At 41.3% G+C, this 57,327-nt stretch carries 58 protein-coding genes, 1 tRNA gene and 1 pseudogene (2 of these 60 running past the window's edge); 11 read left to right on the top strand and 49 right to left on the bottom strand.

Annotated features, from left to right (window positions below; translation table 11 throughout):
* The 12 genes from nt5e to FKX92_RS02920 form a co-directional block, all read right to left on the bottom strand.
* Positions 1 to 2,048, bottom strand: the 5' portion of a protein-coding gene (gene nt5e / locus FKX92_RS02975) for a cell surface ecto-5'-nucleotidase Nt5e (RefSeq protein ID WP_149565484.1). The gene continues 136 nt to the left of window position 1, outside the view; the window shows 2,048 of its 2,184 coding nt (coding positions 1–2,048); its start codon is at positions 2,046 to 2,048; its stop codon lies off the left edge, out of view.
* 163 nt (positions 2,049 to 2,211) lie between these two features.
* On the bottom strand, positions 2,212 to 3,480 hold the full coding sequence (locus FKX92_RS02970; RefSeq protein WP_149565483.1) for a dihydroorotase: 1,269 nt from the start codon (positions 3,478 to 3,480) through the stop codon (positions 2,212 to 2,214).
* A 12-nt stretch (positions 3,481 to 3,492) separates the two neighbouring features.
* Positions 3,493 to 3,957 carry an NUDIX hydrolase gene (locus tag FKX92_RS02965; RefSeq protein ID WP_002895418.1) on the bottom strand — a complete coding sequence of 155 codons (465 nt, stop codon included), beginning with the start codon at positions 3,955 to 3,957 and terminating at the stop codon, positions 3,493 to 3,495.
* 8 nt (positions 3,958 to 3,965) lie between these two features.
* A complete protein-coding gene (locus tag FKX92_RS02960) occupies positions 3,966 to 4,619 on the bottom strand; it encodes a uracil-DNA glycosylase (RefSeq protein ID WP_149565482.1) in 654 nt (217 codons plus the stop codon).
* A gap of 36 nt (positions 4,620 to 4,655) precedes the next feature.
* Positions 4,656 to 5,408, bottom strand: a complete 753-nt coding sequence (locus FKX92_RS02955; RefSeq protein ID WP_149565481.1) for a DUF4336 domain-containing protein — start codon at positions 5,406 to 5,408, stop codon at positions 4,656 to 4,658.
* Positions 5,405 to 6,943, bottom strand: a complete 1,539-nt coding sequence (locus FKX92_RS02950; protein ID WP_149565480.1) for a glycosyltransferase family 39 protein — start codon at positions 6,941 to 6,943, stop codon at positions 5,405 to 5,407. The genes FKX92_RS02955 and FKX92_RS02950 overlap by 4 nt, the downstream gene beginning before the upstream one ends.
* Before the next feature lie 111 nt (positions 6,944 to 7,054).
* Positions 7,055 to 7,684 carry an orotate phosphoribosyltransferase gene (pyrE, locus tag FKX92_RS02945; protein WP_002900280.1) on the bottom strand — a complete coding sequence of 210 codons (630 nt, stop codon included), beginning with the start codon at positions 7,682 to 7,684 and terminating at the stop codon, positions 7,055 to 7,057.
* 79 nt (positions 7,685 to 7,763) lie between these two features.
* Positions 7,764 to 8,456 carry an orotidine-5'-phosphate decarboxylase gene (pyrF, locus tag FKX92_RS02940; protein WP_002900279.1) on the bottom strand — a complete coding sequence of 231 codons (693 nt, stop codon included), beginning with the start codon at positions 8,454 to 8,456 and terminating at the stop codon, positions 7,764 to 7,766.
* A 247-nt stretch (positions 8,457 to 8,703) separates the two neighbouring features.
* Positions 8,704 to 9,642 (bottom strand): dihydroorotate dehydrogenase, encoded by a 939-nt coding sequence (locus FKX92_RS02935; RefSeq protein WP_149565479.1) that lies wholly within the window; start codon positions 9,640 to 9,642, stop codon positions 8,704 to 8,706.
* 11 nt (positions 9,643 to 9,653) lie between these two features.
* On the bottom strand, positions 9,654 to 10,460 hold the full coding sequence (locus tag FKX92_RS02930; RefSeq protein ID WP_149565478.1) for a dihydroorotate dehydrogenase electron transfer subunit: 807 nt from the start codon (positions 10,458 to 10,460) through the stop codon (positions 9,654 to 9,656).
* A 210-nt stretch (positions 10,461 to 10,670) separates the two neighbouring features.
* Positions 10,671 to 11,645 carry a hypothetical protein gene (locus FKX92_RS02925; protein WP_149565477.1) on the bottom strand — a complete coding sequence of 325 codons (975 nt, stop codon included), beginning with the start codon at positions 11,643 to 11,645 and terminating at the stop codon, positions 10,671 to 10,673.
* Between the two features lie 30 nt (positions 11,646 to 11,675).
* Positions 11,676 to 12,521 carry a hypothetical protein gene (locus FKX92_RS02920; RefSeq protein WP_149565476.1) on the bottom strand — a complete coding sequence of 282 codons (846 nt, stop codon included), beginning with the start codon at positions 12,519 to 12,521 and terminating at the stop codon, positions 11,676 to 11,678.
* Positions 12,522 to 12,755: 234 nt separating this feature from the next.
* On the opposite strand from FKX92_RS02920, the gene FKX92_RS02915 reads away from it, so the two are divergent.
* Both FKX92_RS02915 and FKX92_RS02910 read left to right on the top strand, forming a co-directional pair.
* Positions 12,756 to 13,664, top strand: coding sequence for a LysR family transcriptional regulator (locus FKX92_RS02915; protein WP_002897493.1), 909 nt, complete (start codon positions 12,756 to 12,758; stop codon positions 13,662 to 13,664).
* A gap of 46 nt (positions 13,665 to 13,710) precedes the next feature.
* On the top strand, positions 13,711 to 14,694 hold the full coding sequence (locus tag FKX92_RS02910) for a hypothetical protein (RefSeq protein WP_149565475.1): 984 nt from the start codon (positions 13,711 to 13,713) through the stop codon (positions 14,692 to 14,694).
* A 27-nt stretch (positions 14,695 to 14,721) separates the two neighbouring features.
* On the opposite strand, the gene FKX92_RS02905 is transcribed toward FKX92_RS02910, so the two are convergent.
* From FKX92_RS02905 to rpiA, 8 genes are all read right to left on the bottom strand, one after another.
* Positions 14,722 to 15,696, bottom strand: a complete 975-nt coding sequence (locus FKX92_RS02905) for a hypothetical protein (RefSeq protein ID WP_149565474.1) — start codon at positions 15,694 to 15,696, stop codon at positions 14,722 to 14,724.
* Positions 15,697 to 15,808: 112 nt separating this feature from the next.
* Entirely contained in the window at positions 15,809 to 16,540 is a 732-nt protein-coding gene (locus tag FKX92_RS02900; RefSeq protein WP_149565473.1) for an NAD-dependent protein deacylase, read from the bottom strand.
* Between the two features lie 11 nt (positions 16,541 to 16,551).
* The gene (locus tag FKX92_RS02895) at positions 16,552 to 17,313 is read right to left on the bottom strand and encodes a hypothetical protein (protein ID WP_149565472.1); all 762 of its coding nucleotides are present in this window, start codon (positions 17,311 to 17,313) and stop codon (positions 16,552 to 16,554) included.
* Positions 17,310 to 18,023, bottom strand: a complete 714-nt coding sequence (gene deoD, locus FKX92_RS02890) for a purine-nucleoside phosphorylase (protein ID WP_002895400.1) — start codon at positions 18,021 to 18,023, stop codon at positions 17,310 to 17,312. The genes FKX92_RS02895 and deoD overlap by 4 nt, the downstream gene beginning before the upstream one ends.
* Positions 18,024 to 18,313: 290 nt before the next feature.
* Positions 18,314 to 19,597 (bottom strand): chloride channel protein, encoded by a 1,284-nt coding sequence (locus tag FKX92_RS02885; protein ID WP_149565471.1) that lies wholly within the window; start codon positions 19,595 to 19,597, stop codon positions 18,314 to 18,316.
* A gap of 2 nt (positions 19,598 to 19,599) precedes the next feature.
* On the bottom strand, positions 19,600 to 20,412 hold the full coding sequence (locus FKX92_RS02880) for a purine-nucleoside phosphorylase (RefSeq protein ID WP_149565470.1): 813 nt from the start codon (positions 20,410 to 20,412) through the stop codon (positions 19,600 to 19,602).
* A gap of 29 nt (positions 20,413 to 20,441) precedes the next feature.
* Positions 20,442 to 21,653, bottom strand: a complete 1,212-nt coding sequence (locus FKX92_RS02875) for a phosphopentomutase (RefSeq protein WP_149565469.1) — start codon at positions 21,651 to 21,653, stop codon at positions 20,442 to 20,444.
* A gap of 13 nt (positions 21,654 to 21,666) precedes the next feature.
* Complete coding sequence (gene rpiA, locus FKX92_RS02870) at positions 21,667 to 22,344, bottom strand: ribose-5-phosphate isomerase RpiA (protein ID WP_149565468.1); 678 nt, start codon at positions 22,342 to 22,344, stop codon at positions 21,667 to 21,669.
* A gap of 176 nt (positions 22,345 to 22,520) precedes the next feature.
* On the opposite strand from rpiA, the gene mnmE reads away from it, so the two are divergent.
* Positions 22,521 to 23,894, top strand: coding sequence for a tRNA uridine-5-carboxymethylaminomethyl(34) synthesis GTPase MnmE (mnmE, locus tag FKX92_RS02865; protein ID WP_149565467.1), 1,374 nt, complete (start codon positions 22,521 to 22,523; stop codon positions 23,892 to 23,894).
* Between the two features lie 183 nt (positions 23,895 to 24,077).
* Here the strand turns inward: mnmE and FKX92_RS02860 are convergent, their stop codons facing one another.
* The 9 genes from FKX92_RS02860 to FKX92_RS02820 all read right to left on the bottom strand — a co-directional run bounded on the left by FKX92_RS02860 (position 24,078) and on the right by FKX92_RS02820 (position 29,168).
* Positions 24,078 to 24,452, bottom strand: coding sequence for a hypothetical protein (locus FKX92_RS02860; protein ID WP_149565466.1), 375 nt, complete (start codon positions 24,450 to 24,452; stop codon positions 24,078 to 24,080).
* Positions 24,453 to 24,476: 24 nt separating this feature from the next.
* Positions 24,477 to 24,983 carry an NINE protein gene (locus FKX92_RS02855; RefSeq protein ID WP_149565465.1) on the bottom strand — a complete coding sequence of 169 codons (507 nt, stop codon included), beginning with the start codon at positions 24,981 to 24,983 and terminating at the stop codon, positions 24,477 to 24,479.
* Between the two features lie 485 nt (positions 24,984 to 25,468).
* Positions 25,469 to 25,540, bottom strand: a tRNA-Arg gene (locus FKX92_RS02850).
* Positions 25,541 to 25,580: 40 nt separating this feature from the next.
* The gene (gene rplS, locus FKX92_RS02845) at positions 25,581 to 25,928 is read right to left on the bottom strand and encodes a 50S ribosomal protein L19 (RefSeq protein ID WP_002900259.1); all 348 of its coding nucleotides are present in this window, start codon (positions 25,926 to 25,928) and stop codon (positions 25,581 to 25,583) included.
* 118 nt (positions 25,929 to 26,046) lie between these two features.
* A complete protein-coding gene (gene crcB, locus FKX92_RS02840; RefSeq protein WP_187759369.1) occupies positions 26,047 to 26,373 on the bottom strand; it encodes a fluoride efflux transporter CrcB in 327 nt (108 codons plus the stop codon).
* A complete protein-coding gene (gene crcB / locus FKX92_RS02835; protein WP_149565463.1) occupies positions 26,370 to 26,744 on the bottom strand; it encodes a fluoride efflux transporter CrcB in 375 nt (124 codons plus the stop codon). Before crcB (FKX92_RS02835) ends, crcB (FKX92_RS02840) begins: the two co-directional genes overlap by 4 nt.
* Positions 26,744 to 27,007: a chorismate mutase gene (locus FKX92_RS02830; RefSeq protein WP_002933578.1), complete on the bottom strand. Its 264-nt coding sequence runs from the start codon at positions 27,005 to 27,007 to the stop codon at positions 26,744 to 26,746. Before FKX92_RS02830 ends, crcB (FKX92_RS02835) begins: the two co-directional genes overlap by 1 nt.
* A 214-nt stretch (positions 27,008 to 27,221) precedes the next feature.
* Positions 27,222 to 28,604, bottom strand: coding sequence for a Fe-S cluster assembly protein SufB (gene sufB / locus FKX92_RS02825; RefSeq protein WP_049547965.1), 1,383 nt, complete (start codon positions 28,602 to 28,604; stop codon positions 27,222 to 27,224).
* A 123-nt stretch (positions 28,605 to 28,727) separates the two neighbouring features.
* A complete protein-coding gene (locus FKX92_RS02820; RefSeq protein WP_002913524.1) occupies positions 28,728 to 29,168 on the bottom strand; it encodes a flavodoxin in 441 nt (146 codons plus the stop codon).
* A 105-nt stretch (positions 29,169 to 29,273) separates the two neighbouring features.
* Between FKX92_RS02820 and FKX92_RS02815 the strand changes: the two genes are divergently transcribed.
* Both FKX92_RS02815 and FKX92_RS02810 read left to right on the top strand, forming a co-directional pair.
* Entirely contained in the window at positions 29,274 to 30,209 is a 936-nt protein-coding gene (locus tag FKX92_RS02815; RefSeq protein WP_149565462.1) for a DHH family phosphoesterase, read from the top strand.
* A 107-nt stretch (positions 30,210 to 30,316) separates the two neighbouring features.
* On the top strand, positions 30,317 to 30,559 hold the full coding sequence (locus FKX92_RS02810) for a type B 50S ribosomal protein L31 (RefSeq protein ID WP_002895374.1): 243 nt from the start codon (positions 30,317 to 30,319) through the stop codon (positions 30,557 to 30,559).
* Positions 30,560 to 30,767: 208 nt separating this feature from the next.
* Here FKX92_RS02810 and FKX92_RS02805 read toward each other — a convergent pair whose 3' ends face one another.
* The 11 genes from FKX92_RS02805 to FKX92_RS02745 all read right to left on the bottom strand — a co-directional run bounded on the left by FKX92_RS02805 (position 30,768) and on the right by FKX92_RS02745 (position 42,138).
* Positions 30,768 to 32,696 carry a CAP domain-containing protein gene (locus FKX92_RS02805; protein ID WP_149565461.1) on the bottom strand — a complete coding sequence of 643 codons (1,929 nt, stop codon included), beginning with the start codon at positions 32,694 to 32,696 and terminating at the stop codon, positions 30,768 to 30,770.
* A 705-nt stretch (positions 32,697 to 33,401) separates the two neighbouring features.
* A complete protein-coding gene (locus FKX92_RS02795; protein ID WP_149565460.1) occupies positions 33,402 to 33,692 on the bottom strand; it encodes a cupin domain-containing protein in 291 nt (96 codons plus the stop codon).
* Between the two features lie 29 nt (positions 33,693 to 33,721).
* Positions 33,722 to 34,510, bottom strand: coding sequence for an LD-carboxypeptidase LdcB/DacB (ldcB, locus tag FKX92_RS02790; protein WP_392392039.1), 789 nt, complete (start codon positions 34,508 to 34,510; stop codon positions 33,722 to 33,724).
* Positions 34,511 to 34,514: 4 nt separating this feature from the next.
* Entirely contained in the window at positions 34,515 to 36,245 is a 1,731-nt protein-coding gene (locus tag FKX92_RS02785; RefSeq protein WP_125378487.1) for a TcaA second domain-containing protein, read from the bottom strand.
* Positions 36,246 to 36,261: 16 nt separating this feature from the next.
* On the bottom strand, positions 36,262 to 37,299 hold the full coding sequence (locus tag FKX92_RS02780) for a DUF6574 domain-containing protein (RefSeq protein WP_002906436.1): 1,038 nt from the start codon (positions 37,297 to 37,299) through the stop codon (positions 36,262 to 36,264).
* A 98-nt stretch (positions 37,300 to 37,397) separates the two neighbouring features.
* Positions 37,398 to 37,712, bottom strand: a complete 315-nt coding sequence (locus FKX92_RS02775; protein WP_125378488.1) for a rhodanese-like domain-containing protein — start codon at positions 37,710 to 37,712, stop codon at positions 37,398 to 37,400.
* Positions 37,705 to 38,667: a zinc-binding alcohol dehydrogenase family protein gene (locus tag FKX92_RS02770; protein ID WP_149565459.1), complete on the bottom strand. Its 963-nt coding sequence runs from the start codon at positions 38,665 to 38,667 to the stop codon at positions 37,705 to 37,707. Before FKX92_RS02770 ends, FKX92_RS02775 begins: the two co-directional genes overlap by 8 nt.
* Before the next feature lie 250 nt (positions 38,668 to 38,917).
* Positions 38,918 to 39,406 carry a prolyl-tRNA synthetase associated domain-containing protein gene (locus tag FKX92_RS02760; RefSeq protein ID WP_149565458.1) on the bottom strand — a complete coding sequence of 163 codons (489 nt, stop codon included), beginning with the start codon at positions 39,404 to 39,406 and terminating at the stop codon, positions 38,918 to 38,920.
* A gap of 15 nt (positions 39,407 to 39,421) precedes the next feature.
* A complete protein-coding gene (locus FKX92_RS02755) occupies positions 39,422 to 40,003 on the bottom strand; it encodes a uracil-DNA glycosylase family protein (protein WP_002903002.1) in 582 nt (193 codons plus the stop codon).
* Between the two features lie 53 nt (positions 40,004 to 40,056).
* Entirely contained in the window at positions 40,057 to 41,463 is a 1,407-nt protein-coding gene (gene pepV / locus FKX92_RS02750; protein ID WP_002913520.1) for a dipeptidase PepV, read from the bottom strand.
* Between the two features lie 69 nt (positions 41,464 to 41,532).
* Positions 41,533 to 42,138 (bottom strand): nitroreductase family protein, encoded by a 606-nt coding sequence (locus FKX92_RS02745; RefSeq protein WP_002903006.1) that lies wholly within the window; start codon positions 42,136 to 42,138, stop codon positions 41,533 to 41,535.
* A 171-nt stretch (positions 42,139 to 42,309) separates the two neighbouring features.
* Here FKX92_RS02745 and FKX92_RS02740 point away from each other — a divergent pair, with 171 nt between their 5' ends.
* A complete protein-coding gene (locus FKX92_RS02740; RefSeq protein WP_149565457.1) occupies positions 42,310 to 43,110 on the top strand; it encodes an amino acid ABC transporter substrate-binding protein in 801 nt (266 codons plus the stop codon).
* Between the two features lie 95 nt (positions 43,111 to 43,205).
* Here FKX92_RS02740 and FKX92_RS02735 read toward each other — a convergent pair whose 3' ends face one another.
* A complete protein-coding gene (locus FKX92_RS02735; protein ID WP_149565456.1) occupies positions 43,206 to 43,679 on the bottom strand; it encodes a DUF4274 domain-containing protein in 474 nt (157 codons plus the stop codon).
* Between the two features lie 87 nt (positions 43,680 to 43,766).
* Positions 43,767 to 45,602 carry an excinuclease ABC subunit UvrC gene (gene uvrC / locus FKX92_RS02730; RefSeq protein ID WP_149565455.1) on the bottom strand — a complete coding sequence of 612 codons (1,836 nt, stop codon included), beginning with the start codon at positions 45,600 to 45,602 and terminating at the stop codon, positions 43,767 to 43,769.
* A 364-nt stretch (positions 45,603 to 45,966) separates the two neighbouring features.
* On the opposite strand from uvrC, the gene FKX92_RS02725 reads away from it, so the two are divergent.
* From FKX92_RS02725 to FKX92_RS02715, 3 genes are all read left to right on the top strand, one after another.
* Positions 45,967 to 47,223, top strand: coding sequence for an extracellular solute-binding protein (locus tag FKX92_RS02725; protein ID WP_002900230.1), 1,257 nt, complete (start codon positions 45,967 to 45,969; stop codon positions 47,221 to 47,223).
* Between the two features lie 81 nt (positions 47,224 to 47,304).
* A complete protein-coding gene (locus FKX92_RS02720) occupies positions 47,305 to 48,663 on the top strand; it encodes a carbohydrate ABC transporter permease (protein ID WP_002904606.1) in 1,359 nt (452 codons plus the stop codon).
* Entirely contained in the window at positions 48,663 to 49,499 is an 837-nt protein-coding gene (locus FKX92_RS02715) for a sugar ABC transporter permease (RefSeq protein WP_149565454.1), read from the top strand. The genes FKX92_RS02720 and FKX92_RS02715 overlap by 1 nt, the downstream gene beginning before the upstream one ends.
* Positions 49,500 to 49,663: 164 nt before the next feature.
* Here the strand turns inward: FKX92_RS02715 and FKX92_RS02710 are convergent, their stop codons facing one another.
* The 3 genes from FKX92_RS02710 to rimM form a co-directional block, all read right to left on the bottom strand.
* A complete protein-coding gene (locus tag FKX92_RS02710; protein WP_149565453.1) occupies positions 49,664 to 52,225 on the bottom strand; it encodes a CAP domain-containing protein in 2,562 nt (853 codons plus the stop codon).
* A gap of 190 nt (positions 52,226 to 52,415) precedes the next feature.
* On the bottom strand, positions 52,416 to 53,138 hold the full coding sequence (gene trmD / locus FKX92_RS02705; protein WP_149565688.1) for a tRNA (guanosine(37)-N1)-methyltransferase TrmD: 723 nt from the start codon (positions 53,136 to 53,138) through the stop codon (positions 52,416 to 52,418).
* Entirely contained in the window at positions 53,128 to 53,646 is a 519-nt protein-coding gene (gene rimM, locus FKX92_RS02700; protein ID WP_149565452.1) for a ribosome maturation factor RimM, read from the bottom strand. Before rimM ends, trmD begins: the two co-directional genes overlap by 11 nt.
* Before the next feature lie 198 nt (positions 53,647 to 53,844).
* Here rimM and FKX92_RS02695 point away from each other — a divergent pair, with 198 nt between their 5' ends.
* Positions 53,845 to 54,303 carry a hypothetical protein gene (locus tag FKX92_RS02695; RefSeq protein WP_149565451.1) on the top strand — a complete coding sequence of 153 codons (459 nt, stop codon included), beginning with the start codon at positions 53,845 to 53,847 and terminating at the stop codon, positions 54,301 to 54,303.
* 107 nt (positions 54,304 to 54,410) lie between these two features.
* On the opposite strand, the pseudogene FKX92_RS02690 reads toward FKX92_RS02695, so the two are convergent.
* A pseudogene (locus tag FKX92_RS02690) lies at positions 54,411 to 55,199 on the bottom strand (alpha/beta fold hydrolase).
* Positions 55,200 to 55,446: 247 nt separating this feature from the next.
* On the opposite strand from FKX92_RS02690, the gene FKX92_RS02685 reads away from it, so the two are divergent.
* Positions 55,447 to 55,758, top strand: coding sequence for a VOC family protein (locus FKX92_RS02685; RefSeq protein WP_002912608.1), 312 nt, complete (start codon positions 55,447 to 55,449; stop codon positions 55,756 to 55,758).
* On the opposite strand, the gene FKX92_RS02680 is transcribed toward FKX92_RS02685, so the two are convergent.
* The 3 genes from FKX92_RS02680 to FKX92_RS02670 form a co-directional block, all read right to left on the bottom strand.
* The gene (locus FKX92_RS02680) at positions 55,680 to 56,201 is read right to left on the bottom strand and encodes a GNAT family N-acetyltransferase (protein ID WP_002900222.1); all 522 of its coding nucleotides are present in this window, start codon (positions 56,199 to 56,201) and stop codon (positions 55,680 to 55,682) included. The genes FKX92_RS02685 and FKX92_RS02680 overlap by 79 nt on opposite strands.
* A gap of 158 nt (positions 56,202 to 56,359) precedes the next feature.
* Positions 56,360 to 57,031, bottom strand: a complete 672-nt coding sequence (locus FKX92_RS02675) for a potassium channel family protein (RefSeq protein ID WP_125378503.1) — start codon at positions 57,029 to 57,031, stop codon at positions 56,360 to 56,362.
* Positions 57,032 to 57,041: 10 nt separating this feature from the next.
* On the bottom strand, positions 57,042 to 57,327 hold the 3' portion of the coding sequence (locus FKX92_RS02670; protein ID WP_149565450.1) for a TrkH family potassium uptake protein. It continues 1,064 nt past the right edge of the window; only the last 286 of its 1,350 coding nucleotides appear in the window; the start codon falls outside the window, past its right edge — the gene reads right to left on this strand; it ends in the stop codon at positions 57,042 to 57,044.

Raw genomic sequence — 57,327 nt, 5'->3', positions numbered from 1 at the left:
TTGGCAACATGAACTGCTACTTGCTTAGTTTGTTTTGGAGTATTAACCAGTGGAGCTGCCTGTTTTGCAGGATCAGCTGTTTTGGCACTAGTTGGGTAGGAAGCTGCATTAGCTGGATCTGTTCCTTGCTTGATTTCTTCAATATCAGTGTAGCCATCGCCATCTGTATCCTTAGTAGATGAAATAGAGATAGCCCGTGAGTTTGGATTGATAACCGCATAGGCTGTCAAATCAGCTTTTGCCAGATAGTCTGCGAAGGCCACATCCATAGATGGTCCTTCCTCACGAGGGCCACCCAGCATGGTATAGCCGTCACCACCAGCAGCCAAGAAGTCATTAGTCGTCAGATAGTAGGTCTTATTTGGATCAAGAGGCTCATAAACACCCGTTTCTTTGTTCTTAATCTCAATGTGGAGGACACGCTGATCAGCTGGCAGAGTGGTGTCGTAGTAGACTTTAGCCCCAGATATTTGCAGGTAGCCACCGCTTGGTTCTAGCAAGGGTTGTCCGTTCTCATCCAGCACAGGCTTGCCATCTTTTTCCTGAAGGATAGAGCCCAGAGATTTGGCAAACATGTCTGCGATATTTTGACCAGTTACCTTGATTTGAGAAATAGTATTCCCAAAAGGCAAGACAGCGATGACATTTCCCTTGGTGATTGGCTTGTCTTTGGCAATAGTTTCGCGCAAGCCGCCTCCGTTAGTAACAGCCAGGTCTGTTTTATTGGCAAAGCCAGTTTGACCATAATCGTAGAGAGCATCCGCTACGACATTACCCAAATTGGTTTCGCGAACGCGGACATTTTCACGGTCGCCATTAAGCTCTACAGGGCTGTTTGCTACGATAACTTTGGCATTATCTGCGTCGTATCTGGCTTTAATCTTGCTGACCATGTCTGCAACAACTGGGTCTGGAGCGACTTTTTTAGCTGTTTCAGCAGGGATTTGCTGAGGATTTCCCAAAAGTTGATTGGCCTTGAAAGTCACTTTTCCGATATTGTGTAGGTAGCTACCGGTCTGGTTGTAAGTTACATTGTCACCATAAGTCGTAGACTCTACTGTGTGGGAGTGGCCGTCAATAACGGTTACACGCTTGCCTTTGAGCTTAGGATTTTTAGAAAGAGCTTCAGCCAAGGTTGAGCCGCGCCACTCAGTCGGAGTAGTCGTGTCAACACCCAAGTGAGCTAAAACAACGTAGTTTTTGTAGTTTTTTCCTTCTGCTGCTGCGCGTGCTTCAATTTCGTCAATAACCCGATTAACCTCTGTAATTGGATCAGTGAAGGTCACACCTTGGACGTTTTTAGGGTGAGTTTTTGTAGCAGTTTCAGGTGTTGTCACACCGATTACTACAAATTCATCTCCCTCAACCGCTGGGTCCTTGTCTACAATGGTAGACGCTTGGAAAACTCGAGCATTATTGGCGTAGGTGTTAGAACTGAGAAGCGGGAATTTAAGAATTTCCTTGTATTTTTTCGCCTCATCTAGACCAAAGTCAAACTCATGGTTACCGACCGCCATAGCATCGTAGCCGATTTCATTGAGGATTTTCGCACGTTCTTCCCCTTTTGAACTATTGGAAATTGGCAGACCCTGGAAGGCATCACCCGCATCCACAACAAGCACTTTAGGATTTTTAGCGCGCTCTTCCTTGATAACAGTAGCCAGCTTAGCATCACCGATAACGCCTTTTTCCTCTACGATGCGGCCATGCACATCGTTGGTATGGAGAATCGTAGCCTCTGGTAGATTTTCAGACTGGGCTGGTGCTGCAGCGGCTTCTGTCGCAGCTGGACCAGCCGGAGCAGCTGCATTCTGACTATCTGCTGCTGGTTTTTCTTCTGCTGAAGCTGCTGGTTTTTCTTCTGCTGAAGCTGCTGGAGCAGTTGGTTGCACTTCAGAAGCCGTCTCAGCAGCTGGCCGATTGGTCAACTCAGCCTTTGCTGGCTCTGGACTAGGCTGAGCCTCTTCTGCAGAGACTTGATGGGCCAAAAAAGCAGGTGCCAAAAGCACTGTCGATAGAACAGGTAAGATGAAAAATTTCTTCTTCATATAACGAACACTCCTCTTTAGTATTTTGTTATATTATACATCTTTTTGGTTCAAAAAGGAACTAAACCACTACTATTTTAACAAACATTCGGTTTTTCAGAAAATTACTAGAAAATTTTCTGTGTTAAAAAAGACCCTGAAATTCATCAGAGTCTAATCTGCATTATCCTTTAAAGACAACTTCCCCATCACAGATGGTAAACTTTACTTGGCCTTTAAGCTTTTCACCAACGAAAGGTGAATTGGCTGCCTTGGAGGCAAAATGGTCAGTCACAAGTCTATCTGCTTCTGGGTCAAATATTGTCAAATCGGCAGGACCATCCTGAGCAATAAAGCCAACATCAAAACCATACAACTGAGCCGGATTAAGAGTCATTTTTTCCAAAAGTTCCATCAAGCTCAGATGACCAGCCTCAACTAGGTAGGTCAGTCCTAGAGAAAGTGAAGTCTCAAGACCAGTCATACCAGAAGGTGCCTTAGTGATGTCTTCTACATTTTTCTCGTCAGCATGATGTGGAGCATGGTCCGTCGCAATGACAGAAATGACACCAGACTTGAGCCCCTCAATAACCGCCAGCCGATCCGATTCTAAGCGCAGAGGCGGATTCATCTTAGCATTGCTGCCCTTGGTCAATAGCAGAGCTTCTGTCTTAGAGAAGTGCTGAGGTGCTGCTTCAGCGGTGACTTGAGCGCCTAGCTTCTGAGCGAATTCAACCACCTTTACACTCTCAGCCTTGGACAAATGCTGGATATGCACATGAGCCTTGGCATCATAAGCAATCATAACATCGCGGGCAACCATGCTGTATTCTGCCACACCTGTTGCGCCACAGATATGAAAATGCTCTTTGGCGATATATTCATTGAAACCGAGGATGCCGTTGAGATTGGGATCTTCCTCATGCAAGCTGATAAAGGTGTTATTTTTACGCGCTTCTACGAGAGCTTTGCGGACAATGCCAGCGTTGGTCAGCGGAATACCGTCATCAGAAAAACCTACTGCACCAGCTGCCAAGAGACCTTGAAAATCTGTCAGATGTTGCCCATCAAAATTCTCTGTAATTGTTGCAACCGACTTGATATGGATATTTTCACGACTAGCCGAGTCCAGCACTTCTTTCAGGGTTTCAACCGTAGAAATGGTCGGATTGGTATTGGCCATCATAACAACAGTCGTAAAGCCTCCTGCTACTGCTGCCAAGGCCCCCGTATGAATGTCTTCCTTATGAGTCTGGCCCGGCTCCCGGAAATGCACATGTATATCCACCAAACCTGGAGCCACAACCAAACCACTGGCATCGATAACTTTTGCATTTTCTTCCTGCAAATCTTGACCGATTTTAACGATTTTCTTCCCCTCAACCAAGAGGTCAGCAATTTGGTCAAAACCAGTTTTAGGATCCATAACTCGTCCGTTTTTGATTAATAGCATCGTCTTATCTCCTTATTCGTAAAAATCCACCTGAGTATCTAATAGCTTATCCCCGTCATAAACAAACTTTGCAGAAAAGAAAGGCTTGTCTTCTAAAAGCCACTCCACAAAGGTGTGATCGCCTTCCCAGGTTGGTTTAGACAAAACCTGATCATAAGGCACCCATTCCAGAGTACCTTCGTTGCAGTCAATCAATTCCCCCTCAAACTCCGTCACCTTGAAGACGTAGGTGTACCAGTCCAAGTTGGGAGTAAACTCCGGAAAAGTGATAACGCCTTTAAGAACAGGCTTGGCCTTTAGACCTGTTTCCTCTAAAATCTCACGTGCAGCGCATTCCTGCGGGGTTTCTCCTCGCTCTAGCTTGCCACCGACACCAATCCACTTCCCAGCATGAACATCATTGGGCTTTTTGTTGCGGTGCAGCATGAGAAACTCCCGGCCATTATCGATATAACAAATCGTTGCTAACTGAACCATACTACCTCCTAAGCTAACCAATTGATAGGTTCCAAGCCCTTAGCCACTAAAAAATCATTGGTACGAGAAAAAGGTTTGCTACCAAAGAAACCACGATAAGCAGACAGCGGACTTGGGTGAGCCGACTCGATAATCAAATGTTGCGAATTGCTTATCAAACTTTTTTTCTTGCGGGCGTAAGAACCCCAAAGGATAAAGACAACTGGATCAGTCTTCTCATTGACTACCTTGATAATAGCATCTGTAAAAGGCTCCCAGATTAAGCCGGCATGCGCATTGGCCTGGCCAGCAGGCACTGTCAGACCAGCATTGAGCAAGAGAACACCCTGCTGAGCCCAGGAAGTTAAATCATGCGACTCTTTCACTCCGATATCGTCTGCCAGTTCTTTAAGAATATTCTGCAAAGAAGGCGGAGCTGGAATGTCATCAGGTACCGAAAAACTCAAGCCTTGTGCCTGTCTCGGTCCGTGGTAAGGATCCTGCCCTAAAATAACCACCTTAACATCTGCTAAATCTGTTGTCTGAATCGCATTAAACACTTTCTCCCGAGGTGGGTAAATGGTCCCTGAAGCATACACTTCGTCTAAAAAATGATTGATTTTTGCAAAATAACCTTCCGGCAGCTGCTCCTTAATCAAAGCATGCCAAGCTGAATGTTGCATATATGTCTCCTCTCATTTTCTACGATAAAAATTCTATTACTTAATCCACCTAAGTGCTCTTCTGAGTTCTGCTCTGCCATTTTTCAGAAAACAAGAACCGTGGGCTAGTATGATTTTCTCCGGTTGCCAAGCTAGCATCTGCTCTAGACATTCTTTGGCTTCTTTTTGATGACCGATAAAGGTCATACGGTAGTCAATAGGCGTCTGGCCATCCGGAGCTGCAACACGAACTAATTTATAAGCCTTGCCTCGAATCTGACTTGGAAAATGCTCTGTTTCAAAATTCTCAATCAAATCTGTCAAAATCAAGGTTTGACTGTCCTTATGAAAAAAGACAACTTCCTCAATATAAGTACTTCCCTTGAAAACCAACTGATCTATCTGACCTGCCCAAGCTTCTGGAGCCTCATCTGTCAGCTTTTCATCAAAAGAGACTGGTATTTTCTGCTTGACTGCTCTCTCTTCCACTCCTGGGCTAGACCAAGCAATTGCCTCAGGATAACGCTTCTTCCAGTCAGCTATATAGGCATAGTGAATCTTATTAGGTGAAACAAGATGCGCAACTGGTCCCAAAGCGTCCAACTGGTCAAACAAGGCTTGATTTGGCTGAATTGGTGAATGGCACCAGAGCTGGCCATTTGCTAACTTGATGACAGTCATGCGGGTAGAAAAAGGCAATTTTGTCAGCACCGCATCCATCTCAATCAAATCACCGTCGACAATCCAGATATTCTCAGCAATGGGCTTCAAGCTATAAAGCGGTTCATAGATAGGAACAGGTCTTTTCATTTCAAAGATTCCTTCTTTCTAGTCCAAAAGCGAAACTTCCTTAGGGCTTGTGGGTACTGAGATAAGCCCACAGCAGACAGAATCAGTATCTGTGGCAAAAACTGAATCAGGTATCTCGTCTTTCCTCCCTCGAAAATCTGCAAAAAGAGCAGGCCGCCAAAAACAGCTAAGGTTAGAAAATTCAGCTCATCACTGGAGCGATATTTCCAAAGGGCAAAGACAAGTCCTGCTGCCATGACAATCCAAACTGCCTGCTTGGACAGCGAGAAATAGACAAATTCTGACTTGTCAGTGTTCAGGAAAAAGTCACGGACAAACTGAGTTAAAGGATTATCCTTCGTATCTTGGTAAAAAGGCGATATATAAGGTGTCTTTTCATTTTCGACACTGCGGTAGAGCCAGCCCAAATCTCCTTCTGCTACAGTCAGAGACTGCTTATGGAAGAGATGATGAGCTAAAGTCAAAGGATTATATTCACTTAAGCGCCGCTTGATTTCCTTAATAACATATTCCTTGGCAAACATGCCATTGTTATAGTCATACTGCTTATCGGGCTCAATATACTGCAAGAGCCCTTCTTTCATATCTTCCTGATTGTGGCCATTGAAAGTCAGACCTAGATTGATAAAGAGCAGGGGACCTTTTGCCAATCCCTCTCCCTCCATAATCGGCACTTCCTTCTGATGCTTGGACCAGTAATGCAGCGGGGCGTAGCTAATCGCAAAACTGCAAGCAAAAACGACTAGTGTCAGAAAGAACTTCTTCCAATTCTTTTTGAAAAAGAGAACTCCGAAGACAGCTATCAGCAGAATCATTACTGTTGGTCTAAAGAAGAAAGCCAGACTAGTCATTAGCCCAAGCAATATACTGCGCCAAACCAGCTGTCGGCTTGATTCCTCTCCTTTCAGCAATCCCAGAACTAGGAAAATCTGCAGACTGATGAAAGGAAGGGGGGGAATATCGGTATACATTGAAAAGAAATAAGGAGAAAAGCCCAGTAAAAGCACATAAAGACTAAAGACAGCATCTGCAGCCTTTTGGGAAAAATACTTTTGGCAGCCCTTGTAGAGAATCAAGGCCGTTACGTTAGTATAAACAATATTCAAGGCTTGCATGACCCATAGACCAGATCCCCCAAATACATTAAAGAAAAAACGCTCGTATAGAAAGAGAGAGACATTGTTAGGGTTGCGGGTCAGATAGCTGGAAATAGAGCTTTCTTTCAGAGTTTTGAAAGCTCCTGTAAAGACAACTGCTGCATCACGCCTAATCAAAAGCTCTGCTGAAAAGAGCATTATCAGCTGAAAAATAAAGGCAGCTAGCATAACAAGAAGTTTATGCTTCATCAGCCAATGATAAGTTTTTCCTAGCAAATTCCGATAGCGATAGGCCAGATAAGCCAAGCCAGCAAAGGCAAACAAAGCCAAAATATTCAGCTCTGCAACATGCCAGATGGCAATCAGAAACCAGTGAACAGCCGTAATCAGCATAACTTTCTGTAATATCGAAAAGGATAGATGATAAATCTTAGACATAGCTCTATTATACCAAACACCAAGACTTTAAGCCATTTTTAAAGGCAATACAAGGACGTTTTACAGAAAAATGACCTGAATAAGAGTCAGATCATTTTATTTGTATTCGGTCTAAGCCTGCCAATTTTCTTGGTCGTGCTTAAATTTCTCAAGCAAGGCCAAGCCCTCAGGACTGACATAACCTTCTGCTTCAGCCAGAGTGATTAGCTCAGTGTAGTTAGAAAGGGTCACCAATTTCACACCCGCTTCATTAAAGTTCTTTTCTGCTTTTGGTAGCTCATAGGTAAAGATAGCTGCTGCGCCAATCACATCTGCACCTTCACGTTTAGCGGCAGCAATCGCATCCAAGACCGAACCGCCAGTTGAGATTAAATCCTCAATGACAACCATCTTCTGCCCAGGTGCTACGCGACCTTCGATTTGATTGCCCGCTCCGTGATCTTTTGGTTTGCTGCGAATATAGGCAAATGGCAGGTTCATCTTATCTGCGATAATGGCTCCGTGAGGAATGCCCGCTGTCGCAGTTCCGGCAATGACTTCTACATCTGGAAATTCCGCCCGAATCTTTTCTACAAAACCATCCTCGATCAAGGTCCGAGTTTCTGGATAAGCCAAGGTCACTCGGTTATCCGTATATATAGGTGACTTGATGCCCGACGCCCATGTAAAAGGCTCTTCCGGCTTCAAATACACAGCTTTGATTTTCAATAAATCACGCGCAATCTCTTTTGCTAAAGTCATTTTTTGCTCCTTATAAATTTGAATGTTTATGATGCTGTTAATTTTGTATATCGATTTAAATCGTATCTCTTGTTCTTACTTAGCTATTCCACTGCTTCTTAATCTCGTGGTAGGCATCCCAAGGATTTTCAGCTTGGATAATCGGACGGCCGACTACAATATAATCACTGCCAATTTGATGAGCTTCTTGTGGAGTCATGACCCGCTTTTGGTCACCGATTTCTGATCCAGCTGGCCGAATACCCGGCGTTACACAGAGGAAATCATCCGCAGTTGCCGCCTTAATCAGTTCCACTTCTTGAGCTGAGCAAACTACGCCATCCAAACCAGCTTCTTTGGCCTTCCGAGCGTAGTTGACAACAGACTCCTGAACCGTAGTCTGGATATTTTGGCAATTACGCATATCTTCCTCGCTGGTCGAGGTCAGCTGAGTCACAGCAACCAACTTAGCCTTATCTCCCAAAACCTTCTTGGCTTCGCTCATCATCTCCACACCACCTGCTGCATGGACCGTCACCATGTCGATGCCAAATGTACCTAAGACAGACATGGCTGAGCGCACAGTATTGGGAATGTCGTGCAGTTTCAGATCCAAGAAAATGCTGTGTCCAAGACCTTTCAGATAATGAACGATTTCAGGACCGATGGCATAGAAGAATTCCATGCCGATTTTGACATAGAGTTTTTCATCTTCCGGAAAATGCTCCAAGAAATCTTTGACATCGTCAAAAGATGGAAAATCGAGGGCGATAATTGGCCGTTCTTCACGCATGAGGGGAGAATCTCCTTTTTAATTTTTAACTTTAAAGAACTCTGCTAGGCACTCCTATATTCAAATTGACCTTCACGCTAGGTTCAGAGACATAGAAAAACCTTGCCCGAGAGCAAGGTTACACGAAAATGTGGCAGTATCTACCATTCAAACGTATGTACCTTAGTAGCCTCTCTGGACTTCTTTAAAGGTTATATTTAGTTCATTCTATAATTTCACAGCAGGATTGTCAAGTAAAAATGTAACTTTAAAGCAAATTCTCTCGAACTTCTTTTCGTAAAGTTTCAAGATTTTCGATGCCGTATTTATCCATAACCTTAGGCAAATCTTCAATGATGGTCGGACAGGCATAAGGATCCGTGAAATTGGCAGTTCCCACTCCAATAGCTGAAGCGCCCGCTATAAACATCTCCAGAACAGCCTCCGCCGAATCAACTCCCCCCATACCAATAATGGGAAGTTTGCTTGCCTGCGCCACTTGACGGATCAGCTTGAGTGCTACCGGAAAGACAGCTGGACCCGACATACCGCCTGTGCCATTAGCGATAATAGGCTTGCGCGTCGTCAAGTCAAATCGCATACCTACCAAGGTGTTAATCATAGTAAAACCAGCAGCACCAGCGTCTTCAACAGCCTTAGCTACCTGAGTGATATCAGCCACACTCGGAGTTAATTTGACATAGACAGGTACTGCAGAAGCATCTACTGCTGCCTTGGTTGCTTCGTAGGCTAATTCTGGAACTTGGCCAATCAAAAGGCCAGCATTTCCATGGTCAACATTAGGGCAGGAGATATTGAGCTCAATAGCCTTGACATTGGGGGCTTGGGAAATTTTCCCAGCCACTGTGGCATATTCTTGATTGGAAAATCCCGCTACATTAGCGATGATTGGAAGGTCGGGATAATGTTTTTCCAGCCAGGGCAGTTTTTCAGCTAGAACAACCTCAAGACCTGGATTTTGCAGGCCAATGGCATTGAGCATCCCAGCTGGCGTTTCTGCCACACGCGGAGTGGGATTACCAAAGCGGGACTCCAAAGTCGTAGCCTTTATCATGATAGAACCTAGCAAGTCCAGGTCATAGTATTTGGCATATTCCTGACCGAAGCCAAAGCAGCCAGATGCTGGAATAATTGGATTTTTCAGGTCCAAGCCTGGCAAGGAAACTCTTAAACGTTGGTCACTCATTCTTTCCCCTCCTAGACAACAATCGTGCCCGTCTCAAAGACCGGACCGTCTTCACAAACGCGCTTATTGACCGACTCATCCTGACCTGCCACATGAACTACGCAGGCATAGCAAGCGCCCATGCCACAAGCCATACGAGATTCCATGGAGAGATAAGCATGCGGATGGTCCTGAAACTTATGATCCACATACTGGAGCATAGCTGGCGCTCCACAGGAATAGACAGCCGCATAGTCTTGGGTCAATTCATCCACAACTGCAGATACATAGCCCTGACGACCATAGGAACCATTATCCGTCGTGACAATGACATCAGCGTATTTTTTCATTTCTGCTTCCAAAATGACAGCAGATTTATCAGAAAATCCCAGAACAGCTGTCACTTGAGCTCCCTTGGCATGCAATTCTTTCGCAACCTTAAGTAGGGGAGGGACACCAATCCCACCACCGATAATCAAAGCGTGGTCGCCTGCCCTTACAGGGCTCAAATCAAAGCCATTGCCCTGAGGCCCCATAACATCAAGAAACGAGCCGACTGGCAGTCGAGAAAAAATAGCCGTCCCGCCACCTTCTATCCGATAGATGATGCGACAAGTCAGATTGTCTCGGTCAATCTCTGCAATCGAGATAGGCCGGCGCAAAAGCTTGCTGTCATCTGGTACCCGAATATGTAAAAACTGCCCAGCCTGCATCTGAGCAACCATTTGACCCTTTAGGATCATAGAAAAAATATTAGGCGCAATCTCTACTTGCTCCAGCAGCTCCATCTGCTCCAGCATAATCTTGCCAAATCTCTTTTTGCAACTGTCACTAACCATGACAACCTCACTTTCTACAAGAAAAAACCTCGCCACAGCAAGGTTTCGCAAAAAACAAGGCAATCTGCTTGCCTCTTATACCGTTTTTCCCACCTTGCAGCCTCACTGGACTTGATTAAAGGTTAAATTGTAAACATTATATCGTTAGCGATAGGGATTGTCAAGGCATAAAAAATATTAGAATTTTAAGATCTCCGACCTACCACAGCTTTACCAGTCCTTGTCAAATTCACTCTTTGCATCCGCAAGACGAAAGCTGCCATCCTCCTGCCTCTTGAAAATCAAAGACACCCTATCCAATTTTCGTTCAGCAGGTGGACGATGAATATTAAAATAATTCACCTGCAATGATAACGGGCTGTAATCTGTATCGCTTCCAGAAAAATTCATCTCGGAAGGCGGTCCAAATCGATCAATAATCTCCTGATATGTCATTCCACCTTTTCCATATTGACTATCACCCACTGTCAATGTATCCATATCTTCTGACTTCCACTTAAAAACAAACTCATTTTTGGTAGCAGGTAGGTTATGAATGTCATCTAAGTAAACTGCCGTTTTAGTTATTAAATAGTACTTTTTTCCATTGGAATCGGGGTCATAAAAACCAAAACTAATTTCCTGAGGATGTCCAGATGAGCCATATCTCGGAACATCTACAATTCTTGTCTTATAAGTTAGTGTCAATCCATTTTCGTTAAAACTCACATTTGAACCCTTACCATATTTCGTAATAACCTCTTCCAAAGTCGGATTATTTTTCCACCCTCCAACTTTTGCTATTTTGAGTTCTACAAAATTGTCTAAGGTCCATTTAAAAACAAACTTTTTTTCATCTTCCTCAACAATTTTCTTTTTCAGTTCCTTTTGATCTTGATTTATTTCTGGCTCGTCATCATATTGCTGAGTTGTATAGCTTTCTCTACTAAATGATGAAACTGTCTTATCAGATTTGTACTTAAGGTTAGCTTTAGGAATCTTTTGAGAAAAATAATAGAAGCCAAAGAACAAAGCAAATGACAAGGTCAAACAAAGAAGAATAAAGGCCAAATTTATCCTTTTTTTCTCCTCCTGTATGGCCATCATGCTAAGTTCTTCTCTTTTTATCTTTTGTTGTTGATAAAGTTCTTTTTTTATGGCTCTAAATGAATTAGCATCATGTTTTTTCTTGCTACTCCTTCTCAAGATTATCTCCTCTGTCTTTTTTATTTTAGTTTACTGGCTTTGTTTAGAAACCAAACGCCATGTTCCATCTTCTTGCTTATAGAATTCTAGATCAACAGACTTCAATTGTTCCGGATTTGTCAAAGAATGAGGATTATGATAAGTAACTCGCATTTGAAGTTGATTATCCTCTCCCAAAATCGTCTGATATAGCGGCAAACCAACATTTGAAACAATCTCATCATAAGGCGTACCTTTGTCAGTACCTTCTCTAGCACCAATAACAAGACTATCTATATATTCTTGTGTCCATAAAAAGTCTCTATTAGGATTTTTATCCACCTTAATCTCATCACTTGCAAGGTTAGAATGGTACTTGGAAATAAGCTTATAGACACCATCAAATTCAACAAATGTTAAAGAAACATAACCAAGAGCACCATTCTTCTCTTTCCAAAAAAGACGAATATGCTTTTGAATTTCATTATTTGATGAAAAGTCAATCCACGAATCAGCTTCAACAGGTCTTCCAAATTCTTTTAAAACATCTTCCAAGACAGCTCCGCCTTTATCTTTGTCCATCTGTAGAGAAACTGCCTTGTCAACCATCCAAAGAAAGGGACCACTTTTTTCTGGAGAAACGATAAGGCTTTCAGCGAATTTTTTTACTTCAGTCTTCTTATCCTCTAATTTTTTTGATGGTGAAATAATCTGACTTGACTGGCTCACCGGTTGCTTAGATTTAGTCTTTTGCGATATAGAAAGCATCAAAAAAACTGCTCCAACGATAGAAAAGCCAATAATGGCTAATAGAACGAATGGTAAGAACTTAGACTTAGATGTCTCCTTCTCTAACTCAAAAGCAATATCTTCAAAAGAATCCTCTTTTCTCTTCATAACTACTCCTTTTACAGTCTAAAAATCATCATATCACGAATAACTTGAAATTGCAAAATCTGTTTCATTATAAAAGACTTGATAAAATCTCTCTATAATTCCGATAAGAATAAACTTTAAAAATGTCACTATATCCAATAGAATTTCTTTTACCATCTGTCCATTTAATAAATTCAATGCTAGCTTTCATTGATTTATCGGGAAAAAATCCCCAGTTTGTGATAAAATAGTCCTATGAGAATTCAACAGTTACACTATATTATCAAAATCGTCGAGACTGGCAGTATGAACGAAGCTGCCAAGCAGCTTTTCATTACTCAGCCTAGTTTGTCCAATGCTGTACGGGATTTGGAAAATGAAATGGGTATCGAGATTTTTATTCGCAATCCTAAAGGAATTACCTTGACCAAGGACGGAATGGAGTTTCTTTCTTATGCTCGGCAGGTTGTTGAGCAGACTCAGCTTCTAGAGGAGCGATACAAAAACCCTGTCGCCCACCGTGAACTTTTCAGTGTGTCTGCCCAGCACTATGCCTTTGTAGTCAACGCCTTTGTTTCCCTGCTTAAAAAAAGCGATATGGAGAAATACGAGCTCTTTCTGCGGGAAACTCGGACTTGGGAGATCATTGACGACGTAAAAAACTTCCGCAGCGAAATTGGCGTCCTCTTTCTCAATAGCTACAACCGCGATGTCCTATCCAAGATGCTGGATGACAATCACTTGATTGCCACTCATCTCTTCACAGCGCAGCCCCATATCTTTGTCAGCAAGTCCAATCCGCTGGCCAAGAAAAAGCTGGTTCAATTATCTGACTTAGAAAACTTCCCCTACCTCAGCTACGACCAAGGAACTCACAACTCCTTCTACTTTTCCGAGGAAATTCTCTCTCAGGAGCACCATAAAAAATCTATCGTCGTCAGCGACCGCGCGACCCTCTTTAATCTTTTGATTGGTTTGGACGGCTACACAATTGCAACCGGTATCCTCAACAGCAACCTCAACGGAGATAATATCGTTTCCATCCCGCTGGACATTGATGATCCGATTGAACTGGTCTACATCCAGCATGAAAAAGCTAGCCTATCCAAAATGGGAGAACGATTCATTGAGTATCTGATTGAGGAAGTGAAGTTTGATAAATAGGTTAATCATTATTTTAGATTCTTAATAAAATTCATAAGGAGACTGAATGAAGTCAAAACGTCACGCTAAATTATTTTGGGGATGTATTATTCTTATTCTTCTCGGAATAATTACTTACTTCAACATACACCCTATCCCTACTTTGATTAAGTCTGGTCCAACCATCACTATAAAAAATAGTGACGGTGGTTTTTTTAACACTACAAATCCTGTTAAAAACCTAGAAGACGCTGAAAACAATTTTTATGTAAAATTCAATATAGAAAATTTCGATTATGCTTCTGAATCAGATTTTAATATTTATGATAATAAAGGAAAGCAAGTCCCAATAATTGACTCTAATTCTACTTTTACTGAATATCCAAGTAAGGATATTCAAATTTGGTTCACAGGAAAAGCAAATACTAAGTATAGACTTGTATATAAGGATGATAACAATATCGACTATAGCGTCAATTTTGATACGCCTTCAAAAAAAGCATATATAAAAAAAGATGATCAGATTGTTAAAGCATTTGTTAAAAAATATTTAGCAAATGGAATAAAAGACGAATTAACTGAAAATATCATTAAATCTAATTCGAATAGGATATATGCTAATATCTCACCATACTATACTCCATCAGATAAAGAAAACAAAGCTATTGTTCAAGCATATTGGGAAACTTATATAAAAAACTGGACGAACTATAGTATAGAAATGACTGAAGCTAACGATGAAAGATATTCATTTACTATTACGTATAAATGGGGTGAGCCAGATATGGAAGAGTTAAATAAAAGGATAGATGAGAGAGAAAATCAATTAAAAAAAGAGCTGGGTAGTGATTATGAAAAACTCTTCAAGAAGATTATTACTGAGATACCAACTATGATTAGAAATACCTCACAGAAAGAACCTGAAGAAAAATCTATAAGTTTTTCAATATATAGAGAGGAAATAAAAGCACTTAATAGTAGAACCAGTTTCGATGATATTTCAACGATTTCAAGTATATTTAAATTTTCTCTCATGAAATTATATCCTTAAAATGAAAGAATCCAGATAATTTCTAAGCTATCTGGATTCTTTTTTATTTTGATTTAGAACTTCAGCAATGTATTCAGATTTATTTTCATCTGTATAGGTTTTTGAGTTTGACTTAACCTTATAGACATGATCATTAATTTGTTCGACTATATAAGAATGTGTAATGGTCATTTTAAATTGATCCCCAGTCGTGCTAACGCTTAGAGGCAAGTTAGTCAATTCGTCTGAGTAAAATATCCTGTAGTAATAATAATTTGATGTATGAGACAATCTATTTTCATAAATTTCATCCCTTCTTTCCCAATAGTTCCCTTCGTATTGATTTTGATAATCATCAAAAAAATCTATTTGGTTATCTAAATATTTTTTCGATCTAATAAAGAAAATTGGAGTCCAGTTAACATCAGGTTTATTTCCATATTCATAATATGACTGCATTTTCCCGTTTTTAGGATTTTTCAACTGATAAGAAATCTCATTGTTAACTTCTGGAACCTGAAAAAACGTATCTCCTACATACAGAAACAACAAAGGCTCCAAGATGTCCTTGGATTTATTATTATCTGACAATTTTAATTCTGGAAAACGGAAACTTAATTTTTGATATAGTGAATCATTTAAAAGTTCTATGCTAAAAGCAGGACCAACAGTGGAAGGCTCTTCTATGGGAATTTTTGCCTTGCTACCATCAGTAAAAGTGACATGTAAAATTTGTTTTCCATTATGCTTGTTCCAATTTGATAAAGTTTTCTCTGTCCACTCTTTATTTTGAGGCGCTTCTTCAGACTTGTCATGCACAAATTCAATATTTAAGTCTTTAACTACTTTTTTCTTAGGTTTGATATCAGTTACTTTATAATTATATACCGTATAGTAAATATTCTCTGAATCAAACCATTCTGGCTTGAGGTAGTAGCGTAATCCAATATATCCAATATATCCAATCACTACGATAATTGTTCCAGCTAAAATTAACTTCTTCTTCCTGTTTAATTTCTTCATAGAGCCCTCCTGAGTTCTTTATCTTATTATAGCATAGTCAAAAAATTTTATATAGAATATTCCTCCTGGACGAAAGCCAAAAACACCCGAAAAAGCTTTTTCAGGTGTTTTTCTATTGTTTCAACTTCCCCAACACTTCTCCAATCTTACCCTCAATGACTAGATCTGCCTGGCTGTCTTGAGGGATGCTGGTCTTGTTGATGACGACCAGATGCTTACCTGAAAAGTACTGGATGAGGCTGGCTGCGGGATAGACGACTAAGGAAGTGCCGCCGATTATCAGCAGGTCCGCTTGATGGATAGCTTGAGCTGCCTGCTGGAAAACTTCCATATCTAGCGGTTCTTCATAGAGAGTTACATCTGGCTTGACAATACCGCCACAGTCAAGGCAGCAAGGAATGGTGCCCTGCAGAGCCAGAAAGCCATCCAAATCATAGAATCGCTGACAATTAAGACAGTCATTTCTATCTGCACTGCCATGAAGCTTGAGAACCTTTTTCGAACCGGCCATTTCATGCAAGCTATCGATATTTTGGGTCACTACAGCCTTAAGCTTGCCTGCTTTCTCCAAATCTGCCAAGTAGACATGAGCCGCATTGGGCTTAGCATCCGGATAAAGCAGATACTTCTTGTAAAAGTCAAAAAACTCCTGCGGATAGCGCTCAAACATCGTGTGAGAAACCAGCTGCTCCGCTGTAAAGTGCCGTCCCAGCTTGACGCTATAAATTCCATCAGAACTGCGAAAGTCCGGAATATTGGACTCAGTCGAAACACCCGCCCCACCGAAAAAGACGATATTCTGACTTTGGTCTATCAATTCTTGCAGCCTTGCAATCTTATCCATCCTGCTACTCCTTATAAGAGACTTTCTATGACCGCATTCGCTCGGTTGAAGTAAAAAGGTTCCCTCTGATATACTATGCCTGTCTCCTGCGCCAAATCAACCAGAAGTTCCATAAAGTGCTGAGATGAGAAACCTGTCGTCCTGTGCAATTCTTCCTCATCGAAAGGCTTGATAAGGTGAGCCAACGGATTGCGGACTGACTTTTCTAACTCTCTTAGCTGCCGTGCCGACTCTTTGACAGATTCGGGCAAATTCAACTGCAAAATCAGACCCGTCAAACTAGAAGAATTAACCGTGCTTTCCGCATGAAAATTTTGCAGGTCAGGATTATCAGAATTTCGCATCTTTTCAAACTTCCATCGGTCGTAACTAGCCCCTCGCGAATTATGAATATAGCTCTCAATATCTGGTATTTGCATGCGAATCAGCCGCATAAAAATCCGATAAATAGCCGGACTGACAGCTCGGATAAAATCAATCAGCTGCTCATTTCTCAGCTTGGCTTCCAGATCATAAAGGTAATTGACCAGCTGCTCATCCGCTTCATCTTCATGGCAAAAAAGCTGAAAATCAGCTAGGACAGACCCAGTGATTTCCAAATTTAGATTCATCATAGATTGGATGTTGAGCTCTCTTCGCTCCGCTAAAGCCTCAAGAAGATTAACCAAGTCAGACTGGACACTGCTTCCTGCTCGCTCAGCTAGTTTATGAGCATAAGCATAGTCATAGCGGGAAATAGCAAAGAGAATGGCTTCTTTGACATCTAGTTTCATGCTTCTGCAATCAAGGTTTCCAAACCAACCTTCATCATATCGGTAAAGGTATTTTGGCGCTCTTCAGCTGTTGTATCCTCTTCAGGATTGACCAAGCTGTCAGAAATAGTCATAATTGCCAGAGCATCTACATGGTGCTGAGCAGCCAGATAGTAAAGAGCTGCCGCTTCCATTTCAACAGCTTTAACTCCCCATTTACCAAGCTCAATATTCTTTTCAAAGTAGTTTGAGTAAAAGACATCAGACGACAAGACATTCCCAACATGGGTTGTCATACCGAGATCTTTGGCGATATGATAGGCCTTATCTAGTAAATCAAAGCTAGCGATTTGTGGAAAATCATACTGTGGCCAGTCATTACGAATAATGTTGGAGTTAGTTGCAGCCGCCTGCGCCAAAACCAATTCACGGACATGGACATCAGCATTCAGCGAGCCAGCAGTTCCGACACGGATTAGCTTTTTCACACCGTAGTCAACAATCAACTCACGCGCATAGATAGAGATTGAGGGCATTCCCATTCCAGTCCCCATAACAGATACACGATGACCCTTGTAAGTACCAGTGTAGCCGAACATATTACGGACTTCATTGAAGCAAACAGCATCCTCAAGGAAATTCTCCGCAATAAACTTAGCCCGAAGTGGATCACCTGGAAGAAGGATTTTATCAGCAATCTCGCCTTGTTTAGCAGCAATATGAATAGACATAATTTATGATACAAAGAGCGACAAGAAAACGACTGAAAATTAGGAATCTGACGAGAAATCCTGATTTCTCAGTCAGATTATTTATTTTCCGAGTTTTCCGCTCGTGTTCAAATCTGAACACTTCACTCTACCTTTCTTTTTTTATTTTTATATTTCATAGCTAGGAAAAATCGTATTCAATCATGACTCCGATAATCCTACTTCATTTTTATTTCAAACAGTTATTGATAAACTGACAATAGTTTTTAATCTTTTAAGATAAATCCTTGGTTAGAAGAAACGGGCATTTCCTACCTAATTACTTTATTCTTTGACATCTTACACAGTATACTAGCCCAAGGAAAGCGGTCTAACACTTTTGCAAAACCATAAGCTAGGAAAGCTGTTACTAAGAGATACGGAAGAGAATCTAAACCTAACCCAGTGAAACCTATTACTAATCCAGTTGCAGACCAGGGCGCCCTCAAGGTCACAGATAAAAAGCAAACCGATCCCAAAAGCAAAATGCTTGGCTGGCTGTCCAAACCTAGAATCATGCCCAAGAGAGCAGCTCCAGCCATCCCCAAGGCAAAAGATGGCGTAAGAGTGCCACCATAGACCCCTGCCCAAAGGATAATAAGAACGACCACTGCTTTTAGGAAAAACATGAGAAGCACTGTTTTACCATCGCTACCATTTAAAATTTCCTGAGCCATCATGCGTCCATTGCCAAGTAGATGTGGAAAGTAACTTGCCAGACCAACAAGAAACAGAAAAGCTGAGGGCAAAGTGAGAAGTATTCGTTGATCTTTTATCTTGTTTAAAGACACTTCTTTACTTAAGCAACCAAAAAGCCAAGCTAGGGGAGTTAAGAAAAGAAGTAATAAAGGGACAATCCACACTTCCTTTAATGACCATGCGATAGCTGGAAGCTGGTAAAGAGCATGATCTGAAATAACCAAGCCTGCTATATAGGTAGACACATAGGTAGTCAAACCAACTAAGACAAATCGCTTGATAGATAAAGAAATTCCTAGAGTCTCAAAAACGAAGAAAACACTTGTTAATGGAATCTGATAGACAGCTGCTAAACCAGCACCAGCACCACAAGCAAGGAGAAAGATACGATCCTTCATAGACAGTATACATATTTTTCCAATTGGACCTGCAAATAGGGCTCCAATCTCTCGTGGTGCAGCTTCTTTGCCAATAGGTGCTCCCCCTCCAACTGCAATAATCTGCCAAATTGAATGAAATAGCTGTTTTAAAAAATGAAGCTTGTATTGTGAAGTCTCATCCTTCATCTGAGCTTTGATGGAATAAATCTTCGACCTTTTTTGCAAGAAGTACCAGACTAAGGACGAGCTAAGACCCACGATTATTAAACTTAGTCCTATCCGTGAGGAGGAAACTCCATCTGTCAAAAATCCATTATGATGCTCTGACTGACCAAAAGCTAGCCCCTCCGCCATCTCTAAAAGATAATGGAGAAATATACCAGATAAACCCGAAACTATTCCTTGTAGAATTACTGCTATGAATAATCTAAAATTATAAGGGATTTTTCGAAAAATTCTCCTCAATTCTATTAACATGATTACAATTCAGCAAGTGTTTCTTTAAGTAATCGTTTGAAATCACCCTTGACACGTTCTGTTACTTCAACCACTTCCTCATGATTAAGCTCTTCTTGGAACCCAGCAGCAAAATTTGTAATGCATGAAATTCCAAGGACTTTCAAACCAGAATGTGCTGCTACAATCACTTCAGGAACAGTAGACATGCCGACTGCATCCGCTCCAAGCGTCTTATATGCGCGGATTTCTGCTGGCGTTTCATAAGTTGGTCCAGTTACACCGATATAAACACCCTCATCCAGCTTGATACCAAACTTATCAGCAACTTTGTGAGCGACGGCACGGTATTCTGGAGTGTAAGATTTAGACATATCAGGGAAACGTGGACCAAATTCACCCAAGTTTTCACCGATCAAAGGATTTTGGCCAGTCATATTGATGTGGTCAGTGATGGCCATCAGTGTACCAGGACCATAGCCAATACCACCGGCAGCATTGGTCACAATAACACCTGTCGCACCAAGAGCCTTCATCACACGCACAGGGAAGGTAACGATTTCTAATGGATTTCCTTCATAGAAATGGAAACGGCCTTGCAGCGCCAAGACTTTCCGTCCTGCCAAGTCCCCATAGACTAATTTACCAGCGTGACCAACAACAGTCGAGCGGCCCCAGTTTGGAATATCCGCATAGTCAAGACTAACGGCATTTTCTATTTCAGAAGCCAATTCTCCCAAACCAGATCCCAAAATCAGACCAAATTCAGGTTCTGTCATACCTTTTTCTTTTAAGAAGGCTGCTGTTTCTTTGATTTTTTCTGATAAGCTTGTCATAAAATATTTTCCTCACTCTCTTATAATGCTTATACCAATTTGTCCAAGAAGCTTTCTCCAATCATCGCCTTGTCCACTCCGAAGTTTTCCGCAATGGTAGCTGAGATATCCGCAAAGTGTCCGACAGGAATATGACCATGACCGCTCAGCGATTTTCCGAAGACCAAGAGCGGAATGTACTCACGAGTGTGGTCGGTTCCGGCATAGGTTGGGTCATTACCATGGTCAGCAGTAATCATGAGCAGATCATCTTCACGCATATTTTCAATGATTTCTGGGATGCGCGCATCAAACTCTTCCAAGCAGTCACGGTAGCCATGTGGATCACGGCGGTGACCATAAAGAGCATCAAAGTCTACTAGGTTGGTAAATGAGAAACCTTCTTTGAAATTCTCGTCTTTCAGAGCTTTGACCAAAGTATCTACACCATGATTGTTAGAGTTATTGTGTCCCATATCATGATTGATTCCAGCGCCATTGAAGATGTCGTTAATCTTACCAACAGAATAGGTAGCAATTCCAGCTTCATTGAGCTTATCAAGTACAGTTGGATTAAACGGAGAAACAGCGTAGTCGTGACGGTTGGCTGTACGAGTGAAGTTGCCTGGCTCACCTACATAAGGACGAGCGATAATACGTCCTAGAAGCACAGGGCGTTCCAAGGTAATAGAACGGGCGAATTCACAGATACGATAGAGCTCTTCCAAAGGAATCACTTCTTCGTGTGCCGCGATTTGCAATACTGGGTCAGCAGAGGTGTAGATAATCAGCTCGCCTGTTTCCATCTGACGAGGACCAAAGTCATCAATAACTGCTGTACCAGAGTATGGCTTGTTAGCCTCACGAATGACTTTACGACCGGAAAATTCTTCAATTTGAGTCAGGATTTCTTCTGGGAAGCCATTCCAGAAAGTATCAAAAGGCTCAGTAATATTGAGACCCATGATTTCCCAGTGGCCTGTCATCGTGTCTTTTCCAAGTGATACTTCTTCCAGCTTGGTATAGTAGCCGCTAGGGTTTTCTTCTTGAGGAACGGTCTTCAAAGGAGTAGGACGCTCGATATTTCCTAGACCGATCTTAGCCATGTTTGGCACATTCAGTCCTACCGTTTTGGAAATATGTCCCAGAGTATCTGAAGCACCATCTGGTACCCCTGCATTGACAAAATTATTGGCATCCGGTGCAGCACCGATACCAACTGAGTCCATGACTACCAAGTGAATACGATTAAATTTTGGCATAAAATACCTCTTTCTATTTATTGGCCTCTAAAACTTGAAGACCTGATTTTCCAGCAACAATAACCTTGTCTACCATTTGATTAAACAATCCATGCTCCACTACTCCCACAACATGATCAAGTTCTTGTGCAAACTCAACTGGATTTTCAATCACACCTAAATCTAAGTCAATAATGAAATTCTGCATGTCCGTGACAAAACGTTGGCCATCTTTCTCACGAAAGGCTGGCTTATATCCAGCACGCTCAAAGCGACGAAAGAGCTGTTCAGCACCGTACTGAACAACTTCTACTGGTAGCTTGAAGGCACCTAACTTCTCGACCATCTTGCTCTCATCGACTACCCAGATATAGTGCTTGGTGGGCACCGCTACGACTTTCTCCATGAGAAGTGCGCCACCACCGCCCTTGATACCATTAAAAGCTGCGTCAACCTCATCAGCACCATCAATTGTCACATCAACAAAGTCAACTTCATCAATGGATTTGAGCGGAATACCTAATCCTTCCGCCTGTTTGCTAGTGACACTGGAAGTCGTGACAGCTGTTATCTGCAGTCCTTCTTCCTTGATACGACGGCCAATTTCTTCGACAAAATAATAAGCGGTCGAACCCGTCCCGAGACCAACAATCATCCCGCTTTGGACAAATTCAGCAGCCTTGATTCCTGCCAGTTTCTTTAGATTTTCCATAGCACCTCCTCAAATCACACTACTTTCATTATATCATGATTCTCATTAACATGAAAGTGTTTTCTTTGCCAGACTTAAATTTCATTTATTCCGCTTGGTAATCGAAAGCCTTGCTCCTCCTTGATTTTTGCGTTACAATTAAGGTAATTGATTTTAAAACTAAGGAAAAATACAGTATGATTACCAGAGAATTTGATACAATCGCTGCGATTTCTACGCCTCTTGGCGAAGGGGCTATCGGTATCGTCAGACTAAGCGGGACTGACAGCTTTGCTATTGCCCAAAAAATCTTCAAAGGGAAAAATCTGAGCGAAGTGGAAAGTCACACACTCAACTACGGTCATATCGTTGACCCTCAAAAACAGGAAATTCTGGACGAGGTTATGCTTGGTGCTATGCGCTCTCCCAAGACCTTCACGCGCGAGGATATCATCGAGATTAACACTCACGGTGGAATTGCGGTTACTAATGAAATTTTGCAGCTGGCTATCCGCGAGGGCGCTAGAATGGCTGAGCCTGGTGAGTTTACCAAGCGGGCCTTTCTCAATGGGCGCGTAGATTTGACTCAGGCTGAGGCTGTCATGGACATCATCCGCGCCAAGACCGATAAAGCTATGAACAACGCTGTCAAGCAGCTGGATGGCTCCCTCTCCAACCTTATCAACAATACTCGTCAGGAAATCCTCAACACACTGGCTCAGGTCGAGGTCAATATTGACTATCCCGAGTACGACGATGTGGAAGAAATGACAACCCAGCTTATGCGAGAAAAAACAGCTGAGTTCGAGGCTCTGTTGAGCAATCTTCTCGATACTGCACGACGAGGTAAGATTTTACGCGAAGGCATTTCCACTGCTATCATCGGTCGGCCTAATGTTGGCAAGTCCAGCCTGCTCAACAATCTCCTGCGCGAGGACAAGGCCATTGTGACTGATATCGAGGGTACGACTCGGGATGTGATTGAGGAGTATGTCAATATCAAGGGCGTGCCGCTCAAACTCATCGATACCGCAGGGATTCGAGAAACCGATGACCTTGTGGAGCAGATTGGAGTTGAGCGCTCTAAAAAAGCCTTGCAGGAAGCTGACTTAGTCCTCTTAGTTCTCAATGCCAGCGAGCCTCTGACAGACCAAGACAGACAATTGCTCGAAATCAGCCAAGACAGTAATCGCATCGTCCTGCTTAACAAGACTGACCTTGAAGAAAAGATTGAGCTGGACCAGCTGCCAACTGATGTCATCAAGATTTCCGTCCTCCACAATCAAAATATCGATAAAATTGAAGAACGCATCAATCAACTCTTCTTTGAAAATGCTGGTATCGTCGAGCAAGACGCCACCTACCTGTCCAACGCCCGCCACATTTCCTTGATTGAAAAAGCTCTGGAAAGCTTGCAAGCCGTCAACCAAGGCTTGGAAATGGGTATGCCGGTAGATCTTCTCCAAGTCGATATGACCCGCACCTGGGAAATCCTCGGCGAAATCACTGGTGACGCCGCACCAGACGAACTCATCACCCAACTCTTCAGCCAATTTTGCTTGGGGAAGTAGCCCTCTTCAGTAAAAGAGTCTAATTCAGTAACTAATTTTTCCTAAAGATTAGATAGGATACCAGACATTATTTCCAGACTATTTCAAACCAAACTATGGTAAATGAAGAAAAAATGATAATACAACAAAAGAGACCAAAACGGTCTCTTTAATTAAAACAAATCAATCAACTAAAAAAATATATTAGTTTGAGTGTGTTATTTCATCCACAACAATGGTCGGATATTCTCCTCCAAAATCAGCCAAACCAGTACTAATACCTTTCACTTCTATATTATCATTAACATTTATACCTTGTTTACTATCGTATTTGTCAACAATTAGTTTAATAGGTTGATTTTCATCATTATTTAAATCAACACTTACCAAAGTTCTATCCTCAAAATCCCAAGAAGAAATAACTTTCCCTCGAATCCTAACTTTTCTTTTAATATTTGAACTAAGAGATTGATAATTCACTTCTTCATAATTAGACGAAATTGATTCACTAATGAAATACGAAGCTACTAATATCGTAACTGATAACAATAGCCATAAAATTTGTCTTCTTTTTACCACAACTTTATTCTATCTCCTTGGAATTTATCTCAAATCTTCACCATATGAATCTTTGGACCAATACGATTGTTCATTAGAACAAAATATAAGCAAAGATTCAATGAACCCCCAAATAAAACACAAAACTAAAACTATATATAAGAAAACTATTGACTCATAATAATAAAGACCACCCGGAGATTTTTCGTTGGATAATATAGTCGCAAAAGCCACTGGTAAAATATGATAAAATGCTTTTGAGTATTGTCTTAAATAAAAATCATGCAAACCAATAATTCCACCAAATAAAGCTAAGAAACCTGCTATTTTTCTTGACTTATCGCTTTTATTAGCAAACTGTAAAATATCATCTGATAAAACTTCATTTTGCAAAGGCTTTAACACAAGGAAGTCATTACCATTTTGGTACACTTCAACTATATCACCCAACTTAGGCGTAAAATCTAAATCTTGAAGTTGTACAACGATAAAACCTCCAGTTTCATTAGCAATATAAACATCCGTAATACCTATCTTTACTATTTTCTTCATAAACCTTTCTCCTAAAACAATTATATATCAAAGTATATAAATTGTAAATAATTTTCTATAGCCATTTTTTAAAGTTTATTATAGCTCCATACTACCGTTCTCCAAGAGTAAAAGTTATTAACAGAATTGAAAAATAATCCCGACCTAGTTAATTATGTCTATGCAAAATTTAGAGTTTCTAGAACTGCCGATATTGATGTGATTATAGAACGAGCCAAATTATCAAGCAACTAGAGTAAAAATAAATCACCCCTAGCCAATTCTGCTTTGGGAAATAGAGAACAAGAGACCTAAAATTTAGGTCTCTTTTCAAATGCAGTAATTTATTCACTATACTCATTAAGTATCCTTTTAAATTAAGAACAGCATTTTAAAATTTCAGTCCAAAACTGACGTTATCGACTCAGTCAGGCTCAAGAGAAAATGACAACCCATCTCTTTTCCTCTTGAGAGCATTGAAAAAAGCCTTAGTCAGGCTTTAAGAATGTCCCCTGCCGGAATCGAACCAGCAACTACTCCTTAGGAGGGAGTTGTTATATCCATTGAACTAAGGGGACTTAGAGAAAAACTCTGCCCAACGACAGAGTCTTTCTAAGATTAACGGCGAATTTCTTTGATACGCGCTGCCTTACCTTGCAATGCACGAAGGTAGTACAATTTAGCACGACGGACTTTACCGTAACGAACGACTTCAATCTTGTCAACACGTGGAGTGTGGATTGGGAAAGTACGTTCAACACCGATACCGTTAGAGATTTTACGAACGGTGTAAGTTTCTGAGATACCAGCACCTTTACGAGCGATAACCACACCTTCAAAGATCTGGATACGTTCGCGACTTCCTTCGACAACTTTCGCGTGAACGCGGACAGTGTCACCAGGACGGAATGCAGGGATGTCAGTACGAAGTTGACCTTCAGTCAAGCTTTGGATTAATGGATTCATTCTTTCTACTCCTATCTTACTAATCTTAAGGTTCAAGACCGCAGCGGATTAGCCGTTTTTTGTGCTTCCATTAGGCACAAACTATATTATATCAAAATTTCTAAAAATGTAAAGATGTTTAAATGAAAATTCCCAAAAGAATTGCTAAAAAACCGAGGATATAAGTCAAAGCCAAATAGAGAACAAATTTCTTTCGCTCTGAAAAGAGAACAGCCAGCTCAGCGTTCATGGTAGAAAAAGTCGTCAAGCCACCACAGAAGCCCGTTGCTAAAATGACATAAAGCTGCTTGTCTTCGATATGATTATAAAAATATCCAATGAGAAAAGCACCTAGAAGGTTTGCCACCAAAGTCCCAATCGGCAGAGATGCCCTGCTATTGACCTTGGAAAAAACATAACGCACAAGAGCACCAGCGCCACAGCAGATTAACATCGCCCACATCATGCCTTCACCTGCTTTCCAGCCCATAGGGCGATTGCAAGGCCACCACCTACACTTAAGACTAGATAGATAAGAAGCTCCATATAGCGCCCTGAATCTGCTAACTTGACGCCGTCTAGCAGAAGACCAGAAAAGGTCGTCAAACCTCCGCAAAAACCGGTCGAAAGTGCTAGAATTAGGCGCTGGGACTTAACTTTACTACTAAGATAGCCCTTGATAATATAGACTAGCAAAAAAGTTCCCAAATAATTGACCAGTAAGGTAGCCAGCGGAAATGAATCAGCAAAAACTGATAAGAGCGCTACTTGGTAACGTAGCCAGCCGCCTGCCATCGCAGATAAAACCACAGCTATTGAGTTCTGTACTTCTTTCATTAGATATTTTTATTCTGAAATTCACGCGAACGTTTTAAAATGTCAGAAAAGGTCGCAATAACAGTTTCCTTGTAGTCTTTGTTTTCAACCTTATCCGCCACTCTGGCAAAAATCACATCTTCTCTTTTACTATCCAAGACAGCTGTGCCTGTTAATTTTTTTAAAGCCACGACTTGGCCAACCAGATTCATGCGTTGCTCCAGCAGGGCAACGATTGCATCATCCACTTGATCAATTTCCTGTCTGATTTCTTCTAACGTCATCTCATTCCTCCTTATATTCTATCTATCATATCAAAAAATAGTAAAATTTTCTAGTTTAATTCTAAATAAAAAAGTCCACCGAACCTTGGATTAAGGAGAACTCGCAAAAGCGAGTTTTTATCCGCAGATTAAAAAGGTTCACTGGACCTTAGATTAAAGGGAACTCGCAAAAGCGAGTTTTTATCTGCAACCTAAAACAGTCCTCTGGACTGTTTTAGCCAACTGAGCCTTCCATACTCATGTTGATGAGTTGGTTGAGTTCGACGGCGTATTCCATTGGTAGTTCTTTGGTAATGGGTTCCATAAATCCGTTGATAATCATAGCTGTCGCTTCTTCTTCGCTGATTCCTCGGCTCATCAGATAGTAGAGCTGGTCCTCAGATACTTTGGAAACCTTGGCTTCATGCTCTAGCGCAACATTTGAATTATGGATTTCATTAAAAGGAATGGTGTCCGAGCTGGACTCGCCATCCATCAGAATGGTATCGCACTCGATATGAGATTTGGATCCAGCGCTATTCTTGCCAAAGCGGACCTGACCACGATAGTCTGTCTTTCCACCATCCTTGGCCACTGATTTAGAAATCAGGGTACTGGAAGTCTTGGGTGCATTATGAAATACCTTACAACCCGCATCTAAGTGCTGGCCATAGTTGGCAAAGGACATAGAGAGAACAGAAGTCCTTGCGTTGCGGCCATTGAGAATACTGCAGGGATATTTCATGTTAACCTTGCTACCTAGATTGCCATCAATCCACTCTAAGGTGCCGCCCTCTTCAACAACCCCCCGCTCCGTTACGAGGTTATAGACATTGTCCGACCAGTTTTGAATGGTTGTATAGCGGAAAAAGGCATCCTTTTTGACAATGATTTCGACATTCGCCGCATGAAGACTATTGCTTGTGTAAGTCGGTGCTGTACAACCCTCGATATACTGGATAGAGCCACCCTCCTCGATAATCATTAAGGAGCGCTCAAACTGGCCGGCATTTTCACCATTGATTCGAAAATAGGTCTGAACAGGAACTTGGCACTGGACGTTCTTGGGCACATAGATAAAGGTTCCGCCGGACCAAACTGCGCTATTAAGCGCAGAAAATTTATGCTCAGCATTTGAAATCACAGTACCAAAATACTGCTTGACCAAGTCCGGATATTCCTGGACTGCCGTATCCGTATCGGTGAAAATAATCCCCAGCTTGGCAAACTCTTCCTTCATATTGTGGTAAACCACTTCAGATTCATACTGAGCCACAGCTCCAGATAGGAACTGCTTCTCAGCTTCTGGAATTCCCAAGCGGTCAAAGGTTTTCTTAATCTCTTCTGGAACTTCATCCCAACTGCGAGCCCGATCTCCGCTTAGCTTCTGATAATAGATAACATCATCAAAGCGAATCCCTGACAAATCCGGGCCAAAGTCGGGCATGGGTAACTTATGAAAGAGTTCCAAGGAGCGCAGACGATAGTCCAGCATCCACTGGGGCTCATTCTTGATTTCTGAGATTTCTCGAACAACTTCTTCTGTTAGGCCTTTACCAGTCGAAAAGAGCGGCTTGACATCATCATGAAAGCCAAAAGCATAGTCGCGTTCTTTCATAGGAACTCCTCCTTTATCTGATGGATAGCGCTTACCTATATTATACTCCTAATCATAAGAATTGTCAGAAAATAACACTTTCGCACAAAAAAACGGCCGCAGCCGTTTCATCTATCTATCACTTTAAACTTTATTAACCAAGCCTTCCGCAAAAGCTTCCAAACGTGCAATATCATCATCTTCCGCAGATAGATCTACTTTAACACTTTCTGCACCCTTAACCGCTCCTGTAGCAGCAAAGGCAGCATCAAAGTCATCGACAGCCTTGCAGAATTCGTCATAGAAAGTATCGCCCGAACCGACTACTCCGTATACCTTGCCAGACAAATCCAGACTGGACAAGTCTTCGTAGAAGTCCATCATCTCATCAGGTAGCTCACCATCACCATAGGTATAGGTCGCTACAATCGCAATATCTGCTTCCAAGAAATCTTCTGCATCGACAGTGGTGCACTCGTCCACTTCAACTTCTACATCCAGTTCTCTTAGCTTATCCGCCACAATATCAGCAATTTCCTCGGTGTTTCCAGTCATGCTGGCAAATACAATTTTCGCTAAGGTCATATCTTCCTCCAAATTCTAATCTGCTCTCATTATATCATATCTTTTTTATTTTAAAAATAAAAACTCTTATGCTACAATGGGTAAAGAAAGTTGACGAGGTTATTTATGACTCTTTATCATGATATTTTAAGTAAGATCAAAGAATACGATACTATTATCATCCATCGCCATATGCGGCCAGATCCTGATGCTCTTGGCAGTCAGGTCGGACTGAAAAAGCTGCTTCAGTACCACTTCCCAGAAAAAACAATCAAAGCGACTGGCTACGATGAGCCCAATATCATGTGGCTAGCACAAATGGACCAAGTCGCAGACGAAGATTACCAAGAGGCCTTAGTTATCGTCTGTGACACTGCTAATACAGCTCGCATTGACGACCAACGCTACACGACAGGCGATTTCCTCATCAAAATCGATCATCATCCTGATGATGAGGTTTACGGAGATATTTCTCTGGTAGATACAAGCTCCAGCAGTGCCAGTGAGATGATTGCTCTCTTTGCCTTTGAAAATGACTTAGATTTGAGCAAGGAAGCAGCCGAACTCCTCTATGCTGGTATCATTGGCGACACCGGCCGCTTCCTTTATCCTTCTACTAGCGCCCGCACATTCGAAGTAGCTGCCAAGCTGCGCCAGTACGATTTCGACTTATCAGCCTTGTCTCGAAAAATGGACTCTATCAGCCGCCAAGTCGCTAAACTGCAGGGCTACGTATATGAGCAGTTGGAAATAGATGAAAATGGAACTGCGCGGGTCATTCTGCCTCAGGAAATTTTACAAGCCTATCAACTGACCGATGCTGATACAGCAGCCATCGTCGGGGCACCTGGACGAATTGAAGATGTCGGTCTGTGGGCTATCTTTGTTGAGCAGCCAGATGGTCACTACCGTGTCCGCATGCGCAGCAAGGTTATTCCTATCAACGGTATTGCTAAAAATCATCATGGCGGAGGACACCCCTTAGCAAGCGGAGCCAATGCATTTTCTAAAGAAGAAATTGAGCAAATCTACACCGAGATGAAAGAATTGGCAAAAAAGTAAGAAATTAGTCTAAAAGTCTTGTCAAATCAATCAGAATTTGATAAACTATCAAAGTAACTAATCTATGGCTCGCAAAGAGACCATGGCAGAAAGGAAATTTTTGTAAAATGAGAAAAGATATTCATCCAGAATACCGCCCAGTTGTCTTCATGGACACTTCTACCGGCTACCAGTTCCTTAGTGGTTCAACTAAGCGTTCAAACGAAACAGTTGAATTCGAAGGGGAAACTTACCCATTGATCCGTGTAGAAATTTCATCAGACTCACACCCATTCTACACTGGACGTCAAAAGTTCACTCAAGCAGATGGACGTGTGGATCGTTTCAACAAAAAATACGGTCTCAAATAATCATAAGCACCAATCGGTGCTTTTTTTGTACTCAAAATTTCTTTTCGCCTTTTTAAACTTTAAAATCTATCCACAACCGCTACTTTTGCTTCCTAGTTAATTCAACAAAAAAACTCCAAAAGTCAGACGGTGAAAATCTAACTTTTGGAGTGTGGTTTATATGCAACCAAAGATTAAGAACACAGATGTTTAAGAATAAAATTCCTTATTATTTATAGCTGTATGCCCAGTAGTAAACACCGTTTCCGTCTACAACTGTCGCTACTGCCCCTTCAGTTACGTTAGGATCAAGAAGCAATTCTCTCAGACCGCTGTTAGCCCATTTCTTAACGACAACAGATGGATCTTCATCACGACGTCCAACAAAGCCTGAGCTATCATATTGACGTGAGATTTCATTTACTTTTGGAAGTGCTTGATTTTGATAAATGTCTTCTGACCAAGTCAACTCTTTCAAGCCTTGAGCTTTACGCTCTTCATTGATTTTAGCGAAAGCTTCTTTAGCTTTTGAAACATAGTCATAGTTTGTATCGTTTGTTGCTTCAACACGGTAAACAAACTTAACATAACCAAATTCTACATCACTGTATTTCTTGTCCTCAACGCCACTCTTAAGGTTTGCAATCAAGACATAATCCTTAGCATATGGGTTTTCTTTGGTTTTTTCAAAGATTTCTGGATCTTCGATTTCCCATTCAACTTTGGCATCCCATCCTGCGTTATCAAGGAACTTAGGATTCATCTTTTCGATAACGTAGTTTTTGAACTCTTCAACGTTCTTGAATGGAAGCGGTTGACCTGCTTTAGCAGTTGTCACTAGGTTAGTTGAGTACAATTTCACGCTAGAGTCTTTATCGCTGTACATGTATTCATCATCTGCAGTGTTTTCGTGAAGTTTAGGATCAAGAGCTGGATCGTTTGGATCAGTCATACCTTGCAGTTTCCATTTGTCACCAAACCATTTCCAATATGGAGAGTATCCATTAGCTTCTGAGTCAGATGGTATACGGTAATAATGGGTAGAACCATCAAAGTAATAGTTAGGATCTGACTCAAGAGCCTTGTCACCTGGTTTTCCAGTTGGGTAGATAATTTTTGGAGCTCGTCCATTCGGTGCCCATGTCAAATGTTCAAGACCTTCTGCTGGTTTTTCAACATATGGCGGGATTTGATCTTCACTTGGTTTATCAGTTGTTACCAAACCAGGAGTCTCTGGTACAGCAGGTCTTGTTGGAGTTTCTGGTTTTGGTTCTGCTGGTTGCTCTGGTTTCGGAGCAAATGGATTAAGGTCGCCTTCTGCACCATTAATTGGAGGATTTTCTGGCAAATCAACACTTGGTACCTCTGGTTTTGGTTCTGCTGGTGTAGTAGGCTCATCTGGTTTATCAGTAGGAGCTGGCGTTGGTTGTTCTGGTTCCGCTGGAGTCGGAGTTGGAACTTCTGGTTTTGGTTCTTCCGGCTGGCTTGGAGTTGTTGGATTAGTAGAATTATCAGTAGAATCCTTAACAAATACCCACTTGCCATTTTGATAGTAGTAATAGTCGCCATTATCCAACACATAGTAATGATAACCATTTTCATAACGATAATGTGGATCGTTTTCCAGGTTGTTATTGGATGTGCTGTTATTGTTAGTATTTGTCAGTGGCTTCCACTCACCATCACGATAGATGCGGTAAGAACCATCCGTCATACGGTAGTAATGGTTACCATTCCAGTAAATGTAGTTTTCATCGTTTGCAAGATTGTTGTAATTATTCCAACCATTGTATCCGTAGTTGTTGCTATAGTTATAATTCCAGTTGTTATAGCCTGGATAATAGTTATTATAACCATAGTTGTAATTATAGCCATTGTAACCGTAGTTATATCCGTAGTTATAGTTGTTATAGCCATAATTATAGTTATTGTAACCATAGTTGTAATTGTTGTAACGGTAGTTGCGGTTGTTACGGTAATTATAGTTGTTATAACCATAGTTATAATTGTTGTAACCACCATTCCAGTAATTATAACCTGGTTGATAGTAGTTATAGCCATAATCTTGAGCCTGAGCATTACTCGCAACAGCAATTGCTGGAATAATAGCTGCAGCCGCTACAACAGATCTTGATAAGAGTCTGAAACGATTGTTCATATTAATTAAACCTCCAAAGTGACCAACATCACTTTATTTTTTTGTGGGGGGGGAATTTATTTTTTGTGCACAACTTCATAAAAAAGAATTTCACGAAAATACTGTCAGCCGACAGTTGACTACTCCATCATTATCAAACGCAAAAAAACGAATCACTAGTTAGTGAATCCACCTGATTAAAGGTTGCACATAAATGTTTTTATAGCATTTGATTTAGAAAGAAAGAAGTCAATATGCTTGAAAATACTTTTTTATGCATATCTCACCCTCAAGACGAATTATAGCACAAGAAATTTTTGAATGCAAGCATTTTAGTTAACAAGGTGTAAATTATTTTTATGGGTAATTTTTTATAGTTCGTTTTTTTGTTTATTTTCCTGTTTTTTAGCTTTAAAAATCTATAAAATATTCTTTTTAACGAACCAAAATAATAGAAAAATGTTTATAATTTGGTTTACATGGTGTAAATTATTTTTATTGTTTATTTATAAAAACTTCTCACCCTCTCATTTCGATTTTTTATTTAAGTTTATTTTAAGCTTCTATTAAGCCTTTTTTAAGCTTATCTTAAGTTTGTTTTAAGAATCAAAGAATCTGTTTATAAATTCCTTCCTTATGGGTTTTTATTTACAGAAATGAATAAGCTTTAAAAAGTAGTAAAAAATACTAGAAGCATTTATTCCAGCTTCTAGTATTTTGAATTTATTAATATTTTAGTTGTTTGATAACCAAGAGGTGGCTATCTTCCTCCCCAAACAAACTGTGTGGCTCATTGGGCTCCATCGTCAAAAAGGAACCTGCCACTAACCGCACGGTTTGTTCTCCAGCAGAAAAGCTTACATCTCCCGACAAACAAACAACTGTTACCAGTGCATCAGCACTGTGTTCTGGTACTTCTTTTCCTTTGGCAAGATGCAGATGATGGATGATTCTGCCTTCTTCTTGCACAGGTGTTTCTGCAAAATCATTATTGGGATTGGTAACAAAAAATTTCATTTTCTTCCTCCTTCTAATGGATGATGTGACTACTGATCTTCATAGCCTCCACCAGTAATGCCGAAATATTCTTCTAAAGATTTGCCTGATTGAGCAATTTCCTTGGCTTCTTGACCAATATAGCGCAGATGCCAGCTTTCAGGCATATAGCCAGTTGAACCTTCCTTACCCTCTAGATAGCGAACGATAAAACCGTATTTATAGGCATTATTTAGAAGCCACTGACTTGCTCCAGCTTCTTGTACGAGATTGCCATTCTTGTCAATCAAGTCAAATGCCAAACCGGTCTGGTGCTCGCTGTAGCCTGGTCGAGCTGAATAGCGGTCTGCAGCTGCCTTACCATCCTGATTGACATAGTTTTGATAGAGTTCTGTCTGAGTATCATAGCTACGGAAACCACTGTATTGGTCGCTAATGGCGTAGCCTTGTGCCTGCATGTCTGCAATCAGTTTGAGCAATTCTGCTTTAGCAGTCGCATTCTCACCTGGGTTATAGGAAGCAGACAAAGGATAATGTTTATTGACAACAAGAATCTCATCATATTTCCCTTTGACACTGTAGTAGCTGCCGTTATAAGAAACATTTTGATCAAGAGTTTTGTCCTCGTGATTTTGCTCCTTTTTAGTATCAGTGCTTTCTGATGCCGTATCTTGGCTAGACTTTTTATCTTTTTCAGCATCTTGTTTCTTAACTGTACTAGTTGAGCTAGCCGCTTGTTTATCAGAGCTATCTCCAGTAGTGTCTTTACCAGACGAACACGCGCCTAGAACAAGAACAGATGCTGCAAGAAAAATTAGTTTACTGTATTTCATTGTCATAATATCAACCTTCTGAAACTTCAAGATTATAGATTACAAAAGAATCCCCACTAGGCTTCAAGTAGTAAGTCTTATTTTTACGATTTACACTATTTGGAGTGTTATCGACATAGTGGACTGTATAGTCCTCATATGTTGTCACGATATAGGAACCATTTTCTTCCTTGATTTCGCGGATATCCAAAGCTCCTGGCTCATAATAGTTAATTTTTGCTTTCTTAACACCACCACCAGTGGTCCACTCAACCATTTCTCGATATACTGCACTAGAGGTATCGTAGTATTGAGAATAGTTGTTGCTCCTGTTAGAAACAGAGCTAAAAACAGCATTGCGGTAGTCATTAAGGAAAGTAGAGACTTTTGCTTTTTGAGCCTCAACCTTTTTCGCTTCTTCGTTCTTTTCTCTAATCTTAGAAAGCACTTCCTTAGGAAGAGATAATTTCACATTCGTGGTATCATCTTCCACAATCACTGTCTCTTTATTGGTAGTAAAGGTAGTATCAGAGATAGTAAACTTAGCATAAATTTCAAGTTCTTGATAAGGAACAAGCTGCAACTCAGGGGTCAAACTGCTACCACTTTCTTTACCATTAACAACGATTTTAATATCTGTTGCTTTTGAAGTTTCAGAAGGCATAGTAATTTTTAGCTGTTTCTTTTCAGACTTGAGATCCAGTTTGATTTCATTATCCTTAGCTGTAGCTAAATCAAGCTGAACCTTACTCTCTACATCTCCAACATCCGTCTTACCTTTGAGAGTAAAATCTTGTTTGATGAAGTGATATTCACCCAATTCAGTGTCTGTATTTTTCTTAAGAGTAATAGTTTTTTTCTCACCAGGTTTAATGGTAGCATTATCCAAATTTGTATTGACTTTAACTTTGACTGGATAGGAAACCATCTGATATTCCTGGAAAATACCAAATTTCTTACTCTTTTCAGTAACACCTAAAATCTTATTATTGTTGTCATCGATATAAGCAGATTTGCCATTTGACTCAACAATGTTATCTAGCTCAGTTTCGAGATTAATCTCCTGGCTCTCTAGGTGCTCAACTAAAGCTCTTGCTTCAGCGCGCGTCCACTTATCGGATTGAGTAGAAAGAAGACTTGCCACTTCATCGAAGTCTTTGCTAGAGACGGCTTTTGCAAAATGGTCTGTGACCACTTTAACTCCAGTTATAGAGTTTAGATAGAAGAAAGCTCCAATCAAAGCGGCAACTAAAACGGTTGGAGCCCCAATCATGATTGCTTGCTTCTTTGATATTCTCTTTTTAGCCTTTTTTACTGGTTTCTGTGGTAATTGCGAGTCGAGCAATTCAGACCGAATAGGCAAGTTAGAGAATCCTTGACTCTTAGCTTCTGCAAATTCTTCTTTGGTAGGTTTTCGACCAATATTATTTTCAAAAGCTCGTAGCCAATTCTGGCGGAGTTCTTCATATTGGCTAGATTCAAATGCGCCTTGCTTCTCATCTTGGGAAGATGGTTGAACCGATTCTTCTGTGACAGAATCTTCAGAAGGTGTCTCCTGAACAATATCTTGATTATCAGAAGCTTCATCAGTAGTATTTTCTACTGATGAAGTATCTGTGGTTGCTTCCCCTGCTTCGCCTGCAATCTCCTTAATCTTTTTTGGATCAAAGTTAGATTGTTTGCCGGCTTGGAACTCACTTGCAGTTGGTTTTCGACCAATTACTTTTTCAAAGAGATCAACCCATTTTTCTTTTGTTGCCATAAATCTCCTCCAATTATTACATCATTATGATACTAGCTAGTAGAGAAAAAGCGATGAAAGAGAAGATAATTGTAATCACACCATTGATAATAATGGCCAATAGATATTTATAAAAAGGATCCATAGAGTTGTTTGTCTTGGAATAAATCAAAGCAAAGGTAGCTCCAACTCCAATCAACAAGAGTCCAATCCATGTGAAGAACAGAGATAAATGAATAACACCCAACAGAGCAAACAGAGCTGAAGCAGCAATAAATGGAAGAACAATGGCATAAAGTCGACCATACCAATCAAAAGCCTTATTAAAGGTAAAACTTCTATCTTGGTAGACCAAACGCTTCACAACAAAACCACCTAATATAATAGAGAAAAGGAAGAGAGCCGCTGCTATCAGAGAAACAAAGAAGACTTTGAAATTAAAAGTCGGTCCATTATACATACCAAAACTCATGATACCAATGGTACTGAAAATATTGTAGTTTGCAACAATAGCAAAAAAGAACGCTGTCAAACCTAGAGAAAGGTAACCATTCACCTTACTGCTCTCAACTTCAGATGTCGGTGATTTCCAAGCTGAAACGAGCCAAGCCCAGAAACCTTTCATTGTTTTAGAAAACTCGCTGGGTTGAGGAGGTTGCTGACTGTAATAAGCCTGTGGTCCTTGTTGAGGTATTTGTGAATTGAACTGTCCTTGCTGCTGGTTGTTCTGATAAGCTTGCGGACCAGAAGACTGAGGCTGTCCAGCAAAGGGACTTGCTTGCTGAAATCCTTGTTGCTGATAAGCTTGTCCCTGATTTGCAAATTGATTTGGATTTGCTTGTTGCTGAGGAACTTCTTGATATTGTTGAGAAGCCTGCTGAGCAAAAGGCTGTTGGAAGTTTTGCGGCTGTTCAAAGCTTGATGAAGCCGGACTAGCTTCACTAGAGGCTTGCTCCGCACTTACCTGTTCAGCTTCAACAAATTCCCCGGCAGCCAATGCTTGGGCAATTTCTTCCTCTGTAGCCGAGCGTCCATTAACGGCCTCAAAATATTCAAGCCAATCTTCTTTTGACATAGATTTTCTCCTATCCTTAATTTATTATACTACTATAGTATACAAAAAAAGGGCCGGAAATTCAATCTATTCCGGCATTTGCTCTTCTTAATCGCTTGTCATATCGTCAATTTAGCAGGAAAAGCTTCCACTCCTCCTTCGACATTAGTTACTTCATAACCCTTGGATTCCAAAAATTCGCAGGCACGCGCTGAGCGTCCACCTTTTTGACAGATGATATGGTAAGGGATTTGTTTATCCAATTGTCCATAATTCTCCGCCAAGCTGCTGAGAGGCAGATTCTGAGCCCCAGAGATATGTCCAGCAGTAAATTCATCCACCTCGCGAACGTCAATCAACCGCAGTTCTTCTGCCTGTAATTTGTCATATAAATTTTTCGCACTAATTTTTTGCATCATTTTTCTCCTATTCATTTATAATCACGATTTTTCCAAAACCTGCCGTCCCCTCGACAAATGCATGAGCTTTGGGCACCTGCTCTAGGGAAAAGACACGCCTTGGTGTAACATTGACCTGATAGCGGTCAATATAGTCAAATAATTCATCCATCAAGTCTTGACTCACATGAGCAGAGTGAAAACTTGTCAGAAAACTGTTATTTCTAATTTCCTCAATTGGGTTGAAACCTGCCAGCTCCCATTGGCCACCCAAGAGGCCGGTCACACAGATAATCCCGCCCTCTGCGATATGGTCAAAAGAATCCTTGACAGTTGCTGGACCGACCAACTCAAGGATTTTATCAAACTTCTCCTCTGTTTCCAGTCGGCCATCCTGATCTATGATGATATCGTCGTAAGCTTGGTGTTTGAGTAGAAATTGTTTGGAACCGCTATTGACCGAACCAACGATATGTGTGTCTGGAAACTGTGCCTTAACCAATCGAGCAAAGGCCAAACCGACACCGCTAGTGGCAGCCCGAACCAAAATCTTGTCATTGGGCTCAATGCGCAGATTTTTCATAGAACCTAGGGCAGTATAATAGGTCTCTGGCACTGCAGCCAGCTCTGTCCAGGTCAGGTTGGTCTCGACTGTATAAATTTGGTCGTTCGGTAGGAGGACATACTCGGCATAAGAGCCGTCAAAAGCTCGCCCCATTTCTCCCATGATGGAAACCACTTTCTGGCCAATCTCTAAATCTTCTCGAGTCGTCTCGGCCACTTGGCCAACGCACTCAATGCCTAAAATCCGAGGAAAGGTGACACTAGGCGATAAACCCTCACGAGTAAAAATCTCCGAGTGGTTAATCCCAAATCCTCTGACCTTGACTAGGGTCCAGCCCTCTTGAAGTTGTGGAATCGGTCTTTCTTCCAGCAGAAGCTTTTCTGGACCACCTGCTTCGTAAATGACTATAGCTTTCATCGTTTCCATAGAATCACCTCGCTTTCTACAAAGTTTAGCATTCTAAGCTTAGACTTATCAAAAAGTCAGTCAGCTGCTCCTGCAAGTTCTAATAGTGCTTTTACAAAATCCATCAGCCGGCTGTTGGAGAATCTCCTGAGGGGAAGCACGTTGCTGGATATGTCCTTCATCCAAAATCAAGATAGAGGGACAAGACGCTAGGTTTGACCACCTGAGAGGAAAACTAGATATCGCTCCTCTATCACAGCAAAACAGTTAGTTAAAGCTCCAGCACTTGGTAAGAGTAGCCCAAATCTTGCAAGAATTTAAACAAATCTCTTGTAGAGACAAAGATAGTCTTTTCATTGGTATTAGGATGGAAAGTCATGATATCCTCTGATACGATGTCCTTATCAAAATAAACTTGAATGTCCTTCTCCTCATTGTTAAGCAGGCCAAAAGGCGATACCGTTCCTGCTGGTAGGCTCATTTTCTCAGCCAAGGAGTCCAATGAGGCCATGCGAATCCGATCGGCTCCCACTTGAACTTTAAAGTTATCCATATCCAATCGTTTCTTGTCATCCATAATTAGAAGATAATACTGGGTTTTCTTCTTATTGGTTAAAAACATAGTCTTAGTCCGAACACCCTCCATGTCTTCAATATAGCTATCTGCTTGCTCTGTCGTAAATGCAGGCGGGTGCTCCACCACATCAAAGGTGATCCCCAACTCTTGCAATTTATTAGCCACTTGTTGATAAGCATCCATGGTTTTTCTCCTTTATTAATGAATAATCTTTTGTACCAATGCTTGCAAGTCTGGCACAACCTGCTCTGCAAACCAAGGATTTTTAGCCATCCAGATTTGGTTGCGGGGCGATGGGTGTACCAAAGGGAAAAAATCAGGCAGGTAGTCTTGATAATGCTGAACTGTCTCGGTCAGCTTGATATTTCCTTTTTGATGCAGATAGTATTTCTGTGCATACTGACCAATCAAAATAGTCAGCTCAATATCTGGCAAAAGCTCTAAAATCGGCTGATGCCATTTGTCCGCAAAGTCCTTACGAGGCGGTAAATCACCAGATTTCCCATGTCCTGGAAAATAAAAATCCATGGGCAAAACAGCAAAGTAACCAGAATGATAAAAAGTCTCCTCATCGACACCTAGCCATTCTCTCAGCCGATCACCACTCTTGTCCTTCCAGTAAAGCCCTGCCTGCTGAGTTTTCAGTCCCGGCGCTTGACCAACAATGTTAATCCGAGCATTCTTTGGTGCCGCAAAGAGTGGCTTGATTCCCTGCTCCGTAAATTCTTTATTTTCTGGGTCGGCCATGATGGCCTTAGCAATATCCTCTATTGTTTGCATGATAGCTCCTTGCAAAGAAACTCATTTGGCAAGACCAAACGAGTTCTTATTTTTTATTTGATTAATTCGTAGATAGCTTCTGCGTAAATGGCCGCAGCACGGAAAAGGTCTTCTACATCTGTAAATTCATTGGCTTGGTGCATAGTGTTGACATAGTCTGGGAACATGGCGCCAAAAGCCACACCGCGCTTCAAAAGACGGCCAAAGGTTCCACCTCCAATGACTTGCTCATGTCCTTTGAGACCTGTTTGTTTTTCATAAACACTCAAAAGAGTTGCTACCAATTCATCATCTGCTGGAACATAGTGTGGAGTGTGTCCGTGTTCAGACAAGCTCACAGACACAACACCAGTAACTTTTTCAAGACCGGCCTGAATTGTTTTCGGATCAGCTCCTTGCGGGTAACGGATGTTCAGAGCAATAGTATTGTCAGCCTTGGCACTGTCAAAATGGAAAACACCAGCATTCATGCTAAGAGCACCCATTTTAGCATCTGTATAAGCAATTCCTAACTTCTCACCAGTAAAGTCCTCGTGCAGAACTTGAGCTCCCACTTCCAGATAAGCTTTGGCATCACCAGCAAAGTCAAATTGGTTGAGGAAGAGAGCCAGATAAGTTGCTCCGTTGATACCGTCCTCTGGTGTAGAACCATGAGCTGACTTCCCAATGACTGTCACTTCAAGAGCGTCGCCATTTGCTCTCAGACTAGCTGAAACCTTGTGGGCAGAAGCAAAGTCTTGTAATTTCTTATCCAATTCCGCTGCATCAACTGCTGCTGTAAAAATAGCTGTCGCTGATTCTGGCACCATATTCTCACGAAGTCCGCCAGTAAAGCTCTTGAGTTTAAAGCTGCCATCATTACTGTTACCAAAGTGGAGGTATTCTGTGATATTCCCTTTTTCACCGTTAATAATTGGAAATTCCGCATCTGGCGAGAAACCAAAGTCTGGCTCAGGCAGACCAACATGTTTGAAATAATAGTCCATATCTTGCCAGCCCGATTCTTCATCTGTTCCCACTACAAAACGCACACGCTTAGACACTGGCAATCCCAAGTCTTTGATGATTTTCAAACCATAATAACAAGCCATAGTTGGACCTTTATCGTCAGATGAACCACGCGCATAAAGCTTACCATCAATAATTTCAGGTTTGTAAGGATCTGTATTCCAGCCACTCCCGGCAGGGACTACATCCATGTGGGCAAAAATCCCAAGTTCTTCCGTACCCTCACCAAAAGTAAAGTGACCAGCATAATTGTCCACATTCTTGGTTTCATAACCATCGCGTTCAGCAATTTCTAAAAACTTATGCAGAGCTTGAACAGGTCCAGGTCCAAAAGGATGCTCCTTGTCTGCCTTGGAATCGTCCCGCTCTGAGTTGATTTCCAAAAGACTGAACAGGTCAGCTAAGAGATCTTCTCTTCGTTTTTCAACTTCTGCTTTAAAATCAATTGTCATTATTTCACCCCAACTTCCAATTCGATTTAAATCATTTCAACTATGAATTAAATCGTAAACACTTTTATATCAACGTTTCTCAATAATTTCATCAACCGGCAAACGATAACTTGGTTCTAGTTTTTCATCAGTATAACCAACCGTAATCAAGAGTTCCGGACGGAAACGTTCATCAATTTCCAAAACCTTATTAACCTTAGATTTATCGAAACCTAAGATGATATTAGAGCCGATACCTTGGTCAGTCAGAGCCAAAACAAGATTCATGGCCACCAGACCAGCATTGAGAGATAAATAATCGCTCTTTTGCTGTTCGCTATAGCGAGCAAACTCAGCTGGCAGATTTTGCATGTAAAATTGGAGCTGCTCATCAGAGAAATTCTTAACTCCAGCTACACGCGCAATCTTGCGAGCCCGCTTGGTCAAATCTGTATCTGTAAAGAGGGCAATAGTCACTGGAGCTTCCTTAATCTGGTCCACATTTCCACCGAAAGCTGTCTCTGCTAGATCCTGATTGCGCTCTCGTACTACTACAAACTTCCACGGCTGACTATTGTGAGCACTGGGTGCCAACGTTGCAATCTCAATCGCTGTGCGAACATCCTTTGGATCCACAGGTTTGTCGTTGAAATGCTTGGTTGCATGACGCTTTTTATTGAGTTCTAGAAATTTCATAAGTCGCATCCTTTTCTAAATATACTAACTTCATTTTATCATATTTTGTAAGAGTTTGCAGAAGTTTTTCATTATTAAGGTTTCTTATCGCAGCTATAAAAAATATATATTGGATAATCAAGATAGTTTCTGATAAGCTATAAAATAATACCAATTTGAAAGGAGTAAAACATGAGAAAAATCGTCCTGTTACTAATCATCCTTCCACTGTTAGCCGCTTGCAGTCACCAGAGCACACCTCAAAAAAATTCGTCCCCAAAAACAATTACTGTTGCAACAGCTGGCGATGTCCCACCATTCGCCTATGAGGAAAACGGCAACCTGACTGGCTACGATATTGAAGTACTTAAAGCAATTGATGAGAAGCTCAGTGATTACGAAATTCACTTTCAAAGAACCGCTTGGGAAAGTATCTTCCCAGGACTTGATTCCGGTCACTATCAAGCTGCAGCCAATAACTTGAGTTACACAAAAGAGAGAGCAGATAAATACCTCTACTCACTCCCTATCTCAAAAAATCCTTTAGTACTCGTTAGTAATAAGAAGAATCCTTTAACTTCTCTTGAGCAAATTGCTGGTAAAACAACTCAAGAGGATATCGGAACATCGAACGCCCAATTCATCAACAATTGGAATCAAAAACACACTGAAAATCCAGCCACTATCCATTACTCAGGAGAAGATATAGGAAAACGTATCTTTGACCTTTCTAATGGTGACTTTGATTTCCTAATCTTTGACAAAGTTTCCGTTCAAAAAATTATTAAAGAACGTGGCTTGGATCTATCTGTTGTTGATCTTCCTTCCACTGACAGTCCTAACAACTATATTATATTTTCTAGCGAAGAAAAAGCATTCAAGGAACAATTTGATAATGCATTAAGAGAACTCTATCAAGACGGAAGCCATGAAAAACTCAGCAATACCTACCTTGGTGGCTCCTACCTACCAGATTCCTCTGAGTTGAAATAATAAAAGGATTGGCGCTCGCCAATCCTTTTATTATGGCTTTAGGACATAACACAAAAACCATCCACAATGTCTGGATGGTTATTCTAATTATTTAATTAAATTACTATATTCAAATCTTTTCCAGAAACTCCATCAATGAAAAGTAGATTTAATGCCGATTTTAATTTTTTAAGTTTGAACTTTTGAATTCTCGTTATTTCGGGTCGAAAAGAGATATTACCATCCGGAAATTTCCTTCTGATAATTCTATCATAGACATCTTTTACAAATTCTTCCCACTCCTTAGATGAAGAATTTACAAAGGCTGCTTCTGCTTCTAATAAATACCTGATGCCATCTGCACGATAAAAGACTAATAAAGCAATTGAAAGAGTACACTTAGAATGTTCAATAACTGCTTGGGGCACTTCAAAACCATTATCCCAGTTAAAATTATCAAGTAAAACAAACAGTTCATCTTCGGTTTGAAGACTCTTAATATACGATACAGCCTTAGCATTGCTTTCAGCATACAAGATATCAGATATTTTTTGCAACTGATGATTATCCATTCCCAAAGACAACTCCATTATAATAGTTATAATTTTCCCAATTTTTGCAAAGCTTTCATTTAAGTTTATTTTATAAGACTCTCTAAAATCCGATAAACTAATCTTTCAATCTATGTCTACAACTGGTTCTGCCACCTCTCGCAACTGTGCCTGTTCCTGCTCCTGAGTTTTCGGATTCAACTTCTCCCGCACTGCTTCTGCCACTGCTCGCGGCACGCCGACTTCGACGATTTGGTCGACAGTGGCTTCTTTAATCTTGGTTAAAGATTTGAAGTGTTTCATAAGATTTTGCTTGCGTTTTGGTCCCAAGCCTTCAATGCCATCTAGTTGTGATGAGAAGGAATTCTTAGACCGGAGCTGGCGGTGGAAGGTAATAGCAAAACGATGAACTTCATCTTGGATACGCTGGAGTAGGAAAAATTCCTGCGAATTTCGGGATAATTCTACAACCTGCAAAGGGTCACCAAAGAGCAATTCATGAGTCTGGTGCTTGTCATTTTTTTGCAGTCCAGCGATGGGAATATCTAGTCCCAGCTGATCCTGGATAACTTCTTTAGCGACATTGACCTGGCCCTGTCCACCGTCAATGACAATCAGATCAGGCGGAGTCAGTCCATCTCGAATCACCCGACTATAGCGCCGCTTGATGACCTCACGCATACTTGCGTAGTCATCAGGTCCTACGACAGTCTTGATCTTATATTTGCGATAATCCTTCTTGCTAGGTTTACCATTGACAAAGACTACCATAGCTGATACAGGACTGGTACCCATGATATTGGAGTTATCAAAAGACTCAATACGAACAGGCGTTGGAATGTTAAGGAGCTGCCCTAGATTCTCAATAGCACCTTGGGTCTTTTCAATAGATTTCTCCAAGAGGTCAAATTTCTGCTGGAGACTAACTCGGGCGTTTTTGATAGCCAGATTGACCAGCTGTTTCTTTTCGCCTCGCTGGGGCTTAAGCACCTTGGTATCCACCATGGCTCGGACAGCTTCTTCGTCAATATCTGCTGGAATCAAAATTTCATTGGGCTTGAGGTGGGATTTTTCCTGGTAGAACTGGCCGATATAGGTCAGAAAATCTTCGTCCGGATCATTGTAATAGGGAAAAAGATTGACGTCACGCTCGATTAACTTGCCCTGGCGGACAAAGAAGACCTGCACGCACATCCAACCCTTGTCCACATAGTAGCCAAAGACATCGCGATTCTGCAAATCCTTGGCCATAACCCGCTGCTTGGTTCGTAAGGTGCCAATGGACTGAATCAAGTCGCGGTACTCAGCTGCCTTTTCAAACTCCATAGTTTGCGCTGCGCCAGCCATTTTCCCCCGTAAATCCTCAATAATCTGGTCATCCTGACCCTTGAGAAAGGCCGCCACCTCCTGGGCTAGCTCCTTGAAATACTGACTGTCTACCTGACAAATAGTGTGGGCCTTGCACTGCCCCAGATGGTAGTAAAAGCAGACCTTTTCAGGCGGATTTGTACACTTGCGGAAAGGAAAGAGTCGATCCAAAAGACGCTTAATTTCATTGGCCGCACCGACATCCGGATAGGGCCCGAAATAAAGCCCGCCGTCCTTTTTGACTTGGCGCGTGATAATCAGGCGCGGATAGGTTTCGTTGGTAATCTTAATAAAAGGATAGGACTTATCGTCCTTGAGCATGATATTGTACTTGGGCTGGTTTTCCTTAATTAGATTAATCTCCAGAAGCAAAGCCTCAATGTTGGACTCGGTGACAATAAATTCAAAATCCTCAATCTCAGAAACCAGAGCTTCCGTCTTGGTATCATGGCTGCCACGGAAATAAGAACGAACCCGATTGCGAAGATTCTTGGCTTTGCCGACATAGATAATGGTACCGTTTTTGTCTTTGTGAATGTAACAGCCAGGACTGGTCGGCAACAGTTCCAGCTTTGATTGGATTAGCTTGTTCATAGGTCTATTATAGCAGAAAAGGGAAGCATTCAACAGATAGACACTAGATTATTAGAAAATCATAAGTTTGATTCCTTCCATAGGTAATGATGAACTATAACCTGTTTTTAAATCTTCTTTCAAATACCAAAAATCTATTTCAAAAGAAACATGATTCTCTTCATAATAAAGCATTTTCTAAGTAAAAATCAAGCAAGCGATTGCACAGCCATTTTAATAGGCTTTGATTAAATAAACAGAAATAAAATAGAAAAATTTTAGAAAAATTAATATATTTTTAAAAAAATTTCAAAAAAAGACTTGACAAAAATTGCAAACGGTTGCATAATAGAACTGTAAATAAAAATTCCGGGAGGAAATAGGAATGAAAACATGGAAAAAAGTAGTATTGGGCAGTGTCAGCTTGCTGGCTGCAGGAACACTGTTAGCAGCTTGTAGCTCGAATAGTAGCAAGGAGAGCTCTTCTTCTAAAGCCGATAGCAAGACCTTGAAACTTTGGGTGCCAACTGGTTCTAAAGATTCTTACTCTGATACAGTTAGCAAGTTCGAGAAAGAATCAGGCTACAAGGTTGACGTAGTCGAAATGGAAGATCCAAACGCTCAGGAAAATCTGACAAAAGATGCTAGTACTGCTGCCGATGTTTTCTCTCTGCCACACGACCAACTTGGTAAATTAGTTGAAGCTGGAGCTATTCAAGAAGTTCCTTCTAAAATGGCAGAAGAAGTCAAGAAAAACGATACTGAACAAGCAGCAATTGGTGCTCAATACAAAGGCAAAACTTATGCTTTCCCATACGGTATCGAATCACAAGTAACCTACTATAACAAATCAAAACTTTCCGCTGATGATGTTAAGTCTTATGAAACCATCACTTCTAAAGCTAAATTTGGTGGAAACTTGAAAGAGGCTAATGGATACATCACTGCTCCACTCTTCCTTTCTGTTGGCGACACTCTCTTTGGTAAAGATGGTGAGCAAGTAGACGGAACAAACTGGGGTAACGAAGCCGGTGTGAACGTTCTGAAGTTCATCGCAGCTCAAAAGAATAACAGCGGTTTTGTAAACGTAGATGCTTCTAACCTTCTTGCTAAATTTGAAGATGGTTCAGTTGACGCTTTCCAATCAGGTCCATGGGACTACGCAGCTGCTGAAAAAGCTGTCGGCAAAGACAACCTTGGTATCTCTGTTTACCCAACTGTTAACATCGGTGGACAAGACGTTCAACAAAAAGCCTTCCTCGGTGTAAAACTTTACGCAGTTAACCAAACACCTTCAAACGGCGACACTGACCGTATCGCAGCAAGCTACAAACTGGCTCAAGTGCTTACTAGCAAAGAAAGCCAAGAAAACCAATTCAAGTTTGAAGGACGTCACATCATCCCAGCTAACAAAGAAGTACAAGAGTCTGAAGATGTGAAGAAAGATGCCTTGGCACAAGCTGTTATCACAATGGGATCTTCTGATACCTACACAACAGTTATGCCTAAACTTAGCCAAATGTCTGTCTTCTGGACTGAAAGTGCTGCAATCCTCAGCGATGCTTACAACGGTAAATTTGGTGAAGATCAATACCTCGCAAAATTACAACAGTTTGATAAAGATTTAGCAGCAGCTAAATAATACTCAAGCAAATTTAAATAAGCATTGAAGTGAGGGGGGCAGCCTCCTCACTTCTTTCTTTGTAAATATAAGGAGAATACTATGACTCAGTCATCCTATGACAATGCATCCATGGTTCAGGTCTTTAAAGAGGGAACCTGGGATGTCAAACTCTCTTTTCTGGTAATGGGACTGAGCAACCTTGTAAACAAACAATTTATCAAGGGGCTGCTCTTCCTCTTCTCAGAAATTGCTTTCCTGATTGCTTTTGCAGTCCAAATCATACCAGCTATTGGCGGCATGATTACATTGGGGACTCAAGAGCAAGGAGAGGCTATCAAAAAAGTTAACGGCTTGGAAATCACAGTTCAAGTAGCCGGTGACAACTCTATGCTGATGCTGATTTTTGGACTTGCTTCTCTCATCTTCTGTGCAGTCTTCGCCTACATCTACTGGTGTAATCTGAAAAGTGCTCGTCACTTGATGGCCCTCAAGCAGTCTGGTCAGAAGATTCCTAACTTCGTTGAGGACTTTAAGACGTTGGCTGACGGCCGCTTTCACATGGGCCTAATGAGCATCCCTCTTATCGGAGTACTGCTCTTTACCATCTTGCCTCTGATCTATATGATCTGTTTGGCCTTTACTAACTTTGACCATAAGCATCCAGCTCCTAAGTCACTCTTTGACTGGGTTGGCTTCTCTAGCTTTGGTGATGTTTTCTCAGGTCGTATGGCTAGCACCTTCTTCCCACTTTTAGGCTGGACCTTGATTTGGGCGGTTGCTGCGACAGCTACTACTTTCTTCTTCGGAATCGTTTTAGCTCTCTTGCTCAATACAAAAGGCCTCAAGTACAAGAAAGTTTGGCGCACACTCTTCGTTATCACTATTGCTGTGCCACAATTCGTATCCCTGCTCTTGATGCGTAATTTCCTGAATGACAATGGACCTTTGAACGGATTATTGCAAAGCCTCCATCTCATTCAGCATCCAATTCCATTCTTGAGTGACCCTGTTTGGGCTAAGTTCTCAATCATCCTTGTCAATATGTGGATTGGTATTCCATTTACCATGCTGGTAGCGACTGGAATTATCATGAACCTCCCTAGCGAGCAAATCGAGGCTGCTGAGATTGATGGAGCTAGCAAGCTTCAAATCTTCAAGAGCATTACTTTCCCTCAAATTCTCTTGATTATGGCGCCATCACTCATTCAGCAGTTTATCGGAAACATTAACAACTTCAACGTTATCTACTTCCTGACAGGCGGTGGACCTACTAACTCTTCCTACTATCAGGCAGGCTCAACTGACCTCTTGGTTACCTGGCTCTATAAACTGACCGTTTCTGCCAAGGACTACAATCTGGCATCTGTTATCGGTATCCTGATCTTTGCAATCTCTGCAGCCTTCAGTCTCTTAGCTTATACTAGATCCGCATCATTCAAGGAAGGAACTGCTAAATAATGAAAAATAGAAAAAAACTCAGTTTATTAGGGATTTATGTCTTGCTGGCTGTTTTAGCACTCATCTGGTTAACGCCGATTATCTGGATTTTTCTGACCAGCTTCCGTGGTGAAGGTTCTAATGCGGTCCCTTACTTCTTCCCTAAGACCTATACTCTTGACAACTATATCAGACTGTTTAATAACAACACATATCCTTTTGTTCAGTGGTTTATGAATACCCTGATTGTTGCGACAGCGACCTGTATCCTGTCTACTTTGATTACCGTGGGTATGGCTTACTCACTCAGCCGTATCAAATTCAAGCATAAAAATCGTTTCCTCAAGTTGGCTCTGGTTCTTAATATGTTCCCAGGTTTCATGTCTATGATTGCGGTTTACTACATCTTGAAAGCACTCAATTTGACACAAACCCTTACATCACTGATTCTGGTTTATTCAGCTGGAGCGGCTCTAGGCTTCTATATTGCTAAAGGTTTCTTTGATACTATCCCATATTCTTTGGACGAATCCGCTATGATCGACGGAGCGACCCGCTTCCAAATCTTCCGGACTATTACATTGCCGCTGTCAAAACCGATTATCGTTTATACAGCGCTTATAGCTTTCATGGGACCTTGGGTCGACTTCATCTTCGCCTCTGTCATTCTAGGCGATGTCAAGGAAAAATACACAGTGGCTTTGGGACTTTTCCAAATGCTTAATAAGGACGCCATCAATAAATGGTTCTTACCTTTCACATCTGGAGCGATTATCATCGCTATCCCAATCACTCTTCTCTTCATCTTCATGCAGAAATACTACGTAGAAGGTGTAACAGGCGGAGCAGTCAAATAAAATCTATTATGTATATCAAAAACTTCCGACAATTTAAATCGGAAGTTTTTATTTTTTCTTAGAAAATGTGAAACTTAGCTTCTCATTCCTTTTATATGAGATTGGTTATTTGCAGTAGACAAAAAATGAGTTTGGAAATTATTCCAGCCTCATTTTGTATTTCTTTAATTATAATCTTCGTCTCTGCGACGACGCTTGTTGGTTCCCAAAAAGGCAGCTGCACCAAGTGCCATACCAAAAATTGCAAGGCGTTCTGCTTCTGAACCAGTATTTGGCAGAATAGCAGGTACCGTTGGAGCCTTATCAGCTGTCGTAGCCACGCTAGCAAGCTGAGCTGCAGGATTTACAACAAAATCAGCAATTAATCCTTCACCTGCCGCTTGAACGGCACCCGTAGTGGCTCCTTTGACTTCACGAGTGTTCGCATGAACTTCTGCAGTCTTAGCATCTGAATCTTTCTTAGATTCATCCTCTGCACCTGGACCAGCAGCTCCGCCTTTTACGGCTGTTAGAGTCTGTTTATCTTCACCTGAGCGATAGTTGCTATTCAGAGCATTTCCATATAGGAGTGATGCTTGATTCAAGATATTCAAGAGAGTTTCATAATTCGCTTGAAGACTGTTGTAGGATTCCTCAAGAACAGCTAAAGTTGCAGTCTCTTGATTTAAGATTGCTTGTTTAGCTTCATAATCAAGCTGTGCTTCTGCCAATTCCCGCTCTGCTTCTGCAAGTAACTGAGGAGCATTTTGAAGGTCAATAACTTTCTTTTTAGCTGCTGCTAATGTTTTTTGAGCAGACTGCAAGTCCTCTTGAGCAGTTGTCAAATTAGCTTTCGCAGCTTCTTGAGCTGACTGAAGTTCTGCCAACTTATCCTTAGCTGCCGCTAGAACTGCCTGAGCATTGCTCAAGTTAGTTTGGTAAGGAGCCAAGCTTGCTGCAATCTTAGCTGTTGCTCTGTCAAGAGCTTCTTGCTTGAGAGCAACATTCTGCTTGGTTAAAGCTAAATTATTTTCAGCAGTCGCTACCTTCTGACGAGCTGCTTCAACTGCTGAAATTTGAGTTGCCGCTGCCTTTTGAGCATCAGCTAATTGAGCATTGAGGATATTGATAGCTGATTCCTGACCGACTTTTTGAGCCTTAAGTTCAGCTAATTGATTCTTAAGTGCTGTAACATTAGCATTAGAACCTGCAGAACGACCACCACCAGCACGCAACAACTGCTCCATAGCTGCAACAGTCAATAGAGTACCGTTATTAACACGTTGGTCAAAGTTGCTAATGTGATGGAAACCAACCTCGGATGTACCATGAGGTGTACCAAATTGGTTTGGATGTTTATCATAAGCCGCCGAGATAGCATTAGCTTTATTGTCCATCATCTGCACATAGTGGCCAATTTTAGCAAATACATCAGCACCAACTCTCATGTAGATTGCATTAGCATCAATCTGAGTTTCATCAGTAGGCAGTCCATATTGCGCCGCAATCCGTTGATAGAGTTCTTTTTCACTATGCCAGAAATTGACAGCCCCTTGCGGGTCAAAACTAATCGCCACATTTTCGTTACCAATCAGCTTGCCCATATGCCAGTTATTGCGCTCAAAGTAGATAGTCTGAATCTGGCTAGCCACATTCGCATACGGATCAACCAACAACTCTTGTAAGCCGGCATTACGACGGTAAGCATTAATCGCCTTGACCAACTCTAAAGCTTGCAGATTATTTTCCAGATTAGCTGGACTAGTTGGGTCAGAATTAACTGAGATACCAAATTCATTCTGTCCACGTTGGTAAACAGCAAGTGCATTGTTAGCAGCATCACGAATTTCTTGATTAGCTGCATTGTTACGAACATTTTCTAAAAATTGGGAATAAGTCGTATTGCGAAGGTCAACAGGAGCTGTTGCTGCTGCTTTCTCAGCAGCAGAAATTTGTCCTTCAAGAGAGCTGATAGCTTGATTGGTTTGGCTCAAAGATGCCTTTGCCTGGTTGATTTTATTCTGGATTTCAGCCTGCACTTGTGGAGCAGAAGAGGCTACTTGTTCCGCCTTTGTCAGCTCAGTCTTTGCATTGTCTAAAGCGGTCTGTGCTTGACTTTGCTGGCTCTTAGCAGTTGCTACAGCTTGCTCCTCTGAGTTAAGTGGTGTTTTAGCTTGTTTCAATTCAGTCTCGGCAACGTCTACCAGAGATTGGCTCGCCTTAATAGTATTCGCTTGATCTTTAACAGCTTGGTCTGCCTTGGCAGCTTTAGCCGCTGCTTCTCGAACAGCAGTGTCTTTTGCGCCAACCTCTTGCTCTGCTGTTTTTGCTTCCGTCTCTGCCTTAGCAACATTTTCTTCTGTTGCTTCTGCCTGCACTTCTTTAGCAGTCTCAACAGCGGCTTCAGCCACTTTCACGCTAGTTTTTGCGTCTTCAGCTTCTGTTTTAGCAGTATCTACTATCGATCTTTGCTCATCAAGTTTAGCTTTGGCTGCTTCAGCATTTTCTTGGGCAACAGCTACATCTGCTGCTGTAACTGGTTTCTCAGTTACTTCAGTCGCTTTTGGAGCTGTTACAGTTGATTCAACCAACTCATCCGCGTGCACTTGATGGGTCAGTCCACCAGAAATAATAGTTGTAGCCGCGATACCAGTCGCTACAACAGACTTGCCTATTTTCTTTTCCATAATCAATCTCCTTTTTATAATCTCACATACTATAATTAACCTGGGTATAGCAGCCCGCATAGTAATATACTATCACAAAACGCTAGTATTAACTAGTAGCAAACGTATAGTTTTAATAGTTTTTTTATTACATTTTAGTTACAAAAATGTTTTATTAGAAAAATAAGCTGGTTTTTCCAACAAAAATGAGCATTTCTTTATCAAATAAAGCAAAAACTCCTAGATCCTTTCTAAGAGTTAACCTTGCTTGTCAGTCCGATTGAGCTTGTCGAATTTCTTCTAACACCGCTTCTTCTTCGGCCGTCATCTTATAGCCTTCTAGTAAGTCAGGCCGTCTTAGATAGGTCTTTTTCAGACTTTCATAGAGACGCCACTTGCGGATGTTTTCATGATGGCCGCTCATAAGGACTTCCGGAACGACCATGCCCCGATAGTCATAAGGACGAGTGTACTGAGGATACTCCAAGAGTCCAGATGAAAAACTATCATCTGTATGACTGGCTTCCTTGCCAATAACCTCTGGAATCAGGCGAACGGTCGCATCAATCATAGTCATAGCTGCCAACTCTCCCCCAGTAAGGACATAGTCCCCAAGCGAGATTTCATCTGTCACTAAAGTCTTGATCCGCTCATCATAGCCTTCGTAATGACCACAAATGAAAATGAGTTCCTCTTCCTTAGACAGTTCCTCCGCATATGCTTGGTTAAAAGTCCGGCCAGCAGGATCCAGCAAAATCACACGAGGTTGCTTCTTTTCAATGGCATCATAAGCATCAAAAATAGGTTGGGCACGCAACAGCATCCCCTGACCCCCGCCGTATGGCTCGTCATCTACATGCCGCGATTTTTCTGCATTTTCTCGGAAATTATGATAGTTGATTTCCAAGAGACCTTTTTCCCTTGCTTTACCTACAATCGAGTGCTCCAAGGGCGCAAACATCTCCGGAAAGAGGGTCAAAATATCAATTTTCATCATCCAGTCCTTCCGGTATCTCTACATCAACCCGTCCTTGCTCAATGTCAATCCCCAGCACCACTGGCGGAATATAAGGTAAAAGCAAATCGCGCTTGCCTTTGCGTTTGACCACCCAGACATCATTGGCTCCTGGCTGCAGAATTTCCTTAATCCTACCAAGAAGAACGTCATTTTCATAGACTTCAAGGCCGATGATTTCATGGTAGTAAAATTCACCATCTTCTAGATCTGACAAATCCTCTTCAGCCACTTTCAGGCTAAAATCACGAAATTTTTCGATGTCATTGATATGGTACATGCCCTTAAACTTGATAATATCAAAGTTCTTGACCTTGCGATGGCTGGCAATCTCCACATCCATGACAAACTGATCCTTCTTGTCAAACAGGGCAAGGGTATTGCCTTTTTTAAAACGCTCTTCTGCAAAATCCGTCACTGACAAAACCCGCATCTCGCCTTGCAAACCTTGCGTATTGACGATTTTTCCAACATTAAAATAATTCATCTCGACTCCAACATATTATACTCTGCCTAGTATTTTATCATGATATAGGGGAATGTACAAGGGAGATAAGAGGGAATTCCCTTGCCTATATTTATTTGATTAAAATTGCTGTTTAACGTATAATTATACATATAGAGCTTTTACACTATAAACACCTAAGTGTGTTTACGCAAAACTAGAAAGAAGTTGGTGACGACTATGGGAAAAAAGTTAAGTAAACTTCTTCTCTCTACTGCTCTTCTAGCCACAACAGCCGCCAGTCTGACTGCTTTGACACAGGTCAAAAAGGGCCAAGCAATGGAAAATGAAACGAGGGAAACTAGAAATCTCTCAGCCCTTGATGAAAAAATTGCTCAAATTGACAATCCAACCATCAAGGCTTTTCTAGAATACTATGCTAGTCAGAACATGACCTCCGCATCGTCTCTTCCAATGATAGATGATCTCGAGTCCAATACTCGCATCATAGTTATTGATACTGATGATGCGGATAAAAGTTTGCCACCAGCCATCGGAACATCTGTGGACGGATCCGAAGGGCCTGTAGGTGGAACTGTTGATGCTGATGGCAAATACATTGAGTTTGATACCAGTGACCATAGCAAATCCGCAACCGTTCAGGAGATTCGAGATGCTATTGCTGAGATTCTAGGATAATACTCTCATAAATACGCACTAAATAGCTGAGATTAAAATCTCAGCTATTTAGCATGTGTATTTACTCCCGCTTTCGATATACTAATTAAAGTTTGCATACAACTTGCTCATCCCATTTCTAAAAGAAGCTCAACTATCTTTTCTGACTGACTCCAATGTAAATAATGATGGCTGCCTTCTAAAATAATCTGGGTATTTTGTGAAGCAAATTCGGAATCTTTATATTCTTGTTCTCGATAGGCCAGACTCAGGATAAAAATCGGGAATTGAAAAGAAATATCTAAGTTTTGAAAATCGCTTTTTGCGATACTGCAGTAATGTTGAAATCCTTCTTGTACAGATTTTAATCTATCTGAACTCTTTTCTGCCTTAGCTCATAAGATTTTAAAATCAGCTGCTGGAAAACTCTCTTGTCCTATTTTTTTCAGATATTCATATCCTCCACCGAGCGTCTGAACTTTCTCCTGTAAGGATAAAAATTCGGGATAAGGATTCTGAGCTAATTCGCCATATAGAACAGAATAAGTGGTCGGCTCAATCAAGATCAGTCCCTGACAAAGCGGCTCTGACTCAGCAATTTTAACAGCTACAAGGCCACTAATACTGTGTGCGCAAACAGCATACTGAATGACTTTAAAATGCGATAAAACCTCTATAATAGATTGAACCAAATCGTCCAAAACAAAATTTTCTTGATTTTCGAGTGGACATTGGCCAGCATTAGGGTAATCTATTGTTAAATAGCACCAATTCTTAGGTAACTTCCGAATAACTGGCAAAAAATTTTCATAGGTCGGTAGACTCCCTGCACCGCTTAAAAATACAGCAATCTTTTCCGCTGGTTGATAGGACACAAATAGCTGTCCTACTTTCGTTTTGATTATTTTTTCTTTCATAATGTTTCCAATCAATTCTTACAAATATTATCTGGGCGCACACTAGTATCTGAGAGCTAGCTATTTTACTAGCAGAATAAGGACATCCCAATACCCAAAATTATATACCAAAATTTTTTCATATTCAACCAAGATTCGTGTTAGAAGAGGCAGTTGCTTGCACTGTGAATGAAGGCTAATCTCAAGGCTTGTTTTTCCTAAAAATCTATGCTAAGGTAAAGGCAGAATACGAAAAGGAGGGGCTACTATGATAAGAAGCGGCCATCTGATTTACAAGGTAAAAGGCTTACGGCAAGCGGTCAAGGAATGGGAAGAAAAGGGTTTTGTCGTCGAATACGGCAGAAGGAAAAAACCCAACAATGCCTTAATATACTTTAGTCAAGGCCCCTATATTGAGCTACTGGAAAATACGGGCATTCCTGTAATAGCCAAAATCATAGCTAAACTATTTGGCAGACCTAAAAATCTGGAGCGCTTTTTCTACTGGGATGAGTGCGAGGAAGGCTGGCAAGGACTTTGTATCGAAAAAGCTTCTTCGTCAAAAGAATCCCCTCGATAAAGAATTTCAAAACTAAGATCGTCATATTCTAGAAATGCATTCGACGAGCGGAAACCCTTGCTGTGATAGAAATCCCAGCGAGCTTGACGCTGTTCAATATTATCACACGGCTCATCTAAGCGCTCGATTTCTAAAATCATGGTTCGCTGATAGAAATTGACCAGCTTTTCGATGATTTCACCGCCATAGCCATGGCTGCGCAAGTGGGGCATAATAGCAAAGAAACTAACATAAAAGGCTTGCGCGTTGGAGATGGCAAAGGCAAAACCAACAAATTCCTTTTCATGATAAAAGGCGAAAAAATTAGCATCCTCCTGTTCCTCATATCGTAAAAATTCACTGAGCGGTATCCTTTCCTCCTCTGGGAAAGCTTCATTATTCAAGGCTTCTACCTTATCCAAATCTGGAAAATCTGCTGTAATGATCTGGCTGGTTAAGCTCATAAAATCACTCCTTTTCTAGTGATAGTATAATAAATTTTGCAACTGGTTTCAAAAAAGAGCCCTGAAAGAGCTCCTATGTATCGATTTTTTCTTCATATAATAGAAAGGTGCCGAATGCCTAGATAGAATCGGTTGGCCCCCAGCAAGGAGGAATTATCCTAGCTGCTACTCACTATTTCACGTAAATTATCCAAATGCTGGTTATCAGTCACAGCCATAATGCTGACGCCTGCTGGCCAGACAAAGTCTGGGGTAAAATGGCTTTCCAAAGGCTGATTTTTTTTCAGACGGTAGCCGATAATATTAAGATGATAAAGCCTGCGAGCATCTACTTCACGGACCGTTTTCCCGACCCAGCTAGCAGGCAACTCAAACTCAGCCACCACTACATCATCATCCAACTGGAAGACCTCAATCGAATGGTTAAAGAGAATGGTCTTGGCCAATGAAATACCAGCCTCCACTTCAGGCAGAATAACCAGATCAGCTCCCACCTTTTCCAGCACCTGCTGAGTTACTTCATCTTTGACCTTGGCAATGACATTTTTAACGCCCAATGCCTTGCAGTGCATGACCGCTAGGACGCTGGATTCCAGACTTTCTCCCGTCGCTACGATGACCGTATCACAGGACCCAACATCTGCCGCCTCTAAAAGCTCCATATCAGTAATGTCCCCGATCACACCAACGGCAATCATGTCTTCATACTGATTGATTGTCTCTTCGTGATTATCAATCGCAATGATTTCTACATCTTGAGAAATCAAGGCCTCAATGATACTCTGTCCAAAAATCCCCAAGCCGAGGATTCCAACTGTTTGATTTGCCATTTCTTTTCTCCTATCCAATCATAATGTCCGCCTTGCTGTAATGCAAGGTTGCAGCCTTCTTCGGTTGATAATGGTTGAGACTGACCATAAGAGTCAGCGGCCCCACCCGTCCAATAAACATTAGCAACATAATCACAATCATACCAGCTGTATTGAGGCTGGTAGTGATATTGGCCGTGACACCAACTGTAGCCAATGCCGACACAGTCTCAAATATCAGGTAAATAAAACGATGACTGCTATCGGTCACTAGCCCAAGAGCCAAAAGACCAAGCAGAAATGTCAGCTGAAAAATC

This window comes from Streptococcus sanguinis (assembly GCF_008329445.1).
GTDB classification, from domain to species: Bacteria; Bacillota; Bacilli; order Lactobacillales; family Streptococcaceae; genus Streptococcus; species Streptococcus sanguinis_O.
This window is presented reverse-complemented; position numbering and strand designations above follow the sequence as displayed.

Bases quoted from the DNA above. Each gene is read 5' to 3' on its own strand.
- crcB (WP_187759369.1), bottom strand. From the start codon at position 26,373: ATGATGTGGGCGATGTTAATCTGCTGTGGCGCTGGTGCTCTTGTGCGT.
- FKX92_RS02680 (WP_002900222.1), bottom strand. From the start codon at position 56,201: ATGAGCTTAACCAGCCAGATCATTACAGCAGATTTTCCAGATTTGGAT.
- FKX92_RS02810 (WP_002895374.1), top strand. From the start codon at position 30,317: ATGAGAAAAGATATTCATCCAGAATACCGCCCAGTTGTCTTCATGGAC.
- FKX92_RS02920 (WP_149565476.1), bottom strand. From the start codon at position 12,521: ATGAAGAGAAAAGAGGATTCTTTTGAAGATATTGCTTTTGAGTTAGAG.
- FKX92_RS02735 (WP_149565456.1), bottom strand. From the start codon at position 43,679: ATGGAGTTGTCTTTGGGAATGGATAATCATCAGTTGCAAAAAATATCT.
- FKX92_RS02715 (WP_149565454.1), top strand. From the start codon at position 48,663: ATGAAAAATAGAAAAAAACTCAGTTTATTAGGGATTTATGTCTTGCTG.
- FKX92_RS02970 (WP_149565483.1), bottom strand. From the start codon at position 3,480: ATGCTATTAATCAAAAACGGACGAGTTATGGATCCTAAAACTGGTTTT.
- FKX92_RS02855 (WP_149565465.1), bottom strand. From the start codon at position 24,983: ATGAAGAAAATAGTAAAGATAGGTATTACGGATGTTTATATTGCTAAT.
- FKX92_RS02830 (WP_002933578.1), bottom strand. From the start codon at position 27,007: ATGACGTTAGAAGAAATCAGACAGGAAATTGATCAAGTGGATGATGCA.
- FKX92_RS02775 (WP_125378488.1), bottom strand. From the start codon at position 37,712: ATGAATAGGAGAAAAATGATGCAAAAAATTAGTGCGAAAAATTTATAT.
- FKX92_RS02820 (WP_002913524.1), bottom strand. From the start codon at position 29,168: ATGACCTTAGCGAAAATTGTATTTGCCAGCATGACTGGAAACACCGAG.
- FKX92_RS02900 (WP_149565473.1), bottom strand. From the start codon at position 16,540: ATGGATAAGATTGCAAGGCTGCAAGAATTGATAGACCAAAGTCAGAAT.
- FKX92_RS02785 (WP_125378487.1), bottom strand. From the start codon at position 36,245: ATGGCAACAAAAGAAAAATGGGTTGATCTCTTTGAAAAAGTAATTGGT.
- FKX92_RS02795 (WP_149565460.1), bottom strand. From the start codon at position 33,692: ATGAAATTTTTTGTTACCAATCCCAATAATGATTTTGCAGAAACACCT.
- FKX92_RS02675 (WP_125378503.1), bottom strand. From the start codon at position 57,031: ATGGCAAATCAAACAGTTGGAATCCTCGGCTTGGGGATTTTTGGACAG.
- FKX92_RS02805 (WP_149565461.1), bottom strand. From the start codon at position 32,696: ATGAACAATCGTTTCAGACTCTTATCAAGATCTGTTGTAGCGGCTGCA.
- uvrC (WP_149565455.1), bottom strand. From the start codon at position 45,602: ATGAACAAGCTAATCCAATCAAAGCTGGAACTGTTGCCGACCAGTCCT.
- FKX92_RS02905 (WP_149565474.1), bottom strand. From the start codon at position 15,696: ATGAAGAAATTAAACAGGAAGAAGAAGTTAATTTTAGCTGGAACAATT.
- crcB (WP_149565463.1), bottom strand. From the start codon at position 26,744: ATGAAAGAAGTACAGAACTCAATAGCTGTGGTTTTATCTGCGATGGCA.
- FKX92_RS02760 (WP_149565458.1), bottom strand. From the start codon at position 39,406: ATGGATGCTTATCAACAAGTGGCTAATAAATTGCAAGAGTTGGGGATC.
- FKX92_RS02885 (WP_149565471.1), bottom strand. From the start codon at position 19,597: ATGTTAATAGAATTGAGGAGAATTTTTCGAAAAATCCCTTATAATTTT.
- FKX92_RS02915 (WP_002897493.1), top strand. From the start codon at position 12,756: ATGAGAATTCAACAGTTACACTATATTATCAAAATCGTCGAGACTGGC.
- FKX92_RS02950 (WP_149565480.1), bottom strand. From the start codon at position 6,943: ATGTCTAAGATTTATCATCTATCCTTTTCGATATTACAGAAAGTTATG.
- FKX92_RS02935 (WP_149565479.1), bottom strand. From the start codon at position 9,642: ATGAGTGACCAACGTTTAAGAGTTTCCTTGCCAGGCTTGGACCTGAAA.
- mnmE (WP_149565467.1), top strand. From the start codon at position 22,521: ATGATTACCAGAGAATTTGATACAATCGCTGCGATTTCTACGCCTCTT.
- FKX92_RS02780 (WP_002906436.1), bottom strand. From the start codon at position 37,299: ATGTCAAAAGAAGATTGGCTTGAATATTTTGAGGCCGTTAATGGACGC.
- FKX92_RS02725 (WP_002900230.1), top strand. From the start codon at position 45,967: ATGAAAACATGGAAAAAAGTAGTATTGGGCAGTGTCAGCTTGCTGGCT.
- pepV (WP_002913520.1), bottom strand. From the start codon at position 41,463: ATGACAATTGATTTTAAAGCAGAAGTTGAAAAACGAAGAGAAGATCTC.
- FKX92_RS02770 (WP_149565459.1), bottom strand. From the start codon at position 38,667: ATGGAAACGATGAAAGCTATAGTCATTTACGAAGCAGGTGGTCCAGAA.
- trmD (WP_149565688.1), bottom strand. From the start codon at position 53,138: ATGAAAATTGATATTTTGACCCTCTTTCCGGAGATGTTTGCGCCCTTG.
- ldcB (WP_392392039.1), bottom strand. From the start codon at position 34,510: ATGACAATGAAATACAGTAAACTAATTTTTCTTGCAGCATCTGTTCTT.
- FKX92_RS02880 (WP_149565470.1), bottom strand. From the start codon at position 20,412: ATGACAAGCTTATCAGAAAAAATCAAAGAAACAGCAGCCTTCTTAAAA.
- FKX92_RS02910 (WP_149565475.1), top strand. From the start codon at position 13,711: ATGAAGTCAAAACGTCACGCTAAATTATTTTGGGGATGTATTATTCTT.
- sufB (WP_049547965.1), bottom strand. From the start codon at position 28,604: ATGAAAGAACGCGACTATGCTTTTGGCTTTCATGATGATGTCAAGCCG.
- pyrF (WP_002900279.1), bottom strand. From the start codon at position 8,456: ATGCGTGAAGAACGGCCAATTATCGCCCTCGATTTTCCATCTTTTGAC.
- FKX92_RS02695 (WP_149565451.1), top strand. From the start codon at position 53,845: ATGGGAAAAAAGTTAAGTAAACTTCTTCTCTCTACTGCTCTTCTAGCC.
- FKX92_RS02720 (WP_002904606.1), top strand. From the start codon at position 47,305: ATGACTCAGTCATCCTATGACAATGCATCCATGGTTCAGGTCTTTAAA.
- FKX92_RS02875 (WP_149565469.1), bottom strand. From the start codon at position 21,653: ATGCCAAAATTTAATCGTATTCACTTGGTAGTCATGGACTCAGTTGGT.
- FKX92_RS02755 (WP_002903002.1), bottom strand. From the start codon at position 40,003: ATGCAAACAATAGAGGATATTGCTAAGGCCATCATGGCCGACCCAGAA.
- FKX92_RS02745 (WP_002903006.1), bottom strand. From the start codon at position 42,138: ATGAAATTTCTAGAACTCAATAAAAAGCGTCATGCAACCAAGCATTTC.
- FKX92_RS02685 (WP_002912608.1), top strand. From the start codon at position 55,447: ATGATAAGAAGCGGCCATCTGATTTACAAGGTAAAAGGCTTACGGCAA.
- pyrE (WP_002900280.1), bottom strand. From the start codon at position 7,684: ATGACTTTAGCAAAAGAGATTGCGCGTGATTTATTGAAAATCAAAGCT.
- FKX92_RS02895 (WP_149565472.1), bottom strand. From the start codon at position 17,313: ATGAAACTAGATGTCAAAGAAGCCATTCTCTTTGCTATTTCCCGCTAT.
- FKX92_RS02965 (WP_002895418.1), bottom strand. From the start codon at position 3,957: ATGGTTCAGTTAGCAACGATTTGTTATATCGATAATGGCCGGGAGTTT.
- rpiA (WP_149565468.1), bottom strand. From the start codon at position 22,344: ATGGAAAATCTAAAGAAACTGGCAGGAATCAAGGCTGCTGAATTTGTC.
- rimM (WP_149565452.1), bottom strand. From the start codon at position 53,646: ATGAATTATTTTAATGTTGGAAAAATCGTCAATACGCAAGGTTTGCAA.
- FKX92_RS02930 (WP_149565478.1), bottom strand. From the start codon at position 10,460: ATGGTTAGTGACAGTTGCAAAAAGAGATTTGGCAAGATTATGCTGGAG.
- rplS (WP_002900259.1), bottom strand. From the start codon at position 25,928: ATGAATCCATTAATCCAAAGCTTGACTGAAGGTCAACTTCGTACTGAC.
- FKX92_RS02955 (WP_149565481.1), bottom strand. From the start codon at position 5,408: ATGAAAAGACCTGTTCCTATCTATGAACCGCTTTATAGCTTGAAGCCC.
- FKX92_RS02960 (WP_149565482.1), bottom strand. From the start codon at position 4,619: ATGCAACATTCAGCTTGGCATGCTTTGATTAAGGAGCAGCTGCCGGAA.
- deoD (WP_002895400.1), bottom strand. From the start codon at position 18,023: ATGTCTATTCATATTGCTGCTAAACAAGGCGAGATTGCTGATAAAATC.
- FKX92_RS02710 (WP_149565453.1), bottom strand. From the start codon at position 52,225: ATGCGGGCTGCTATACCCAGGTTAATTATAGTATGTGAGATTATAAAA.
- FKX92_RS02740 (WP_149565457.1), top strand. From the start codon at position 42,310: ATGAGAAAAATCGTCCTGTTACTAATCATCCTTCCACTGTTAGCCGCT.
- FKX92_RS02815 (WP_149565462.1), top strand. From the start codon at position 29,274: ATGACTCTTTATCATGATATTTTAAGTAAGATCAAAGAATACGATACT.